This is a genomic window from Rossellomorea aquimaris (assembly GCF_003315075.1).
Lineage (GTDB): Bacteria > Bacillota > Bacilli > Bacillales > Bacillaceae_B > Rossellomorea > Rossellomorea aquimaris_C.
In genome coordinates this window covers 1-57,167 of sequence record NZ_QNRJ01000019.1, presented here as the reverse complement: position 1 = coordinate 57,167, position 57,167 = coordinate 1, and the positions used below count along the sequence as shown (strand labels likewise).

Genomic DNA, 57,167 nt, shown 5'->3' with positions numbered 1-57,167 from the left:
ATCCCCTTTTCATAGCCTTCTGACCACCATGTTTCCACAAAGTGCTCGCAGCAGAAATAAAAGGATTCATCCACTTGATTAGAGACGCCCATCTCTGACCAATACAACCAAAAATTATAAAGGGTATCAATAAAGTGTTTTAATTCTTCCTCGCACCGCTTTTTCACGAGGTCGGAGGATTCGCCCGTATAACCAAACTTGCTGACCTTCCCACCGAGCAGATAGGCTTCAATGGCCACATCAAAGCATGCCTCATCAAAGCCCTGCTGCATAAATACGCCGCCTTGAACCTTTATATATCCAAAATGCTTCCGGACACTCTCCTGAAGCATTTTAATCGAAATCTCTTTCAGCAATGTTCTTTCCGTCTTAATTTGCTTTTCTCTTCTCTTTGTATTGAAAGTTGTAATAACGTTCAAAAGTCATCCACCCCTTTGAACGTATTTTCCTACTTAACACACCACTTCATTCGAGTAACTGTTACCAATTTTCTTGAGGGACGGACCTTCTGTTTCACGCGAAACAGAAGGTCCGTCCCTCTCCCACATAACAAAAAAAGCCCAACCGAATGAATCGGTTGAGCTTTTGTTTGAAATAATAATTAACGCTTAGAGAATTGTGGCGCGCGACGTGCACCTTTAAGACCGTATTTTTTACGCTCTTTCATACGAGAGTCACGAGTTAATAATCCAGCGCGTTTTAGAGATCCACGGTACTCAGGGTCTGCTTGTAGTAAAGCACGAGCGATTCCGTGACGGATCGCACCAGCTTGACCAGAATAGCCTCCACCATGAACGTTTACTAAAACATCATAGTTACCAAGAGTTTCAGTTGCAACTAGTGGTTGCTTAATTACTTCTCTTAGTGCTGCGAATGGGATATATACTTCTACTTCACGATCATTGATAACAATGTTTCCGTTACCTGGTACTAAACGTACACGAGCTACTGAGCTCTTACGACGACCAGTTCCGTAATATTGAACTTGAGCCAAGATAATAACCTCCTCTTATTAATTATCCACGAAGTTCGTAAACTTCAGGTTGTTGTGCTTGATGCTTATGCTCTGCTCCAGCATATACATGTAATTTCTTGAACATTTGACGACCTAGAGAACCTTTTGGAAGCATACCTTTGATAGTAAGCTCTAACATTTTCTCTGAGTAGTTTGTACGCATTTCTAATGCTGTACGTTGTTTTAAACCACCTGGGTGATTAGTGTGACGGTAGTAGATCTTATCCGTTAACTTTTTACCAGTTAGTTCAATTTTTGAAGCATTAAGAATGATTACATGATCACCAGTGTCAACATGTGGTGTGAATGTTGGTTTGTGTTTTCCGCGTAGAATTGAAGCGACTTCACTAGCTAAACGTCCTAGAGTTTTGCCTTCAGCATCTACAACGAACCATTTACGATCGATTTCGTTGGCTTTTGCCATATACGTTGTACGCATGATTTAACCTCCTATTTAATGAATCCGTAGTATTTATTTTCTAATCACAATAAGTTTCCGGGGCTTATCGTGGGGTTAATAACATACCATATGCTATATTATCTTGTTCCCAGACTATTGTCAAGAGAATGTTACACCAGGATTAGTTGTTTTAGAATTTTTTTTGAAACTTGATTATCATCTTTATTTAACCAATTCATTTTATGGTTACGAGAAGATATGTCAATACCTAAATAGTAGTGGTTGATTTCCGCTCCAGGTGCTCGCTTTCCGCGGGGCGGGCGGTGAGCCTCCTCGGCTTCGCCTGTGGGGTCTCACCTGTCCCGCTATTCCCGCAGGAGTCGAGCACCTTCCGCTCCAATCAACTTCAAGGGTGCTAATATAAACTATCTTTCAGAATGTTAAACACCCACTAATTCTGATTACAACCATAATCAACCTTCCACAGATATAACCCATGGGGTGGCGCTGTCTTCCCTGCCCTATTGCGATCCCTTGCTTCCAGTATTTCATGGATCTTCTCTACCGGTAAATCCCCGGAACCTACTTCTAATAAGGTACCAACCAGTATCCTCACCATATTGTATAAAAATCCATTCCCTACAAAAGAAAAAACGATTTCTTCTTCATGTTCTTGAATGTCAATATGGTGAATCGTTCTTACTTTATCTTCTACTTCCGTCTTAGCCGAACAAAAGCTCGTGAAGTCGTGCTCTCCGATTAGGTGTCGTGCAGCATGCTCCATATCCGTCACAGATAAAGTGTAGGGATAGTGAAGGGAGAAGTGACGGTTAAACGGGCTTCTCGACTCTCCCGTATATACACGGTAGCGATATTCCTTCTGTACGACAGAGAACCTTGAGTGGAAATCAGTTAGAACAAACTCAGCTTCTTTAACGGTTACTTCATCCGGTAAGCGTGTATTCAGCACGACCGGCCATTTCTCTTCAGGGATGGACAAGGGTGTATCAAAATGAAAAACCTGACCGTTCGCATGAACACCAGCATCGGTCCGACCCGACCCACTGATCCGGATTCTTTCCCCTTTATGGATCGTGGACAGAATATCTTCTATGAGCCCCTGGACGGTTCGCTGATTGGGTTGTACCTGATAACCATGAAAATAGGTGCCATCATAAGCGATGGTACACTTCACTCTCTGCATACACGACACCCCCGTTATCCTCTAAAAATAATCAATATAACTGTTAGAAAGGCCAGTACCACTAACGCCCCTGTATCCTTCTTGTGCCAGGATAACAGCCGGTATTTCGTCCTGCCTTCTCCACCTTGATACCCTCTTGCTTCCATGGCTGTTGCCAGGTCCTCTGCACGTTTAAAGGCACTGACGAAAAGAGGAATCAGTAAAGGGATGATGGCTTTGATCCGATCTTTGATAGGACCGGAAGAAAACTCAGCTCCCCTTGCAATTTGTGCCTTCATGATTTTATCCGTTTCCTCCATCAAAGTCGGAATGAACCGTAAGGAAATCGACATCATAAGAGCCAGCTCATGAACGGGAAACTTCACTTTTTTCAGTGGGTTCAAAAGCGTCTCGAGACCGTCCGTAATCGTAATGGGGGAGGTCGTCAGCGTTAATAAAGACGTGACGAGAATCAGATAAAAGAATCGTAAAGAAATAAAGATCCCCTGCCTTAACCCCTCTTCATGAACAGATAATACGCCTAAGTCCAGGATGACGGGGCCTTCCTTGGTGAAGAACACGTGTAAAAAGAACGTAAACAGAATCAACCATAGGATAGGCTTCAATCCGCCGATAATAAAACGCAAGGAAAGATTGGAAAGAATGAGTGCGCCAAACGTAAAAAGACCGAGCAATCCATACGTAACAAAATTATTTGCGAGAAAGACGACACATATAAATCCAAAGATAAATAATAGTTTTGCCCTCGGATCCATCTGATGAAGGATGGATTTAGCAGGTACGTAGCGACCAAAGATCATTTTCTCCATCATAGGACTTCACCTCCGTCACTGACTGTACGGATGGCTGAAGCTAATTCTTCTATCGTTAAACAGGTTTTCGGTAGCTTCATTCCTGATTTGTGTTCAAATTGATATTGAAAACGAACGACGTCGGGCACGTCCAATCCCATCTCAAACAGTTCATCCGCCGAAGAGAATATCTCCTCAGGACTTCCTTTTCTCTTAAGACGGCCTTTCTGCATGATCACAATCTCTTCTGCATAATGAGCAGCGTCTTCCATGCTATGGGTGACGAGAATGGTCGTCAGTCCTTTTTCTTTATGAAGCTCATAAAACATGTCCATGATTTCACGTTGACCCCTTGGATCGAGTCCAGCAGTAGGTTCATCGAGGACAATGACCTCAGGATTCATTGCAAGTACACCCGCAATGGCCACACGTCTCATTTGTCCCCCTGATAAATCAAAAGGGGATTTATGAAGTACTTCTTCTGAAAGTCCAACCTTTACGATCAGTTCCTTGGCTCTTCTTATCGCATCTTCTTCGGATACTCCAAAGTTCATTGGTCCGTAACAGATGTCTTTAAGTACGGTTTCTTCAAACAGCTGATGCTCGGGAAATTGAAAGACGATGCCTACCTTCTGTCTGACCGGCTTTAAGCTTTTTGCCTTTTGTTTGGCTTTTATTTGATGCTCTCCAACTTGTACGAGGCCCTCCGTTGGCTTTAACAGTCCATTTAAATGCTGCAGGAGTGTTGATTTCCCTGAACCGGTGTGACCAATCACTGCGAGGAACTGACCTGTCGGGATGGAAAGATTGATATCTTGCAGGGCAAGCTTTTCGAATGGAGTGTTGAATGAATACCGGTATTCTACCTGTTGAAATGTGATTTGCATAATTCATCCACCAACTCTTCTTCTGTAAAATAGGTTTTAGACAAGGGTATCCCTGCCTCTTTAAGGGCTCCAGCAAGCTTTATTGTAAAAGGAGAGTCAAGGCCCAGCTTGATTAACTCGTCCTCTAATAAGAAAATTTCTTCCGGGGTTCCTTCCTTAAAGACCATGCCTTGATTCAATACAATCATTCGATCGGCTTTTGTCGCTTCTTCCAGGTCGTGGGTGATGGAAATCACCGTCAGGTTTTCTTCCTCTTTCAGCTTGCGTACTGTTTCAAGAACTTCTTTTCTTCCTTTCGGATCAAGCATCGATGTCGCTTCATCTAAAATGATGATCGATGGCTGAAGGGCTACGACCCCGGCAATCGCTACTCGCTGCTTTTGACCCCCTGATAAATGGTGCGGCTCTTGATTAAGAAAATCTTCCATATGGACACTTTTTAAAGCATCATTGACTCGCTGTACCATCGATTCATAAGGTACCCCATGGTTTTCTAACCCAAAAGCCACATCATCTTCTACTGTAGCACCAACAAATTGATTATCGGGATTCTGAAAAACCATACCCAGCTTTGAACGGATGTCCCAAATAGAGCTCTCCTCAAGAACGATCCCGTCCACCGTTACCCTCCCCTTCTCGGGAAAATGAAGCCCATTCAACATTTTGGCAAGAGTCGACTTACCGGATCCGTTATGACCTACAATCGCTAACCATTCACCTTGATTGACAGTCAGACTAATGCCTTCAAGGGCGAAGGAATTCTGATCAGGGTATCTGAAATGAACATCGTCTACTTTAATGATTTCCTTCAATTTCTGTAACCTCCTCTACGCTATCCATACTCAACTCTGCTCAAAAAAACTCTGCATATAAAAAAAAGCCTGCACCCCGACCAAAGAAAAGAGATCTTTTCTTGTTCAACCACTGAACAGCTTCTATGAAAATAGAAGTTGGAAGGGATGCACGAGCTAGACGAGTCAGCCGGAGCTGCTCATCGTAACGCTCTGCTTTTCATCAACATGCACTTATACAAAAAGGGCAAAGAAGCAGTTAAGGATTAACTGTCCTGCCCTTAATGTTAGAAGTCACGAATTATTAAACTAATTCGATGATTGCCATTGGAGCACCGTCACCACGGCGAGGACCAACCTTCATAATGCGAGTATATCCGCCTTGACGCTCTGTGTAACGAGGAGCGATGTCAGAGAATAACTTTTGTAAAGCATCTTGGTTGTTTTCAGCGTTTGCAACTTCTTTACGAATGAATGCACCAGCTTGACGACGCGCGTGAATGTCACCACGTTTACCTAAAGTGATCATTTTTTCCACAACAGAACGAAGCTCTTTCGCACGAGTTTCAGTTGTTTCGATGCGCTCGTTAATGATTAGGTCTGTAGCTAAATCACGTAGCATTGCTTTACGTTGAGCACTGGTACGTCCTAACTTTCTGTAAGCCATTAAGGGTTCCCTCCTTTGTTGAATCTATATATGGAAGAAGATGTTATCAGTCGTCTTTACGTAAGCCAAGTCCAAGGTCTTCAAGTTTAACTTTAACCTCTTCAAGTGATTTACGTCCTAAGTTACGCACTTTCATCATATCTTCTTCTGTCTTGTTAGCAAGCTCTTGAACAGTATTGATTCCAGCACGCTTCAGGCAGTTATAAGAACGAACAGAAAGATCTAATTCTTCGATCGTCATCTCAAGAACTTTCTCTTTTTGGTCTTCTTCTTTTTCTACCATGATTTCAGCATTCTGCGCTTCATCTGTAAGGCCAACGAAAATATTTAAGTGTTCTGTTAGAATCTTAGCACCTAAAGAAATCGCTTCTTTTGGTCCAATACTTCCATCAGTCCATACATCAAGAGAAAGTTTATCGTAGTTCGTCATTTGACCAACACGAGTATTTTCTATTTGATAGTTAACGCGTGAAACTGGAGTGTAAATAGAATCGATTGGGATCACGCCAATAGGAAGATCCTCACGTTTGTTCTGATCTGCTGGTCTGTATCCACGTCCACGTGATGCGCTTAAACGCACACGGAAGTGTCCACTCTTAGATAATGTTGCGATGTGTAAATCAGGATTTAACACTTCCACATCACTATCATGAGTAATATCAGCAGCCGTTACAACTCCTTCGCCCTGTACATCAATTTCCAGCGTTTTCTCTTCATCAGAGTAGATCTTCAACGCTAGCTTCTTGATATTCAAAATGATGGATGTGACATCCTCTACGACGCCTTCAATTGTTGAAAACTCATGCAGTACTCCATCTATTTGAATAGATGTGACAGCAGCACCTGGGAGTGACGATAGTAGGATACGACGTAAGGAGTTACCCAAAGTTGTACCATATCCACGCTCAAGTGGTTCTACGACGAACTTTCCATATGTGGCATCATCGCTGATCTCAACCGTTTCAATTTTTGGCTTTTCAATTTCGATCATTAATATTTACCCTCCTTCAAAACGTCGAAACTCCGGGCTAAATAAGTTAAAGTCCGAAATTCCCCATGTTTACGTTCCCTATTGTGCACCAACAACTGGTTACTTTTCTGAATGAACGTATCTTGTATCATATCCCATTATAGACAACGATACAAAATTTATACAGAAAAATTAAACGCGGCGACGTTTTGGTGGACGGCATCCATTATGAGGAACTGGAGTAACGTCTCTGATTGCAGTAACTTCTAGACCTGCTGCTTGAAGAGCACGGATAGCTGCTTCACGACCAGCACCAGGACCTTTAACTGTTACTTCAAGAGTTTTTAAACCATGATCTTGAGAAGCTTTTGCTGCAGTTTCAGCTGCCATTTGCGCTGCGAATGGAGTGGATTTACGAGAACCTCTGAATCCTAGTGAACCTGCACTTGACCAAGCAATAGCATTTCCGTGAACATCAGTAATAGTTACGATTGTGTTATTGAATGTAGAACGAATGTGTGCAATACCAGCTTCGATATTCTTTTTCACACGACGTTTACGAGTGTTTGTTTTACGTGCCATACTAAGAAGTAACCTCCTTTACCTATTATTTTTTCTTGTTAGCTACAGTCTTACGAGGACCTTTACGTGTACGAGCATTGTTCTTCGTATGTTGTCCACGAACAGGTAGTCCACGACGGTGACGAAGACCGCGGTATGAACCGATTTCCATAAGACGTTTGATGTTTAGTGATACTTCACGACGAAGATCACCTTCTACTTTTAATTTATCAACGATATCACGAATCTTTCCTAGTTCGTCGTCAGTAAGATCGCGAACGCGAGTATCCTCAGATACACCAGCTTCAGATAAGATTTTCGCTGCAGTATTTTTACCAATACCGTAGATGTATGTTAATGAAATGACAACACGTTTGTCACGTGGAATGTCTACACCAGCAATACGTGCCATAGTGATAGCGCACCTCCTTTAAGATTAGCCTTGTTTTTGTTTGTGTTTAGGGTTTTCACAGATAACCATGACTTTACCTTTTCTACGAATAACTTTACATTTTTCGCAGATTGGCTTAACAGATGGTCTAACTTTCATCTTATTCTAACCTCCTTAATAGTACGGAGTGCAATAGATTATTTATAACGATAAGTGATTCTACCACGAGTTAAGTCATACGGTGATAATTCTACTGTTACCTTGTCACCAGGTAGGATACGAATGAAATGCATACGGATCTTTCCTGAAACATGCGCCAGTACTGTATGACCATTTTCTAATTCTACCTTAAACATCGCATTGGGCAAAGTCTCAGCGACCTTACCTTCAACTTCAATTACATCATCCTTAGCCATCGAACATGTCTCCCTTCTTCTCATCATTTAAAACTTCGTTAACAAACTTTGAAACAGCATAACGCAGTTTACCGTTCGTAACTCTTCCTGTTTCTATAATACTGTTTTGAACTTCTGGAGAAACATAGTCACACAAGTGAAGATGAGCGATGTTCTTTCGCTTGGCGCGATCAAACTTTCTTCGATCTCCATCTGCTATGAGTACAAAACGTTCATCCAATTGCTGAACAACGACCGAGTAGCTTCCTGTTTCTCTCCCTTTAAGGGTTTGAACAATCTGGCCGATCCCCGGAATCGTCGAATCTGAGTCGATCAATCCAATCACCTTCACTTAGGCTTTCGTCAATATCTCATAGCCGCCTTCAGTAATTGCAATGGTGTGTTCAAAGTGCGCACACATTTTATCATCTACTGTGACGACTGTCCAGTTATCTGATAACGTTCTAACATATCGACTTCCTGCATTAACCATTGGTTCAATAGCCAGTACCATGCCAGGCTTTAAACGAGGACCTTTGTTGGGTGGTCCATAATGAGGAATTTGCGGGTCCTCATGTAAGTCTTGACCAACTCCGTGCCCCACATACTCTCGAACGATAGAAAAGCCATTAGCCTCAACAAATGTTTGTATACTATGAGAGATATTCGACAGACGCTCGCCTGGTTTAGCTTCCTTAAGTCCCAGAAATAATGACTCTTCCGTAACATCCAGAAGCTTCTGGGTTTCATCATCTATTGTTCCAACTGGATATGTCCAAGCGGAGTCACCGTGATAACCGTTATATTTAGCACCGATATCGATGCTGATTATATCGCCATCCTTTAAAACCCGATCGCCTGGAATTCCATGAACCAACTCATTGTTGACGGAAGCACAGATGCTGCCACGAAACCCATTATACCCTTTAAAAGATGGAATTGCATCATGTTTACGAATGAATTTTTCAGCAATTGCATCCAATTCCTTCGTCGATATTCCCGGAGAAATATGCTTTTGCAATTCCGCATGAGTTAATGCCACAATCTTTCCAGCTTGCCGCATAATCTCAATCTCTCTCGGAGTTTTAGAAATGATCATTATGAAAGGCCTCCAAGTAGTTCATCAATGTCATCAAACACTCTATGGATGTCTTGTTGACCGTCAATGTTTTTCAGATAGCCTTTGTCTTCGTAGTAAGCCAATAGTGGTTGAGTTTGCTTGATGTTTACGTCTAAACGGTTTTGAACCGTTTCTTCGTTATCATCTGCGCGTTGATATAACTCTCCGCCGCAGCGATCACAAACGCCCTCTTCTGTTGGCGGATTAAAGACAAGATGATAAGTAGCGCCGCACTCTTTACAGATCCTGCGACCTGTCAAGCGCTCCATCAGGATGTCCTTATCTACATTTATATTAATGACATAATTCATTTTTTTACCAAGATCAGCCAGGATGTTTTCAAGTGCTTCTGCCTGAGCAACCGTTCTTGGAAACCCATCCAGTAAGAAGCCTTTTTCACAGTCCTCTTTGCTTAAACGTTCACGAACGATACCGATTGTTACTTCATCAGGAACAAGATCGCCATTATCCATGAATGATTTAGCCTTCAAGCCTAGTTCAGTACCGCCTTTAATAGCTGCACGGAACATATCGCCAGTAGATATATGGGGGATACCATATTTATCTACGATCTTTTCTGCTTGAGTGCCTTTTCCTGCGCCTGGTAAGCCCATAAGAACTATATTCACTCTCGAACTCCCCCTAATTGTCTATAAAATGGCTTCAGGAACAAAACGTTCCCGAAAACCCTCTTATTTAATAAATCCTTTGTAGTGACGTTTCACTAACTGCGCTTCCAGTTGCTTCATTGTCTCAAGTGCAACCCCTACTACGATGAGTAAGCTTGTTCCACCGATTTGAGCTGCAGGAGGTAATCCCGCAAAGTTAATGAAGAAAACAGGAAGTATCGAGATGACAGCTAAGAAGATTGCCCCAACAAATGTTAGACGATACAGAACGCGAGTGAGATACTCTTGTGTGGTTTTACCTGGACGAATACCAGGGATATATCCACCTTGCTTCTTCAAGTTTTCAGCCATTTGTTCTGGATTCACTTGAATGAAAGCATAGAAATACGTAAAGGCAACGATCAGAGCTACATAGATGATCATACCAACTGGTTTAGTGTAATCAAAGATGTACTGGATAGTACTTGTCACATCATTTTCCCCGAAGAAAGATGAAATGGTCTGTGGCGTGATTATGAAAGATATCGCAAAGATAACTGGAATAACACCCGCAGCATTTACCTTTAACGGTAGATGTGTTGATTGTCCACCAACCGGACTACGCCCCACTAAACGTTTTGCATATTGAATCGGAATTTTACGAAGTGCTTGTTGAATAAACACGACACCAACAACGATTGCAATAACTGCTAAAACAAGAAGTGCAAGAACCACAATTCGAAGGAAAAGCTGTTCGCCTGCCCCTTCAATTTGTTGAGCATAGATTTGGTTTACTGTGTTAGGGATAGCAGCAACGATACCTGCAAAGATCAGGATCGAAATACCATTCCCGACACCTTTAGCCGTGATTTGTTCACCTAACCACATAAGAAAAGCCGTACCAGCTGTTAGAACTAAAGCTATTAGTAGGTACGTACTAACTCCTGGGCTTTGGATAAGCATTCCACCATATATTCTATTGAAACCATAGGACATACCTAAAGCTTGGATAAATCCGAGAACGATGGTGAAATAACGTGTGAACTGAGCTAATTTTCGGCGTCCGACTTCACCTTGCTTAGACCACTCTGTAAACTTCGGAACAACATCCATTTGCAGGAGTTGTACGATGATTGAAGCGGTAATGTAAGGCATAATTCCCATCGCAAAGATGGAGAAGTTTTGCAGTGCACCGCCACCAAATGTATTAAGGAATCCGAGAATTCCTGCCTGGTCTTGCATTTTCAATACATTAGCGTCTACGTTTGGCACCGGAATGAAGGTACCAAGACGGAAGACTATTAACATTAGAAGGGTGAAAATAATTTTATTTCTTATATCACCCACGCGCATAAAATTGGAGATAGTTTGAAACATTAGATCACCTCGGATGTACCGCCAGCAGCTTCGATAGCTTCTTTAGCAGTGGTTGAGAATTTTTGTGCTTTTACTGTAAGCTTTTTCTCGATTGAACCTTTACCAAGAATCTTAATTCCCGCTTTTTCGTTACTCACTACGCCAGTTTCTACAAGTAGAGCTGGAGTAACTTCTGTACCATCTTCGAAGCGATTCAATGCGTCAAGGTTGACGATTGCATATTCTTTACGATTGATGTTCGTGAATCCACGTTTTGGTAGACGTTGGAATAATGGTGTTTGACCACCCTCAAAGCCAGGACGAGTTCCGCCACCTGAACGAGCGTTTTGTCCTTTATGACCTTTACCAGAAGTCTTTCCATTACCTGAACCAATACCACGTCCTACACGATTGCGGACCTTACGTGAACCTTCTGTAGGCTTTAACTCATGTAATTTCATGTCGGCACCTCCTTTTTTTTCGAAAGAAATCGATTATTTTTCTGTAACCGTTACAAGGTGAGCAACTTTGTTGATCATACCGCGGATAGCAGCATTATCTTGTTGTTCAACTGTTTGATGCATTTTGCGAAGTCCTAAAGCTTCAACCGTTTTACGTTGATCTTGTGGACGACCGATTGTACTGCGAGTGAGGGTAATTTCTAGTTTGTTAGCCATCGTTATCCCTCCCTTATCCTAATATCTCTTCTACTGATTTACCACGTAATTTTGCAACGTCTTCAGCACGCTTTAATTGTTTTAAACCTTCGATAGTAGCGCGAACCATGTTAATTGGAGTGTTAGATCCTAAAGACTTAGATAGGATATCTTGAACACCAGCTAATTCAAGTACGGCACGAACAGGTCCACCGGCAATGATTCCTGTACCCGCAGAAGCAGGTTTGATCAGGATTTGACCAGCACCAAATCGTCCAGTTACTAGGTGAGGTGTAGTACCATCAACCATAGGAACTTCAATTAGATTTTTCTTCGCATCTTCAATCGCTTTACGGATTGCATCAGGTACTTCCTGAGCTTTACCAGTTCCGAAACCAACGTGACCGTTTTTGTCGCCTACTACTACAAGAGCAGCGAAACGGAAACGACGTCCACCTTTAACAACTTTCGCAACACGATTGATTGTAACTACGCGTTCTTCAAATTCTAGTTTACTTGGATCAATACGACGCATCTGGATTGTCCCTCCTTTTTTTATTAAAATTCTAAGCCGTTTTCACGAGCTGCTTCAGCTAAAGCTTTGATACGGCCATGATATAAATATCCTCCACGGTCAAATACCACGGATTTCATTCCTTTATCTACTGCACGTTTCGCAACTAGTTCTCCAACTTTTGCTGCTGCATCGATAGTAGCTGCTGAGTCTAGATCGAAATCTTTATCTTGAGAAGATGCACTTACTAGAGTAACACCGTTCACGTCATCGATAAGTTGAGCGTAGATATTTTTGTTAGAACGGAAAACGTTCAAACGAGGACGAGTTTCAGTTCCAGTAATTTTTGAACGGACACGAGCATGTCTCTTCTTACGTGTTTTGTTCTTATCTGGCTTAGTAATCACCTACGGTCACTCCTTTCTTTTGCCTACGCGGCATTATTTACCTGTTTTACCTTCTTTACGACGAACATATTCACCTTCGTAGCGAATACCTTTTCCTTTGTAAGGCTCAGGAGAGCGTACAGCACGAATGTTTGCAGCTAATGCTCCAACACGTTCTTTATCGATACCTTTGATAGATATCTTTGTGTTTGCCGGTACTTCGATCTCGATACCTTGTTCTGGTTCGATCTCAACTGGGTGAGAGTAACCAACGTTAAGTACAAGCTTAGTACCTTGTTTTTGAGCACGGTAACCTACACCGACTAGCTCAAGGTTTCTTTGGAATCCTTTAGATACACCTTCAACCATGTTCGCGATTAGGGCACGAGTTGTACCGTGTAACGCGCGGTGTTCTTTTGCATCAGAAGGGCGAGTAACTGTTGCTACGTTTCCTTCTAATTCTACTTTAATATCAGAATTGAATGTACGAGAAAGTTCCCCTTTAGGTCCTTTTACAGTTACAGTGTTTTCTTCACCTACTGTTAGAGTAACGTCAGATGGAATTTCGATTGGTAGTTTTCCTACACGTGACATCCTGTTGCACCTCCATTCATATAAAAAATATTACCAAACGTAAGCTAGTACTTCTCCGCCTACTTGTTGAGCACGAGCTTCTTTGTCAGTTAAAACACCTGTAGAAGTAGAAACAAGTGCGATACCTAGACCGTTTAATACTCTAGGTACTTCTGTAGATTTCGCATATACACGTAAACCAGGTTTAGAGATACGCTTTAATCCAGTAATTACACGTTCGTTGTTTGCTCCATATTTTAAGAAAATGCGGATAACACCTTGCTTGTTATCTTCTACATATTCTACGTCACGTACGAAACCTTCACGTTTAAGGATTTCTGCAATTTCTTTCTTGATGTTAGAAGCAGGAACTTCTAATCTTTCGTGACGAACCATGTTCGCATTACGGATGCGAGTAAGCAAATCTGCAATTGGATCTGTCATTGTCATAATAATTTACCTCCTTCCCAAAATAGGGTATTACCAACTAGCTTTTTTAACGCCAGGAATCTGACCCTTGTATGCAAGTTCACGGAAACAAATACGGCAAAGCTTGAATTTACGGATAACTGAATGAGGACGTCCGCAACGTTCGCAACGTGTGTACGCTTGAACATTATGCTTTGGCGTGCGTTTTTGTTTCGCAATCATAGATTTTTTAGCCACATTTTCGCCTCCCTTATATAGCGATTACTTTTGGAATGGCATTCCGATTTGTGTCAATAATTCACGAGCTTCTTCGTCTGAGTTCGCAGTTGTTACGATTACGATATCCATACCACGTACTTTAGACACTTTATCATAGTCAATCTCAGGGAAAATCAATTGCTCTTTAACTCCTAATGTGTAGTTACCGCGACCGTCGAATGCTTTTTTAGAAACACCACGGAAGTCACGTACACGTGGAAGTGAAACAGAAATTAATTTATCTAAGAATTGGTACATACGCTCTCCACGAAGAGTAACTTTTGCACCGATAGGCATACCTTCACGAAGACGGAAGCCTGCGATAGATTTTTTAGCTTTCGTTACAACTGGCTTTTGACCAGTGATTTGAGTCAACTCATCAACAGCTACATCAAGAGCTTTTGAGTTTTGAACAGCTTCACCGATACCCATGTTGACAACGATCTTTTCAACTTTAGGTACTTCCATTACTGATTTGTAATTGAATTTGCTCACTAGAGCTGGACTGATTTCTTGTTGAAATTTTTCTTTTAGGCGGTTCATTCAGAATACCTCCCTTCTTAATCGTACTATTTATCTAGAACTTCACCTGATTTTTTTGCTACACGTACTTTTTTGCCGTCTTCTGTCTTATATCCTACACGAGTTGGCTCGTTGGATTTCGGATCTAGAAGCATAACATTTGATACATGGATAGATGCTTCTTGGCTGATGATTCCGCCTTGCGGATTCATCTGTGAAGGCTTAGCGTGTTTTTTCACAACGTTAATTCCTTCAACTAGCACTCGGTCTTTCTTAGGGAATGAAGCAAGAACAACACCTGTTTTGCCTTTATCTTTCCCAGTAATGACCATTACTTTATCGCCTTTTTTTACATGCATTTCATCGCACCTCCTTGAATGGCCCAATGCTAATATCTATTAAAGAACTTCTGGAGCTAAAGATACAATTTTCATAAAGTTGCTGTCACGTAGTTCGCGAGCAACAGGTCCGAAGATACGAGTACCACGTGGTCCCTTATCGTCACGGATAATTACACAAGCGTTCTCGTCGAACTTAATGTAAGTACCGTCTTGACGACGTACACCAGATTTAGTACGTACAACAACCGCTCTTACTACGTCACCTTTTTTAACAACGCCACCTGGTGTTGCTTGTTTTACTGTACACACGATAACATCACCGATGTTAGCTGTTTTGCGTCCAGAACCACCAAGCACTTTGATAGTTAATACTTCACGAGCACCAGAGTTGTCAGCAACTTTTAAACGTGATTCTTGTTGAATCATGTAGGTAACCTCCCTTCGGAATATAAAATATCCGAACAAATATATTAGATAATAACTGCTTTTTCAACAACTTCTACTAAACGGAAACGTTTTGTAGCAGATAGTGGACGAGTCTCCATGATACGTACGATATCTCCTACTTTTGCTTCGTTGTTCTCATCATGAGTTTTAAACTTCTTAGAGTACTTAACGCGCTTGCCGTATAGAGAATGCTTTTTATAAGTTTCTACCATAACCGTTACTGTTTTATCCATTTTGTCGGAAACAACACGGCCAGTGTATACCTTACGTTGGTTGCGGTCACTCATTTAAGCAAACCTCCTCTCATTTATCGATTGTTAACCCCGATCTCTCTTTCACGGATTACAGTTTTCATACGAGCGATCCCTTTGCGGACTTCACGGATGCGAGCTGTGTTTTCTAATTGCCCAGTCGCAAGTTGGAAGCGAAGGTTAAATAACTCTTCTTTTAGAGTTTTTACTTTTTGTTCAATTTCAGCAGTGGTTAGGTCACGAATTTCATTAGTTTTCATTTGATTCACCACCAATTTCCTCACGTTTTACAAACTTCGTTTTGATAGGAAGTTTGTGTGATGCTAGACGAAGTGCTTCACGAGCTACCTCTTCAGACACACCAGCGATTTCAAACATGATTTTTCCAGGCTTAACTACTGCTACCCAACCTTCTGGAGCACCTTTACCTGAACCCATACGTACTTCTAAAGGTTTTGCAGTGTAAGGTTTATGAGGGAAGATTTTAATCCATACTTTACCGCCACGTTTCATGTAACGAGTCATAGCGATACGAGCTGCCTCGATTTGACGGTTTGTGATCCAAGAAGCTTCCACTGCTTGTAAACCGTATTCACCGAACGCTACCTCTTGACCGCCTTTAGCACGTCCACGCATTTTTCCGCGGTGTTCGCGACGATGTTTAACGCGTTTAGGTAATAACATAATTATTTGCCTCCTTCCTCAGATTTCTTTCTTGTAGGAAGAACTTCTCCACGGTAGATCCATACTTTAACGCCAAGCTTACCATAAGTTGTGTCAGCTTCTGCATGAGCATAGTCAATGTCAGCGCGTAGTGTATGAAGTGGAACAGTACCTTCACTGTAATGTTCTGCACGAGCGATATCTGCTCCGCCTAAACGACCAGATACTTGCGTTTTGATTCCTTTTGCTCCAGCACGCATAGCGCGTTGAATTGATTGCTTCTGAGCACGACGGAAAGAAACACGGTTTTCTAATTGACGAGCGATGTTTTCTGCTACTAGTTTAGCATCAACGTCAGCTCTTTTGATTTCAACGATGTTGATGTGTACACGTTTTGAAGTAAGTTCGTTAAGAGCTTTACGAAGAGCTTCAACTTCTGTACCACCTTTACCGATAACCATACCAGGCTTAGCTGTATGAACAGTAATGTTAATACGATTTGCAGCGCGTTCGATTTCTACTTTAGAAACAGAAGCGTCTACTAAACGTTTTGCAATATATTCACGTACTTTAATGTCTTCGTGTAATAGATTAGCGTAATCTTTATCTGCGTACCATTTAGATTCCCAATCACGGATTATACCGACACGAAGTCCGACCGGATGTACTTTTTGACCCACAGCTTATCCCTCCTTCTTTTCTGATACGACAAGTGTAATGTGACTTGTACGTTTGTTAATTTGACTTGCACGTCCCATCGCACGAGGACGGAAACGTTTAAGTGTTGGTCCTTCATTTACATAAGCCTCAGTTACCACTAGGCTATTAATATCCATGTCAAAGTTGTGCTCTGCGTTCGCAATAGCAGACTTAAGTACTTTTTCGATTACTGGTGAAGCAGCTTTAGGTGTATGCTTTAAGATAGCAACCGCTTCTCCAACTTGCTTACCTCGGATTAGATCAACGACTAAACGTACTTTACGAGGAGCAATACGTACTGTTCTTGCAACAGCTTTTGCTTGCATTAGGATACCCTCCTCTCAATTAGCGTCTTGTTTTCTTATCATCACTTGCGTGACCTTTGTAAGTACGAGATGGTGCGAATTCACCAAGCTTGTGTCCTACCATGTCTTCAGTGACGTATACAGGTACATGTTTACGACCATCGTAAACTGCGATAGTGTGACCGATGAATGCTGGGAAGATCGTTGAGCGACGAGACCAAGTTTTAACAACTTGTTTGCCTTCAGTTTCGTTCAATTTCTCAACCTTATTCATTAAATGATCATCAACAAAAGGTCCTTTTTTTAAGCTACGACCCATGTTTGAACCTCCCTTCGTGATTGATCTACGGCTCTTTTCAGGAACCGTAGTACAATCCCGTTATTTTTTGCGACGACGCACAATAAATTTATCAGATTTGTTGTTTTTCTTACGTGTCTTGTATCCAAGAGTAGGTTTACCCCATGGAGACATTGGTGATTTACGTCCGATTGGAGCACGTCCTTCACCACCACCGTGTGGGTGATCGTTAGGGTTCATTACAGAACCACGAACTGTTGGGCGTTTACCTAACCAACGAGAACGTCCGGCTTTACCAATGTTGATAAGTTCGTGTTGTTCATTTCCAACTTGACCTACAGTAGCACGACAAGCAGAAAGAATCATACGAGTTTCACCAGAGTTAAGACGTACAAGTACATATTTACCTTCTTTACCAAGTACTTGAGCAGATGTTCCAGCAGAACGAACTAACTGGCCACCCTTACCTGGTTTAAGTTCAATATTGTGTACGATTGTACCAACTGGGATGTTGATAAGTGGTAATGTGTTACCCACTTTGATATCTGCTTCAGGTCCAGACATTACTTCCATACCTACAACAAGTGTTTTAGGTGCAAGAATATAACGTTTTTCCCCATCAGCGTAGTTGATTAGTGCAATGTTAGCTGAGCGGTTTGGATCGTATTCGATCGTAGCAACGCGTCCAGGTATACCATCTTTTTCACGTTTGAAATCGATGATACGGTATTGGCGCTTATGACCGCCACCTTGATGACGAACTGTTAACTTACCTTGGTTGTTACGGCCACCCTTTTTGTGTAGGGGTGCTAAAAGTGACTTTTCCGGAGAATCTGTAGTGATTTCAGCGAAATCAGAACTAGTCATGCCGCGACGACCATTAGAGGTAGGTTTATACTTTTTAATCGCCATGTTTTTCCCTCCTCTTCTTAATTAAAGAATTTTATACTTCAAAGAATTCGATTTCTTTACTATCAGCAGTAAGCTTAACGATTGCTTTACGACGCTTGTTAGTGTAACCAGCGTGTTTACCCATACGTTTGAACTTACCTTTGTAGTTCATGATGTTAACTTTATCTACTTTTACGTCAAAGATTACTTCAACAGCGTCTTTTACTTGAGTTTTGTTCGCTCTAGTATCAACTTCGAAAGTATATTTCTTCTCAGACATAAGATCAGTTGAAGCCTCTGTAATTACGGGGCGCTTAATGATTTCACGTACATCCATTATGCAAGCACCTCCTCTACTTTTTCAACAGCTGATTTAGTGATCACTAGTTTGTCGTGTCCTAATACATCCAGAACGCTAACTCCATCAGCAGGAACAACAGTTACACCAGGGATGTTACGAGCTGAAAGTGCTACGTTTTCGTCGATACCATCAGTGATTACTAAAGTTTTAGAATCAACAGAAAGACCTTTAAGAACGTTAGCAAATTCTTTTGTTTTAGGAGCATCGAATGATAATGCTTCTAATACTAAAATGTTTTCTTCTACTACTTTAGAAGAAAGAGCAGATTTAATCGCTAAGCGACGAACTTTCTTAGGAAGTTTGTAGCTGTAGCTGCGTGGAACTGGTCCAAATACAGTACCACCACCGCGCCATTGTGGAGATCGGATTGACCCTTGACGAGCACGGCCAGTTCCTTTTTGACGCCAAGGCTTACGCCCACCGCCACGTACTTCAGAACGATTTTTTACTTTGTGATTCCCTTGACGTAAAGAAGCTCTTTGCATCAATACTGCTTCAAACATTACATGTTTGTTTGGTTCGATACCAAAAACAGTGTCATTAAGTTCGATATCACCAACTTTAGAACCGCTTTGGTTAAATAATGCTACTTTCGGCATTCTTGTTTCCTCCTTTCTTGAAAAGTTCTATTAGTTTGCTTTAATAGCAGACTTTACTTTGATCAGTTGTTTCTTAGGTCCAGGTACATTACCTTTAACTAAGATAAGGTTACGATCAGCATCGATTTTTACAATTTCAAGGTTTTGAATTGTAACTTGCTCTCCGCCCATACGCCCAGGTAGTAATTTACCTTTGAATACACGGTTTGGATCAACAGGACCCATTGAACCAGGACGACGGTGGTAACGAGAACCATGGGACATAGGTCCGCGAGATTGGTTATGACGCTTGATAGCACCTTGGAATCCTTTACCTTTTGAAACTCCTGTTACATCTACGATTTCGCCTGCCGCGAAAATATCAACTTTGACTTCTTGACCAACTTCGTACTCTTCTACGTTTACACCGCGGATTTCACGGATGAAGCGCTTAGGAGCAGTTTCAGCTTTAGCAACGTGGCCTCTCTCTGGTTTGTTAGAAAGCTTTTCACGTTTGTCTTCAAAACCTACTTGGATAGCTGTGTAGCCATCAACATCGACAGATTTCTTTTGAAGTACCACGTTTTGAGCAGCTTCGATAACAGTTACAGGGATAAGATCACCGTTTTCAGCGAAAACTTGAGTCATACCAATCTTTCTTCCTAAGATTCCTTTGGTCATAAGTCACACCTCCTAATAATTATGGTTTTTATGAATTAAAGTTTGATTTCGATATCTACACCTGATGGTAAGTCTAAACGCATAAGCGCATCAACTGTTTGAGGTGTTGGGTTTACAATGTCGATTAAGCGTTTATGAGTACGCATTTCGAATTGCTCACGAGAATCTTTGTATTTGTGCACAGCACGTAAGATTGTGTAAACAGACTTTTCAGTCGGTAGTGGGATCGGTCCAGAAACCGCCGCACCAGAACGTTTTGCTGTTTCAACAATTTTCTCAGCTGATTGATCAAGAATTCTGTGATCATAAGCCTTTAAACGGATACGAATCTTTTGTTTTGCCATTATTTTCCCTCCTTTATCGCCTATTTTTGAATAGACATTCTCCACAGAAATTTCCCACACACTCGCCATGGCAAAGCGGCCGTGTGTGTCAGCAACCTTCTGTTTCATCGCAGTCAAAGACCAACATTGTCTATTATAACTAAAACACCTAGAAGATGCAACTGTTTCTTGCAAAATCTTTATGTTTTGCACACTTTCTCTATTATACAAACGAAGCGTGTAATTTTCAAGGTTATGTGTTATTTTCACAATATTTAATATAACGATCATTACATAACTTTTTGTGGCTATAATTTATAGATAGTATATATTGTTTTATGACTTGGAGTTGCCTAAATACATGTTCATGAGTGAGTGCATGTTGATTTCCACTGCAGGCAGCTCGCTTTCCGCGGGGTGGGCGGTGAGCCTCCTCGGGCTTCGCCCTGTGGGGTCTCACCTGTCCCACGTTTCCCGCAGGAGTCGAGCTGCCTTCCGTTTCAATCAACAATGGGTTTTATAAATTATTGTTTTAGAGATAACTGTTCCTAAGAGCTTATATGAAAGTTGAATATTCAAATGCAATTATTTACTTTAATAACATCTTGTTAACAATGGAGTCATCACATTATATATAGAAGAAAGTCGCAAAAATAATCATTCATCTTGATGGAACGAACTTCTCATTCATAACTCAAAATGAGTGAGGGACAAACACTCGAGGTTATTTGATCAATATCGTATCCGGTAAATCCCTTTGTTATTTATTTAAAAGCACATAATGTGATTTTTGCAGTCACTAGCTGTTGATTGGAGTGCAAGACGAAGACTCCTACGGGAAAAGCGGAATAGGTGAGACCCCGCAGGAGCGATAGCGACGAGGAGGCTCGCCTTCCGCCCGAGGAAAGCGAAGTCTTGCACGGAAATCAACAGCGGCGTAACAAATTGATTCTTTTTAGTCTTTTAGATTATAGATCTATATCGATTTGTCCCAGCCATTTTCTTCCCACTCATTAAAATTGCGCACAAAAAAACAGATGGACATGATGTCCATCTGTTTTTGAAATCAATGATTACTCAGTGATTGTAGCTACTACTCCAGCACCTACAGTACGTCCACCCTCACGGATAGAGAACTTAGTACCTTCTTCGATAGCGATTGGAGCGATAAGCTCAACAGTCATTTCGATGTTATCGCCAGGCATAACCATTTCTACACCTTCAGGAAGGTTACAGATACCAGTTACGTCAGTTGTACGGAAGTAGAACTGTGGGCGGTAGTTAGTGAAGAATGGAGTGTGACGTCCACCTTCTTCTTTAGAAAGAACATAAACTTCTGCTTTGAACTTTGTGTGTGGAGTGATTGTACCTGGCTTAGCAAGTACTTGTCCACGTTGGATATCTTCACGAGCTACACCACGAAGTAGTGCACCGATGTTGTCTCCAGCTTCAGCATAGTCAAGAAGCTTACGGAACATTTCTACACCTGTTACAGTTGTAGATTTTGGCTCTTCAGAAAGACCGATGATGTCGATAGTGTCTCCAACTTTAACTTGTCCACGCTCAACACGACCAGTAGCAACTGTACCACGACCTGTGATTGAGAATACATCCTCAACAGGCATCATGAATGGCTTTTCAGTGTCACGCTCTGGAGTTGGGATGTAGCTATCTACAGCTTCCATAAGTTCGTAGATTTTTTCTTCCCACTCAGCTTCTCCTTCAAGAGCTTTAAGAGCAGAACCTTTGATTACTGGTACGTCATCGCCAGGGAAATCGTACTCAGAAAGAAGGTCACGTACTTCCATTTCTACTAATTCAAGTAGCTCTTCGTCGTCTACCATGTCACATTTGTTCATGAATACAACTAGGTATGGAACACCTACTTGACGAGAAAGAAGGATGTGCTCACGAGTTTGTGGCATTGGGCCATCAGCAGCAGAAACTACTAGGATCCCACCATCCATTTGCGCTGCACCAGTGATCATGTTTTTAACATAGTCAGCATGTCCTGGGCAGTCAACGTGTGCATAGTGACGAGTATCAGTTTCATACTCAACGTGTGCAGTAGAGATTGTGATTCCACGCTCTCTTTCTTCTGGAGCACCGTCAATTTGGTCATATGCCATTGCAGTTCCACGACCATACTTCTTGTGAAGTGTAGTTGTGATTGCAGCTGTTAGAGTTGTTTTACCGTGGTCAACGTGACCGATTGTACCGATATTCGCATGTTGCTTGGAACGATCAAATTTTTCCTTACCCATTTGAAAATCCTCCTTTGATTTTAAAGAAAATAAGTATATTTTGGATGTCTCAGAGATAGCTAAAAACCATCTCTGACACAACAATTGCCTACATTAGTATTTATACTTTATAAAAGCGAATAAATCAATTATTCACCTTTATTTTTTTTGATGATTTCTTCAGAAATCGATTTAGGTACTTCTTCATAGTGATCGAAGTGCATGGAGTATGTTCCACGTCCTTGTGTGTTAGAACGAAGGGAAGTTGCATATCCAAACATTTCTGATAGAGGTACGAACGCTTTAACGACTTGAGCGTTACCGCGTGCTTCCATACCTTCTACGCGTCCACGACGAGAAGTTACATCACCCATGATATCTCCAAGGTATTCCTCAGGGATAACAACCTCAACCTTCATCATTGGCTCTAAGATTACCGGCTTACATTTAGAAGCGGCATTCTTAAGTGCCATAGAAGCAGCGATCTTAAACGCCATTTCAGAGGAGTCAACATCATGGTATGAACCATCGAATAATCTTGCTTTAACATCAACAAGTGGGAAACCAGCTAAGACACCATTTTCTAAAGCGTCCGTTAGACCGGCTTGTACTGCAGGGATGTATTCACGAGGAACTACACCACCGACGATACCGTTCTCGAATTCGAATCCTTTACCTTCTTCGTTAGGTGAGAATTCGATCCAAACGTGTCCGAATTGTCCACGTCCACCAGATTGACGGGCGAACTTACCTTCGACTTTAGCCGTATCACGGAAAGTCTCACGGTAAGATACTTGAGGAGCACCAACGTTTGCTTCAACTTTGAATTCACGTTTCATACGGTCAACGATGATATCTAAGTGAAGCTCACCCATACCTGCGATGATAACTTGACCTGTTTCCTGGTCAGTATGCGCACGGAATGTTGGATCTTCCTCTTGAAGTTTTTGTAGAGCTGTAGTCATTTTATCTTGGTCAGCCTTTGATTTAGGCTCAACAGATAGAGAGATAACCGGCTCTGGGAATACCATGGATTCTAAGATAACCAGACTCTTTTCATCACATAGTGTATCTCCAGTAGAAGTATCTTTCAAACCAACAGCTGCTGCAATATCCCCAGCGTAAACTGTAGAGATTTCTTCACGAGAGTTAGCGTGCATTTGCAGGATACGTCCTACACGCTCACGTTTACCTTTAGAAGAGTTTCTTACATATGAACCAGAATCTAATGTTCCTGAGTACACACGGAAGAATGTTAATTTACCAACATAAGGGTCAGTTGCAACTTTGAACGCTAATGCAGAGAATGGCGCATCGTCTGTTGATGGACGAGTTACTTCTTCTTCTGTATCAGGAACAAAACCTTTGATGTCTTCAACGTCTGTTGGCGCTGGAAGATAGTCAATAACTGAGTCAATTAATAATTGAACCCCTTTGTTTTTAAATGCAGATCCACAAACTACCGGGTAGAACTCGACAGTAAGTGTAGCCGCACGGATAGCAGATTTGATTTCTTCGTTAGAAAGTTCTTCACCTTCTAAGTACTTCATCATAAGCTCTTCATCAAGTTCAGAAACTGCTTCAATTAACTTTCCGCGGTATTCTTCAGCTTGATCTTTGTACTCTTCAGGAATGTCACGAGCTTCTGCACGCGTTCCAAGGTCATCTTCATAGAAGTAAGCTTTCATTTCTACTAAGTCGATGATACCTTCGAAATCATCTTCAGCACCGATTGGAAGCTGAATTGGATGCGCATTCGCTTGTAAACGTTCATGAAGCGTTCCAACTGAATAAAGGAAGTCAGCACCGATTTTGTCCATTTTATTAACGAACACAACACGAGGAACCCCGTAAGTTGTTGCTTGGCGCCAAACAGTTTCAGTTTGAGGCTCAACACCAGATTGAGCATCAAGTACTGCTACTGCACCATCAAGTACACGCAATGAACGCTCAACTTCAACAGTGAAGTCTACGTGTCCAGGTGTATCGATGATGTTGATACGATGGCCTTTCCATTGAGCTGTTGTCGCAGCAGAAGTGATAGTGATACCACGTTCTTGCTCTTGCTCCATCCAGTCCATTTGAGAAGCACCTTCGTGAGTTTCTCCAATTTTATGGATACGACCTGTATAAAATAGGATACGCTCAGTTGCAGTTGTTTTACCAGCATCGATGTGAGCCATGATACCGATATTACGAGTGTTTTCTAAGGAGAACTCTCTAGGCATGCGGTCTTTCTCCTTCCTTATATGAGAATGGTTTGTATGTTGTTGATCAGATTACCAACGATAGTGAGCAAACGCTTTGTTCGCTTCAGCCATCTTGTGTGTATCTTCACGCTTCTTAACAGAAGCTCCAGTGTTATTAGCTGCATCAAGGATTTCGTTAGCTAAACGCTCTTCCATTGTCTTCTCACCGCGAAGACGAGAATAGTTTACTAACCAACGAAGACCTAATGTAGTACGACGCTCTGGACGCACCTCTACAGGTACTTGATAGTTTGAACCACCAACACGACGAGCTTTAACTTCCAATACCGGCATGATATTCTTTAGAGCTGCATCGAATACTTCCATTGCATCTTTACCTGAACGCTCGCTAATGATATCAAACGCAGCGTATAGTTTCTTTTGAGCTTTACCTCTTTTACCGTCAATCATGATTTTGTTGATTAAACGAGTAACTAATTTTGAATTGTACATTGGATCAGGTAAAACGTCTCTTTTTGCTACAGGACCTTTACGTGGCATGTGATTTCCTCCTTTCAACGAGAAATGAATTTATAATTTTTATTATTTTTTAGCTGCTTTAGGGCGCTTAGTTCCGTATTTAGAACGTCCTTGCATACGGCCTTCAACTCCAGCTGTATCAAGCGCACCACGTACGATGTGATAACGTACCCCCGGTAAATCCTTTACACGTCCTCCACGAATAAGAACAACACTGTGCTCTTGAAGGTTATGTCCGATACCAGGAATGTAAGCAGTAACCTCGATTCCATTTGTTAAACGAACACGAGCATATTTACGTAGCGCCGAGTTCGGTTTCTTTGGAGTCATTGTACCAACACGAGTACATACACCACGTTTTTGTGGAGAAGACAAGTTCGTGTGCACTTTCTTAAAGCTGTTATAACCTTTGTTAAGTGCAGGTGACTTTGATTTAGTTGATTTTGACTGACGAGGCTTGCGAACTAATTGGTTAATAGTTGGCATTTTGTTTTCCTCCCTTCTTATTTGGTAAGCCCACACATCCAGGTGGTTCTTTTTTGGGTAAAAGTAAAGTTTTTGCAGATAGCTTCTACAAAAACTATTTTACTGTATAATCGCAACAGCTGCTGCTCCAACATCTATTCCGCACGATTTACCAAGTTTCTTCATAGAGTCCACTTTGTTAACCGGTACTTTAAGATCAATAGCGGCCTGAACTACTTTCGCTGTAACTTTGGGATCAGCATCTTCCGCAATAACAACTTCTAGTACATGACCTGTTTTCAGAGCTTTCACTGCTTGCTTTGTTCCTACAATAATTTCATTAGCCTGCGCTACTTTTTCATAAGACATTTCGTATCCTCCAAAGTAACAGGTTATTAATAGGAGCAACCTTGAATATATTATCATCTTAAAATCTCTATGTCAACATAGATTTAAAAGATTTATAAAAGCTAACTCTTAGAGCATGATGTTTGAGCAATCAAACACGCCTAAGAGTTAGCCTTAAATAGATTACTCTACTGTTACTGTTTCTTCACTAGTATCTTCTGCTAAAACCGGCTCTGCCTTGCGGTAACGTTGCATACCTGTACCGGCAGGAACCAATTTACCGATGATAACATTTTCTTTCAATCCAAGTAACTCATCACGTTTTCCTTTAATGGCAGCGTCCGTTAACACACGAGTTGTTTCCTGGAACGATGCTGCTGATAAGAAGGAATCTGTTTCAAGTGAAGCTTTGGTGATTCCGAGCAGTACAGGACGCCCTGTTGCTGGAAGCTTTCCGCCAAATAATGCTTTTTCGTTCGCATCTCTGAATTGATGGATGTCCATAAGTGTACCTGGCAGTACCTCAGATTCACCTGCATCAATAACACGAACCTTGCGTAACATTTGACGAACCATAACCTCAACGTGTTTGTCGCCGATTTCAACCCCTTGCATACGGTATACTTTTTGTACCTCACGCAGCAAGTATTCTTGAACAGCTGACACATCACGGACTTTAAGAAGTTCTTTAGGATCGATAGAACCTTCAGTGATTTCCTGACCGCGTACTACTTTATCGTTCACAGCGAATTTCAAGCGGGCTGTGTAAGGAGCTGTGTAACTTCTCGTTTCTACATCACCTTGAACGGTAATTTCGTACTGACGATCTTTTCCTTCACTGATGGAAGTAATAACACCATCAATTTCAGAAATAACGGCTTGACCTTTAGGGTTACGCGCTTCGAAGATCTCTTGGATACGCGGTAAACCTTGAGTGATATCGTCTCCTGCAACCCCACCAGTATGGAACGTACGCATCGTTAACTGTGTACCAGGTTCCCCGATGGATTGAGCAGCGATGATACCAACAGCTTCCCCGACTTCGACTTTTTGACCTGTTGCCAAGTTCGTTCCGTAACATTTCTCACAAACACCATGTCTTGTGTGACAGGTGAAAGCAGAACGGATCGAAACATGTTCGACACCAGCATCAATGATCGTCTTAGCTAAGTCTTCTGTGATCAGCTGATTTTCTGTCATGATGATTTCATCTGTCTCAGGGTGACGTAATGTTTTACGTGAGTAACGACCAAGTAAACGTTCTTCAAGAGGTTCGATGATTTCGGTACCCTCTTTAATGGAGCCTACAAGTAGGCCTCTGTCCGTTCCACAGTCTTCTTCACGAACGATTACATCCTGGGCCACATCAACAAGACGACGTGTCAGGTAACCTGAGTCAGCTGTTTTCAGTGCAGTATCGGCAAGACCTTTACGGGCACCATGTGTAGAGATAAAGTACTCAAGAACCGTTAAACCTTCACGGAAACTTGATTTGATCGGTAACTCAATGATACGACCAGCCGGGTTGGCCATCAGTCCACGCATACCGGCAAGCTGTGTGAAGTTAGATGCGTTACCACGGGCACCTGAATCACTCATCATGAAGATTGGGTTGCGTTTATCCAGTGTCGCCATTAATTTACCTTGAATGGTATCTTTCGCAGCACTCCAGATTGAGATGACACGATCGTATCTTTCATCCTCTGTAATAAGACCACGTTTAAATTGTTTTAATACGTTGTCTACTTTACTTTGTGCTTCGATTAAGATTTCTTCTTTTTCCGCTAGTACGACGATATCTGCGATACCAACCGTAATACCGGCTTTAGTAGAATATTTGAATCCTAAGTCTTTCATTTTATCAAGCATACGAGAGGTTTCAGTGATAGCAAACTTCTTGAATACTTCCGCAATGATATTCCCTAAGAAACCTTTTTTGAACGGGTTGATTAACTCACGGTTTTGGAATACTTCTTTAACGTCCGTTGACGGATCAACAAAGTATTGCTCAGGAGTAGCTACTTCCAAGTTTGTTCTTGTTGGTTCGTTAATGAACGGGAATGTATCAGGTAAGATCTCGTTAAAGATTACTTTACCTACCGTTGTTATCAATAATTGTTTGTTTTGCTTTTCAGTGAACGTTTTGTTGTTGATGGTGCTTGCATGGATCGCAATACGGGTATGCAAGTGTGCATAACCATTTTGATAAGCAAGGATGACTTCATTTGCATCATTGAAGATCATACCTTCACCAACAGCATTTTCACGCTCAAGTGTCAGGTAATAGTTACCTAATACCATATCCTGGGACGGAGTAACAACTGGCTTACCGTCTTTCGGATTAAGAATGTTTTGGGCAGCAAGCATCAGCATGCGTGCTTCAGCTTGTGCTTCAGAAGATAGAGGTACGTGAACCGCCATTTGGTCACCATCAAAATCCGCATTGTATGCAGTACATACAAGTGGGTGAAGACGGATCGCTCTACCTTCAACTAGAGTTGGTTCAAATGCTTGAATACCAAGTCTGTGAAGAGTAGGTGCACGGTTTAAAAGAACTGGATGTTCTTTAATAACCCCTTCTAATACATCCCATACTTCCGGTTGTACGCGTTCGATCTTGCGTTTTGCACTCTTAATGTTGTGAGCCAATCCTTTTTCAACAAGCTCTTTCATAACAAATGGTTTGAATAACTCAAGAGCCATTTCTTTAGGAAGACCACATTGATACATCTTAAGGTTAGGTCCAACGACGATTACAGAACGACCTGAATAGTCAACACGTTTACCAAGAAGGTTCTGACGGAAACGACCTTGCTTCCCTTTAAGCATATGTGAAAGGGATTTTAATGGACGGTTACCTGGTCCAGTAACTGGACGTCCGCGACGGCCATTATCAATTAAAGCATCAACCGCTTCTTGAAGCATACGCTTCTCGTTTTGAACGATGATACTTGGAGCACCAAGGTCCAATAAACGTTTCAAACGGTTATTACGGTTAATAACACGACGATATAAATCATTTAAGTCAGAAGTCGCAAAGCGCCCACCGTCAAGCTGAACCATCGGGCGAAGCTCTGGAGGAATGACAGGTAATACATCAAGAATCATCCAATCCGGATCATTTCCTGAGTTTCTGAAAGATTCCACTACTTCTAAACGTTTGATTGCACGGGTACGGCGTTGACCTTGAGCTGTTTTCAGTTCTTCTTTAAGGAAATCAGCTTCTTTATCCAGGTCAATGTCTTGAAGAAGCTTTTTAATCGCTTCAGCTCCCATTGCAGCTTGGAATTTCACACCGTATTTCTCACGATACGCACGGTACTCTTTCTCAGAAAGAAGTTGCTTTCTTTCTAGAGCCGTGTCACCCGGTTCTGTTACAACATAGGAAGCGAAGTAAATAACTTCTTCCAAAGCGCGGGGAGACATGTCTAAAACAAGTCCCATACGGCTTGGAATTCCTTTGAAGTACCAGATGTGGGATACAGGGGCAGCCAGTTCAATGTGACCCATACGTTCACGACGAACTTTAGCCTTCGTTACTTCTACACCACAGCGGTCACAAACGACGCCTTTATAACGTACACGCTTGTATTTTCCACAGTGACATTCCCAGTCCTTCGTAGGACCGAAGATACGTTCACAGAACAAACCATCTTTTTCAGGTTTTAATGTACGATAGTTAATCGTTTCAGGTTTTTTAACCTCCCCGAAAGACCACGAACGGATCTTATCGGGGGAAGCTAAACCAATTTTCATATACTCAAAATTATTTACATCTAGCAAGGGGCCTACCTCCCTTTTAATCTACAGGCTCTAACCCTAATTGCTCTAAATTTATTCTTTTGACCCTACTGTCTCGGATTCTTGTGTGTTAGATTCAGAGATATTTAGCGTGTCAGCTTGTTGTACTTCTTCTTCTTCATCTAAGTCACGCATTTCAATTTCTTCTTCGTTGCTAGAGAGCATCTTAACATCCATACCTAAACTTTGAAGCTCTTTGATCAGAACCTTGAAGGATTCCGGAACTCCCGGTTCAGGAACGTTTTCACCTTTGACAATGGCTTCGTATGTTTTCACACGACCCACAACATCATCAGACTTAACTGTTAGAATTTCTTGCAGAGTGTAAGCAGCACCATAAGCTTCAAGTGCCCATACCTCCATCTCACCGAAACGTTGTCCACCGAATTGAGCTTTACCCCCGAGTGGCTGTTGCGTAACAAGTGAATAAGGACCAGTTGAACGTGCGTGAAGTTTGTCATCGACCATGTGAGCAAGCTTGATCATATACATGATCCCCACTGATACACGGTTATCAAACGGTTCACCTGTTCTACCATCATATAGAACAGTTTTCGCATCACGTGCCATACCGGCTTCTTCTATGGTTGCCCATACGTCTTCTTCACGCGCTCCATCAAATACCGGTGAAGCGACATGTACACCAAGATATCTCGCTGCCATACCTAAGTGAAGCTCAAGCACCTGTCCGATATTCATACGTGATGGTACCCCTAATGGGTTCAACATGATATCGATCGGTGTACCGTCCGGTAAGAACGGCATGTCTTCTTCAGGAAGGATCCTCGAGATAACACCTTTGTTACCGTGACGACCAGCCATTTTGTCCCCTTCAGAAATCTTACGCTTCTGAACGATGTATACACGTACAAGCTGGTTTACACCTGGTGGTAATTCATCGCCGTCTTCACGATTGAAGACTTTGACATCGAGGATGATTCCTCCCCCACCATGTGGTACACGAAGGGAAGTATCCCGGACTTCACGAGCTTTTTCGCCGAAGATTGCATGTAATAAGCGTTCTTCAGCAGTCAGCTCCGTTACACCCTTAGGCGTTACTTTACCAACAAGTAAATCGCCATCTTTTACTTCAGCACCGATGCGGATGATTCCACGCTCATCAAGATTGCGAAGTGCATCTTCACCAACGTTTGGAATATCACGAGTGATTTCTTCAGGTCCTAATTTCGTATCACGAGATTCAGACTCATATTCTTCAATATGAATGGAAGTATATACATCGTCTTTTACAAGACGTTCACTCATGATGATCGCATCTTCATAGTTGTAACCGTCCCAAGTCATGAACCCAACCATTACGTTACGTCCTAAGGCGAGTTCCCCTTTTTCCATTGAAGGACCATCAGCAAGGATTTCTCCTTTAACTACCCGGTCACCTTCACTTACGATCGGACGCTGGTTGTAACATGTACCCTGGTTGGAACGGATGAATTTTTGCATACGATATTTATCGAGGTCACCTTTTACTTCTTGACCGTCGATTTCTTTCACACGACGTACCCAAACTTGTTTCGCTTCAACCTTTTCTACAATACCTTCATATCTACAAATCACAGCTGCACCAGAGTCTTTCGCAGATACGTGTTCCATACCCGTTCCGACGATCGGTGATTCAGGATTCATTAATGGTACTGCTTGTCGCTGCATGTTCGCTCCCATAAGAGCACGGTTAGAGTCATCGTTCTCCAAGAAAGGAATACATGCTGTCGCAGCTGATACTACTTGTTTAGGAGATACATCCATGTAGTCCAGACGTTCGCGCTTGATAACCGTGTTTTCACCACGGAAACGAGCGATGACTTCTTCATCAAGGAAGGCTCCGTCATCACCAAGACGCGCGTTTGCTTGTGCCACTACGTAGTTATCTTCTTCGTCTGCTGTCAAGTAATCGATACGATCGGTTACTTTCCCTGTATCAGGGTCAACACGACGATACGGCGTTTCGATAAATCCGAATTTATTCACTTTCGCAAATGAAGAAAGTGAGTTGATCAGTCCGATGTTCGGTCCCTCAGGCGTTTCAATCGGACACATACGACCATAGTGGGAGTAATGTACGTCACGCACTTCGAATCCTGCACGTTCACGCGTTAATCCACCAGGTCCTAAAGCAGAAAGACGACGTTTGTGCGTTAATTCTGCAAGAGGATTCGTTTGATCCATAAATTGAGACAATTGAGAGCTTCCAAAGAACTCTTTCATTGATGCGATTACCGGACGAATGTTGATCAGTTGTTGAGGCGTGATCGTGTTTGTGTCCTGGATGGACATTCTTTCACGAACGACACGCTCCATACGTGATAAACCGATGCGGAATTGGTTTTGAAGCAATTCACCTACCGAACGTAAACGACGGTTACCTAAATGGTCAATATCATCCGTTAGTCCTACTCCGTGTAATAAGTTAAAGAAGTAAGAAATAGAAGAGATGATATCTGCAGGTGTAATGTACTTAACCTCTTCTTCAACATACGCATTGCTGATGACATTAATCTCAAACTCTCCCTCTTCGTTAGGAGAATAGATTTTGATAGATTGAAGAACAACGTCTTCTTCTAACACGCCACCAGACTGTTGGTAGTTTTTAAACCCGATGCCATTCTCTAAATAAGGAATAACCTTATCAAGAGCGCGACGATCAAGAACCGTGCCTTTCTCTGCCAGAATCTCACCCGTTTCCGGATCTGCTAGAGTTTCTGCTAGAGTTTGACCGAATAAACGGTTCTTAATGTGAAGCTTTTTGTTCATTTTGTAACGTCCAACGTTTGCCAAGTCATAACGCTTGGGATCAAAGAAACGAGAAACGAGTAAACTTTTAGCATTTTCTACTGTAGGAGGCTCTCCTGGACGCAGACGCTCGTAAATCTCGAGCAATGCCTTGTCGATACCTTCCGTGTTGTCTTTCTCGAGCGTGTTACGAATGTACTCATTATCACCGATCAAATCGATGATTTCTTGATCAGAGCCAAACCCAAGGGCACGTAAAAGAACCGTTACCGGTAGTTTGCGAGTTCGATCAATTCGTACATATACAACATCTTTCGCATCTGTTTCATACTCAAGCCAAGCTCCGCGGTTTGGTATAACGGTAGCAGTAAACCCTTTCTTTCCGTTCTTATCTACTTTTCCGCTAAAGTAAACACTAGGTGAACGTACTAACTGAGAAACGATAACGCGCTCAGCACCATTGATGACAAAAGTACCTGTGTCTGTCATTAATGGGAAGTCACCCATAAATACGTCTTGATCTTTTACTTCTCCTGTTTCCTTGTTCACAAGACGGACTTTTACTCTAAGCGGTGCAGAGTAAGTAACATCTCTTTCCTTTGATTCTTCCACCGAGTACTTTGGCTCTCCCAGACTATAATCAATAAATTCCAAGGAGAGATTACCAGTGAAGTCCTCAATCGGAGAAATGTCACGGAACATTTCTCTTAACCCCTCATCAAGAAACCATTGATACGAGGAAGTTTGAATTTCGATTAAATTCGGTAATTCTAAAACTTCACTGATACGCGCAAAACTTCTGCGTTGGCGGTGTCGTCCATACTGAACTAGTTGACCTGTCAACTGATTCACCCCTCAAATCAAGCGTTTTGGTTGTGTCTATATGCCTTCAAGTAGGAATGCTACTCTACACAAGACAAAAAGAAAAAGGGTTTTAATGATAAAACCTCATTTTCAAATGACGAACTATTATTTTATAATCTTTTCCATTTTATCCAATATGTATACATATGGACATAATACCGGAAAATAATATTTTTGCATTTTATAATGTTATCATAGCAGTAAAGCTACGTCAACGGATTTCTTTTACCGATCTCAAGATATAGTATCCCTTTTTCCTAGCGACAATTTCTACATTTGAAAACAATTCTTCCATTTTATCCATGGCAGACGGAGCACCTTGCTTCTTCTGAATAACGACCCACAATTCACCATTCTCCTTCAGGTAGTCATAACTAGTTTCAAGAATCGAATGAACCGTTTCTTTCCCTGCTCTTATCGGCGGGTTTGTTAAAATGGCCGCAAATTCCGTTTCAACGACATTCGTATATCGGTCACTTTGATAGATGCTCACGTTTTGAACTTTATTCTCCCTAGCATTTTCTTTCGCTAAAGACAACGCTCTCTCATTTACATCAATCATATGAACCATACGATCATCCATGTCTTTCGCTAAAGACAAACCGATCGGACCATACCCACAACCGACATCCAGTAACGGACCCGTTACGCCAGGTAATTCAAACGTTTCAATCAAAGCTCTAGATCCAAAGTCAACTTCCTTTTTTGAGAAAACACCTTGATCCGTTTTGAAACGAAATGAATGTCCTCTTAACTCAAAGGTGATCGTTTGGGGGTTACTCTCTACATCAGGGTTATGAGAATAATAGTGATTGGTCATTATATCATCTCCATCCATTCTTACATCACGTCTATTAACCATCATTCCCAAAAGGGCTGAAAATTACGGACATGTTTATATTCTGATAGAAGCCAGACAAGAAAAAAGCCCGCCAAATATAGCGAGCTTTTCATCTATACAATCATTACTTAACTTCTACGCCAGCTCCAACTTCTTCAAGTTTAGCTTTAAGTTCTTCTGCTTCCTCTTTAGAAATACCTTCTTTAAGAGCTTTTGGAGTGTTATCAACCATTTCTTTCGCTTCTTTAAGGCCAAGACCTGTGATTTCACGAACAGCTTTGATAACTTTGATTTTTTGAGATCCAGCGCTCTCAAGGATTACGTCGAATTCAGTTTGTTCTGCAGCAGCTTCTCCGCCACCAGCAGCAGCAGCTACAGGTGCAGCAGCAGTTACTCCGAATTCTTCTTCGATTGCTTTAACTAGATCATTTAATTCAAGAACTGACATTTCTTTAATCGCGTCAATGATTTGCTCTTTACTCATTTTAAATTTCCTCCTTGTAATGTGTGCTTAATTTTTATTTAAACGACTTGCTTTAACTTACGCGCCTTGCTCTTCTTTTTGATCTGCAACGGCTTTTGTTGCCAATGCAAAGTTGCGCATTGGTGCTTGAAGCACGCTGAGTAGCATAGAAAGAAGTCCTTCGCGGCTTGGAAGTTCAGCGATTGCTTTAACGTCCTCAACTGAAGTGATTGTTCCTTCAATGACACCCGCTTTGATTTCAAGCGCTTCGTGTTCTTTAGCAAAGCTGTTAATAATCTTTGCAGGTGCAACTACTTCTTCACTGCTGAACGCGATTGCGTTAGGACCAGTTAAGAATTCGTTTAACCCTTCAAGACCAGCTTCTTCTGCCGCACGACGTACCATAGTGTTTTTGTACACTTTGAAGTCGATGCCAGCTTCACGGAGTTGTTTACGAAGCTCAGTTACTTCGGAAACATCCAGACCACGGTAATCTACAACGATTGTAGATACACTGTTTTTTAGCTTGTCAGAGATTTCTCCAACGATATGTTTCTTTTGTTCTAGAATGCTGCTCATCATTACACCTCCTGTAGATTGACTGATGAACATTTATACCGTCATCCAATAAAAAATGCCCTTATATCAAGGTAGACATAAGGGCATTGCAAACACGCTATAAGCGGTTATTTTATCGCAATTACCTCGGCAGGGCATTAAGCTCTTAACGAGCACCTACTGTCTACGGTACAAATGTATTCATTTTTTTAACAACAGAACTAATTATAATCACTAGTCCCTAGTAAGTCAATACCAAATTATGCCTTAACTGCGAAAGATGAAGGATCGACTTTAACGCCAGGTCCCATAGTGGAAGTTACAGAAACGTTTTTCATGTAAGTTCCTTTTGCAGCAGCAGGTTTAACTTTAAGCATTGTTTCATACATTGTAGCAAAGTTTTCAACAAGCTTGTCGTTGTCGAATGAAACCTTTCCAACAGGAACGTGAACGTTACCTGATTTGTCAGCACGGTATTCAACTTTACCAGCTTTGATTTCATTAACAGCTTTTGTTACGTCGAATGTAACTGTTCCAGTTTTAGGGTTTGGCATTAAACCTTTAGGTCCTAATACACGACCAAGTTTACCAACTTCACCCATCATGTCCGGAGTCGCTACGATTACGTCGAACTCGAACCAACCTTGGTTGATTTTGCTGATAAGATCTGCATCACCTACGAAATCAGCGCCAGCAGCTTCTGCTTCTTTTGCTTTATCGCCTTTAGCGAATACAAGAACCTTTTGAGTTTTACCAGTTCCGTGTGGAAGTACAACTGCTCCACGGATTTGCTGGTCGTTTTTACGAGTATCTACACCTAAGCGGAACGCTACTTCGATCGTTGCGTCAAACTTAGCGAAGTTTGTTTTCTTAACTAGTTCGATTGCTTCTTCAACTGAGTAAGCTGTAGTACGATCTACAAGCTTTTGAGCTTCAAGAAACTTTTTACCTTTTTTTGCCATTTTATATTTCCTCCTATATGTGGTTTTAGCGGAATAACCTCCCACGAAATAAGGTTGCGAGTGAAACGTACATTTCATCATCGCAACCTCGTTCAACAGGACCTTTAACGAAGCAGGGATTAGTCTTCGATGACGATACCCATGCTGCGCGCAGTTCCTTCTACCATGCGCATAGCTGATTCAACACTAGCTGCATTTAAGTCAGGCATTTTTGTTTCAGCAATTTCACGTACTTGGTCGCGTTTAAGTGTTGCCACTTTCTTGCTGTTTGGTTCGCCTGAACCAGACTCGATACCAGCTGCTTTCTTAAGAAGAACAGCAGCGGGTGGAGTTTTTGTGATGAATGTAAATGAACGGTCTTCAAATACCGTAATTTCAACAGGAATGATTAAGCCAGCTTGATCTGCTGTACGAGCATTGAATTCCTTACAGAATCCCATGATGTTAACACCTGCTTGACCTAGTGCAGGACCAACTGGTGGAGCTGGATTAGCTTTACCGGCAGGAATCTGCAATTTAACCATTTTGATAACTTTTTTAGCCACGAGACACACCTCCTTAAGTCCGTGATGTGGTTATTGGGTTCTTCACCCTCCCACTCATGTAAAAAATGTCTTTATCAACATAAAGAACGTCTATTAGTTTCAGTATCTCTTTGTGGAGACGCACTGACTTATGAAATAGTACCATTTTTTCAGAATGATTTCAAGTTCTTTTCCATTATAATTTATCAATTTGGGAGAAATCCAGTTCTACCGGGGTGTCTCTGCCAAACATATTAACAAGAACTTTCACTTTTGCTTTCGCATTATCTATCTCTTCGATTGAGCCAGTGAAGTTTGCAAACGGACCTTCGTTTACTTTTACTGTTTCTCCTAATTCGAAGTCGATCTCAACCTTTTTCTCTGTCATGCCCATTTGCTTCAGAAGATTTGTTACTTCTTCAGGCAATAATGGTGTAGGCTTCGAACCGGAACCTGATGAACCGACAAACCCTGTAACGCCCGGCGTATTTCGTACAACATACCAGGAATCATCCGTCATGACGATTTCGACAATCACATAACCGGGGAATACCTTTTTCTTTACGACTTTCTTTTTACCATTTTTAAAATCAGTCTCTTCTTCTTCAGGTACCATTACGCGGAAGATTTTATCCTGCATCCCCATTGTTTCAACACGCTTCTCAAGGTTTGCTTTAACCTTGTTCTCGTATCCTGAATAAGTATGGACTACATACCAATTCTTCTCCATTTAATAGGACTAAACGTCCGTCCCTCCTCGCTATTTAAGAATACTCTTTCGCCTTTTTCTCCAAATGAAAAAACCCGTAAAAAGATAACGGGCTCTAAGGTCATGTACTCTATTAACATTCATTATACCATGCTTTCACGGTATATATACAATTAATTCTATGTTTCTCTTACTTAGAACCAATGATCAATCGCATAAGTTCTGAGATGCCCAGGTCAATGACAGCAAAGAAAAGGGCAACAAATACCACTGTTGTAATAACGGTAATCGTGTAGCGTGTTAACTCTTTACGTTTAGGCCAGCTGACCTTTCTCATTTCTGATGCAACATTGCGAAAGAATTTAAACATCCGTTTGTAACCTCCAACTAATATCAATACCACTTGGTGCTCCACTATTTTGTTTCTTTGTGTAGGGTGTGAGCATTACATGTATTACAGAATTTCTTTAACTCTAATCGAATTGCTTGATTACGATTACCCGGTACACTATAATTCCTGGAACCACACACCGTACAAGCAAGTATTAATTTAGTAGTCATATATTCCACCTATATTATCCATAGTAAGTCCTATCAAAAATAACACGACCACCAATTTGTGTCAATATGACTTTACATCGTTATTTCGCGAACTTCCAAGTATCGTTCGAGCTTTCTCTTCACCCGCTGCAAGGCATTGTCGATGGATTTCACATGGCGGTTCAGTTCTTCCGAAATCTCCTGATAGGATTGCCCGTCTAAATAGAGAGCCAGGACTTTCCTCTCAAGATCACTTAATAACTGAGCCATCTTGTCTTCCATATTATCGAATTCTTCACGATTGATAATCAGCGCTTCCGGATCCATTACTTTCGCACCTGAAATAACATCTAAGAGCGTTCGGTCTGACTCGTCATCATAAATGGGCTTATCCAATGATACATAAGAATTCAGCGGTATATGCTTCTGTCTCGTGGCTGTCTTAATGGCCGTAATGATTTGTCTTGTGATACAAAGCTCTGCAAACGCTTTAAAAGAAGTCAGCTTGTCCTCTTTATAATCACGGATCGCTTTGTATAATCCAATCATACCCTCCTGGACGATATCTTCCTTATCTGCCCCAATTAAGAAATACGAGCGGGCTTTAGCTCTGACAAAATTACGATATTTCCTGATTAAAAAATCTAACGCTTCGCTGTGACCCTGATGGACGGCTTCTATTATTTCTTCATCATCCATACCTTCTAATCGATTATCAAATGCTTCTGTCCTGGTGATATTGCTCACACACATCCCCCCGCGCAAAACAATAGATAGAAATATTATACATTACAGAAAATTCAATCGTCAACCTCTCATTGTTCCCCGCGGCGCCATTTTTCGAAAATTTCAGCAACTTCATCTGATAATTGGATCTTGGAAGCCGGCCTTTTATCACTTGAATTCCGTACTTTTCTTTCGATCTTTTTTTCGATGACTTTTACTTCTGTATGCAGCTCCCTTGCTGATTTACGAAGGGCTCCCTGACCAAAGATCGCCCATTGCTCGGTAAAATCAGACGTGGCTACATGAATTTGAGTTTTAATATTACTTAACTCAATAGCTAATTTTTCAATCCGTTCGTCCGCTGTTTCATTTTCTTTCGTGAAAATGACTTCTACCCTATAATTTTTATACTTACGGGCAATTCCCTGAACGTAATAAGCATCAAACACGACAATGACGCGGTAGCCCGTATATCCTTGATATTCTGCCATTTGCTCTACAAGGCGATCTCTTGCTGCGGCCAAATCCTTATGCTTCAACTCATTCAGCTCTGACCAGGCACCGATTATGTTATAGCCATCCACAAGGAGAATATCCATTTCTGCTATTCTCCCAACAGGTGGCGTTTACGATAGACCTCATACATTAATATACTAGCTGCCACCGAAGCGTTTAATGATGTTACATGACCGACCATTGGCAACTGAACAAGGAAATCACATTTGTCTCTGAGTATTCGGCTCATCCCTTTACCTTCGCTTCCGATAATTAAGCCGATAGGCAGGGTACCATCCAACTGGCGGAAATCCTGCTTTCCTTTCGCATCCGTTCCTGCCACCCATACTCCACGTTCTTTCAGTTCATCAACCGCTCTCGACAGATTGGTTACACGTGCAACCGGAATGTGCTCAATGGCGCCCGTGGATGCTTTCGCTACCGTTGACGTAAGCCCCACTGCTCTTCTCTTCGGGATGATGATTCCATGGGCACCTGCAGCATCCGCTGTCCTCATGATCGAACCCAGGTTATGGGGATCCTCTAATTCATCCAGGATCAGTATAAATGGATCTTCCCCTTTTTGTTCGGCTCTATGAAACAAATCATCGATTTCTGCATACTGGTAAGCAGCTACGGAAGCCACGACCCCTTGATGATTCTCCGATACCATTTGTTCAATCTTCTTCTTCGGGACGTATTGAACCATCACATTCAATTCTTTAGCCAGTCCAACAATTTGCTGGATGGAGCCTTTCTGAGAACCTTCTGCAATCCAAATCTTATTGATATCCCTTCCTGACTTCAATGCTTCCATAACCGGATTTCTTCCTCCGATAAAATCTTTACTCATTTCTACTCCTCCTTTCCTGCCTGGGCTTGTTCAAATATCATCTTTAACAGTTCCTCTAATCGCTCTGTCCGATTAAGTAAAAACAAATATCCAATAAGTGCCTCAAAAGCAGTGCTGTGTTTATACGTTTGTACATCTGTGTTTTTTGGCGTGGTGCCGGATTTCGCATTCCGACCGCGCTTGACGATCGAAATCTCTTCTTCCGTTAAGACGTCCTGATCGAACAACGTTCTGAGAATGGCCGCTTGAGCTTTGGCAGACACATACTTCGTCGCAGCTCTGTGCAGCTGATTCGGTTTAATCTTTCCTTTTGTTAATAGGAGCTGCCGTACATACGTTTCATATACAGCATCCCCCATATATGCCAGTGCAAGTGCATTGATTTGTTTTGCATCGATTTGTTCATTTATCTCGTGCAGCATTAAGATCCCCTTTTCCAGCGAATGCCTTGAGGAGTATCTTCCAGGATGATATTCATCTCTTTTAACGTGTCACGAATCTCATCCGCTAATTGGAAATTACGATCTTTACGTGCCTGAACGCGTTTTTCAATCAGTTCTTCCACTTCTTCGTCCAACAGTTCTGCTTCCTGAAGGCTTAGCCCCAGGACAGAGAAGAAATCTTCGAATTGGCTCAAGAACGTATCAATGACTTCTGTAGCTGTATTCTTCTCCATCAAGTAATAATTGGCTTGCTTGGATAATTCGAATAACACGGAAATTCCGTTGGCTGTGTTAAAGTCATCATCCATTTCAGAGATGAACTGCGCTTTTAACTCAGCTATTTTGTCCAGCCATTCCCGGTTGTTATCCGTTAAGTCTGTACTTGATTCCTTACGGTGCTTCAAGTTCTCATAAGCAGTCTTAATTCTATCTAAAGCGGACTCAGCATTTTGCAGAAGCTCTAAATTGTAGTTGATAGGATGACGGTAATGAACAGATAGCATAAAGAAACGAAGGACTTGTGGATCCTGTTCTTTAATGATGTCATGAACCAATACAAAATTCCCCAGAGATTTAGACATTTTCTCATTATCAATATTGATATACCCATTGTGCATCCAATACTTTGCGAACGGCTTACCTGTAAGTGCTTCTGATTGTGCAATTTCATTCTCATGATGAGGGAAGGTTAAATCCTGGCCCCCGGCGTGAATATCGATGGTATCCCCTAAATAGCGCTTTGCCATGGCAGAGCACTCAATATGCCAGCCTGGACGGCCTTCACCCCAAGGGCTTTCCCAAGAAATTTCCCCTTCTTTCGCTGCTTTCCATAATACGAAATCAAGGGCATCTTCTTTTTTATCCCCTACATCTATGCGGGCACCTGCTTTAAGCTCATCGATTGGCTGATGAGAAAGCTTACCGTAGCCATCAAACTTTCTTGTACGATAATAAACGTCGCCTTGTGATTCGTAAGCAAACCCTTTTTCAACAAGCGCAGAAATAAAATCAATGATGGTATCAATATTGTCGGTTACAGTCGGATGAACATCCGCTTTCTTGCATCCAAGTGCTCCGGTATCTTCAAAATATGCCTGGATAAAGCGCTGAGCAACCGTAGGTACATCCACTCCCAACTCCTTTGCCGCCCGAATCAGTTTATCATCCACATCGGTGAAGTTAGAGACAAATTGAACATCATAGCCTCTGTATTCCAAATAGCGTCTCACCGTATCGAAGACAATGGCAGGGCGTGCATTTCCTATATGAATATAGTTATAAACCGTCGGCCCGCACACATACATTTTCACTTTACCCTCTTCCAGGGGTGTGAATTCCTCTTTTTTTCTTGTTAATGTGTTATATAAACGAATCGTCAATATGTTCGACTCCTTTCTTCATATTCCCTTAATAATGATTTTACCTCGTTCAATTCCATTTCCAGTTGTTTCATACGATCATTCATCGGATCCGGTAGATCACAGTGATTCAGATCCTTCTGTATCTTGACGCCATCCTGAATGACGACCTTCCCCGGAATACCAACGACGGTTGAGTTTGGAGGAACATCTTTAAGCACGACCGATCCAGCCCCCACCTTAGAATTTTCCCCAACTACAATCGATCCTAACACTTTCGCTCCCGTGGCGATAAGGGCATTATCCTGAATCGTAGGATGCCGCTTCCCTTTTTCTTTACCTGTTCCACCAAGGGTCACCCCTTGAAAGAGCGTAACATTATCTCCGATTTCACACGTTTCACCAATCACGACACCCATCCCGTGATCAATGAAGAATCTGCGCCCGATCTTTGCCCCCGGGTGAATCTCCACCCCGGTAAAAAAACGGCTTACCTGAGAAATAGCGCGCGCGATAAAAAAGAATTTCCTTTTGAAAAAAGCATGGGCTATGCGATGGGCCCAAATGGCATGAAGACCCGAATACGTAAGGATCACCTCAAGATAATTCCTCGCAGCCGGATCCTGATCAAACACTACTTCAATATCTTCCTTAAATGACTTAAACATTCGGATCCCCTCTCCTTGAAAAAATAAAAGCGCAGGTGGCTTGGTCAGAGGCGACAAGCATAAGGCAAGCCCGCCGGAAAGGCGTTCTTTGCCTTTTTGGTGGGATTGACTTATGACCTCGAGCCTCTAGCCGCCGGAGCTGGATAAAATAAAAGCGCAGGTGGCTTGGTCAGAGGCGACAAGCATAAGATGAATGGGCCGGGAAGGCGTTTTTTGCCTTCCTGGACCATTTAGCTTATGACCTCGAGCCTCTAGCCGCCGGAGCTGGACAATAGAAAAGCGCAGGCGGCTTGGTCAGAGGCGACAAGCATAAGATGAATGGGCCAGGAAGGCGTTTTTTGCCTTCCTGGACCATTTAGTTTATGACCTCGAGCCTCTAGCCGCCGGAGCTGGACAATAGAAAAGCGCAGGTGGCTTGGTCAGACAATAAAAAAACGCCCCTGTCAATAAACTGACAGAGACGCTTAGGTAGCGCGGTTCCACTCTGATTGAGAAGAAAATATCCTTCTCCAACTCGAATCCTGTTAACGGTAGGAAACCGCCTTTACCTACTATATTTCAGTAACGGGCTCAGAGGTGCATTTCAGAATCGGAGGGGCTTAAACCACTTTCAGCCGGTGGTGGTTCTCTCTACTAAGCATCCTTTTCTTACTTCTCCTCATCAACGCGATATCATTTATTGTGATACTCTTACTATATTACATAACATCCAAAATGTTAACCTAAAAGAATTTGCAGACGATGTTTAACGGTATCTTTCCCTAAAAGCTCAATCGCATTCGGTAATTCAGGACCATGAGTCTGACCAGTTACCGCTACACGGATCGGCATAAACAGCTTTTTCCCCTTATGACCAGTCGACTTTTGCACCGCTTTGATAGACGACTTAATTGCTGCTGCTTCATAATCTTCAAGAGCTTCGATTTCATTCAAGAAAGCTTGAAGAACTTCAGGAACCTGCTCTTCTTCCAAGACCGCCTTGGCATCCTCATCATATTCAAGATCTACCTTGAAGAACATTTCAGACAGCTCTACGATTTCAGCGCCGAAGCTCATTTGCTCCTGGTATAAAGAGATGACGCGACTCGCCCATTCACGCTGCTCGTCTGACATATCCTCATCCAGTTTACCCGCACTGATTAAGTGTGGAAGGGATAGCTCCACAACTTGACTTAACTCCAGATTCTTCATGTACTGATTATTCATCCATGTAAGCTTCTGATTATCAAACAGAGCCGAAGAAGTCGATAATCGCTCAGGGTCAAAGATTTCAATAAACTCATCTTTAGAAAATAGCTCTTCTTCTCCTTTTGGAGACCAGCCTAGTAACCCAATGAAGTTGAATAAAGCTTCCGGTAAATAACCTAAAGCTTCGTATTGCTCAATGAACTGAATAATACTTTCATCACGCTTACTTAGCTTTTTACGGCTTTCATTAACGATTAATGTCATATGGCCATAGACAGGTGCTTCCCATCCAAGAGCTTCAAAAATCATTAATTGTTTTGGCGTATTGGAAATATGATCCTCCCCGCGCAGAACGTGTGAAATTTTCATCAGATAATCATCTACTGCAACGGCAAAGTTATATGTTGGCGTTCCATCTTTTTTCGCGATGACAAAATCACCGATTCCGTCTGATTCGAAGGCTACATCTTCTTTCACGATATCATTGAAAGAATAGACCTTTCCTGCAGGGACACGGAAACGAAGGCTCGGCTTGCGGCCCTCTGCTGCTAATTTCTCCTGATCCTCTTTCGTCAGGTTGCGGCATTTCCCTGAGTAACGGGGCATTTGACCTGATGCTGATTGCGCTTCACGTTCCGCTTCAAGCTCTTCTTCCGTACAGTAGCACTTATAGGCTTGTCCGCTTTCTAACAGCTCATTTAGATACTGCTCATAAATATGGTTACGCTCGGATTGGCGATATGGACCGTAATCACCCGGCTTATCTGTGCTCTCATCCCAATCGATTCCAAGCCATTGAAGATATTTAAGCTGACTTTCTTCTCCGCCTTCAATATTACGTTTCTTATCCGTGTCTTCAATACGGATGATGAACTTTCCACCTACACTGCGAGCGTATAGATAATTAAATAAAGCGGTTCTTGCATTTCCAATATGTAAATGACCCGTTGGACTTGGAGCATAACGGACGCGTACTTCTTTTGTCATTTGATTTCCTCCTCTTTGTATTCCTGCATTAAAGTCTCTGACCTATTTTAACACCGTTATGAAAGGGAATAAAGCGAATTTATCCCCTTACTTCTTTTTGATCAACACGGTCGTCTGCGCTGCGATCCCTTCGCCTCTCCCGGTAAAACCAAGCTTCTCAGAGGTTGTGGCCTTTACGTTCACTTGCGTAATATCTGCTTCTAATAACGTTGCAATGCTTTGTCTCATTTCATCAATATAAGGAGCCATCTTCGGTTTCTGCGCAATGATTGTGCAATCGATATTCCCTAATTCATACCCTTCCTCTTTTACAAGAGCCCATACATGCAGAAGAAGCTTTGCTGAATCTGCATCCTTGAACTCAGGATCTGTGTCTGGAAAATGCTTGCCGATATCCCCTGCAGCAATAGCCCCTAAACACGCATCCGCTACAGCATGTAATAATACATCTGCATCTGAATGTCCTAATAATCCCTTTTCATATGGTATCGTTATACCTCCCATAATAAGAGGTCTCTCTTCTACTAATTGATGAACATCAAAACCTTGTCCGATCCTAAACATGGTTGTCTCCTCCACTCATTTCCTCTTGCTTCTTCAAAATGGCCTCAGCAAAATATAAGTCCTCAGGTGTCGTCAGTTTAATATTGTCATAATCACTCTCAACAACAGCAACCTCAACATCCATTCGTTCCACCAGAGAAGCATCGTCTGTTCCAAGAAAACCATCTTGCTCCGCTTCCCCGTGCGCTCTTTTCAACAATGAAACACGAAAAGCTTGTGGAGTTTGAACCATCCACAAGCTTGAGCGTTCAATCGTTTCCTCGACTTCCCCATCCAGTACTTTTTTAATCGTATCTTTAACAGGAACAGCAGCAATGGCCGCTCCTGTTAAATGTGTTTTGTCTACTAATTGGTGAATCGTGGATTTTTTAATAAATGGCCTTGCCCCGTCGTGTACAAGAACAATTTCATGATCAACCTCAAGCAATGCATTGTATACACTATGCTGTCTTTCTTCCCCGCCATCTACAAGCTTAACGACCTTCGTAATACCAAAACGGTCTAATAAACTCTTAAAAGCATCCCGCTCCGATGGATGAATCGCTAAATAGATTCCCTGACAATGGGAGTCATGTTCAAAGACGCGAAGTGTATGAATAATGACTGGACAGCTATCAAGCTCGAGAAGCAGTTTGTTCTTGCCCGCTTTCATTCGTTTCCCTTGCCCTGCAGCCGGAATGACAACTTCATATTCCATACGATAACTCCTTTAATACTCGTGTAATACTATTTATTATACCTTACTGAAACAATAGAGTCAGGGCAATGATTACTTATAAAGCTTTTTCTAATTGTTTGGGCTTAGCAAAGATCATCCGGCCAGCAGAGGTTTGAAGAACAGATGTTACAAGTACATCTATGTACTTGCCAATATAATTGCGTCCCTCTTCCACTACAATCATCGTACCATCATCGAGATAGGCAATCCCTTGGTTATGTTCTTTCCCATCTTTGATTACCTGTACCTTCAATTCTTCTCCAGGTAATACAACAGGCTTAACGGCGTTAGCTAAATCATTGATATTCAATACTTGTACACCTTGAAGATCGCATACTTTATTCAAGTTGAAATCATTCGTTACAACAATCCCATTCGTAAGCTTCGCTAATTTTACCAGCTTCGAATCAACTTCCTGAATCTCCTCGAAGTCACCTTCATAAATCTGAACCTCTACAGGAAGCTCCTTTTGAATTCGATTCAGGATATCAAGCCCGCGTCGTCCACGGTTTCGTTTTAACACGTCTGAAGAATCCGCAATATGCTGAAGCTCTTCCAGCACGAACTGTGGAATCACGACAATTCCTTCTAAGAATCCAGTTTGACAGATATCTGCGATACGACCATCGATAATCACACTCGTATCCAGTATCTTCAAGGTTTTCACACCCTCTTCATCAGAATCTTCGTCAGTCCCTTTTTTCTTACCCCTAGTTGAAGCGCCGAACAAACTGACCAGCTCATCCCTCTTCTTAAAGCCAACTTGAAATCCTAAATATCCAAGAATCAACGTTAATAGAATCGGAACCACTGTGTTGACAATCGGAATCTCCATTTGATTGAAAGGAATCCCAAACAGATACGCAACAAAAAGACCGATAATCAGACCTAAACTGCCAAATAACAGATCCGTTACTGGAGCTTTTACTAAACTATCTTCAAACCACTTGACGAAATTGACGACATACTCGACTGCCCAAAACGTAAGAATATAAAAAATAATGGCACCAAATATAGCAGTCATATAAGGGTTATTAATTAAAGGAATGTCTGATAAATTTATGACGGTAAATAATTCGGGAAGAAGAAATATCCCCAGTGTTCCCCCGACGATAAGGAAGCACGCTTGAACGATTCTTTTTAACATTCCCTCACCTCCTCCTATTCATTATAAACAATTTACTATTTTTGAAACCTCTTAGCCCTTGAAAATTTTAAATTTAATCGAATGGAAACCATTTTGATATACTTATCCCATTTTACTAGCTTCCTTAAGTGAAGGCTAACATGTCTTATAAAGACTGTCAATTTTTTGAAAATGATTCAATTATACCATATATGGTAAATACAGGACCACATACCTATAACTGTCGGTCGGCAAACGTTTGTTCTTTGATCAGTTTTAACCCCTCTTTGATTTTCCGGGCCCTGACCTCTCCGATTCCTTCCACTTCATCCAGATCATCCACTGAAGCACTCACTACATGAGGGAGGGTTTCGAACCTCGTAATAAGGTTTTCGATGATCACAATCGGTAAACGTGGAATTTTATTCAACACGCGATATCCTCTTGGATAGATGGCATCATCGTGATGCACATACCCATGATAGCCTAATAGTTTTAATAGGACATTATCCTCTAATACCTCTGAGTGAACAAGCTCCTGAAATTTATAGAGGAGTTCGAACGGCTTGATATTTCTTTCCTGGGAATAATCCCTTATAATGAGCATCGCCTCATCTTCGATATCCGCCAATAGTTCATTCATCTGCAGGCGGATCAACCTTCCTTCAACACCCAGCTCACTTAAATAGGTCAATAACTCGTTCTTAATCCTTAAAACCATTTCGAATCTGTGAAGAACTTGCAGCAGGTCGCTTTGTGTGACAAGCTCCTCAAACTCCAGCACCGATAAATTAGAAATGCTCTGATCCAGAACCACCTTATACTTCTCCAATGTTTGAATCGCCTGGTTGGCCTTCGTCAAGATGACAGAGATGTCCTTTAATGCATATCGAAAGTTACCTTGATAGAGGGTGATGACGTTCCTCCGTTGAGAGATGGCGATGACAAGGGCATTGGTTTGTCTTGCAACCCGCTCAGCCGTACGGTGTCTCATTCCAGTTTCAGTGGAAGGAACGTACACATCTGGAGCCAACTGCGCATTGGCCAAAATAATCTTCGTACCCGCTTCATTCAAGATGATGGCCCCATCCATCTTGGCCAGCTCATATAGATAGCTGGGAGAAAAAGCGCAATTGATATGAAATCCGCCGTCCAGTACAGATTTCACCTTATCATTGTAGCCAACAACAATGAGCCCTCCCGTATTGGCTCTCAGCACATTATCAATGCCATCCCTGATCGGGGCACCAGGAGCAACGAACTGTAAAATATCCGACATGGACTTCTCTCTTGCCTTCTTATCTTCCATTTCCTATCCTCCTAAAATAATAGCCAGCGCTTCGTGTATATTTGATACTCCTGTGATCTCTATATCAGAAGGCGGCTGCCACCCACTTAAGTTATTTTGGGGAATAATCACACGTTTGAAGCCTAGTTTAGCCGCTTCCTGGACACGTTGCTCAATCCTCGAAACCCTTCTGATTTCACCAGTCAAACCAACTTCTCCAATGATACAATCGTGGGCCCTTGACGCTTTATCCCGAAAGCTCGACGCTATACTCGCTGCAACGGCCAAATCAATCGCCGGTTCATCCAGTTTCACTCCACCTGCCACTTTCAGATAGGCATCCTGCTGCTGCAATAGCATTCCTGCCCGTTTCTCCAATACGGCCATAATGAGTGAAACACGGCTATGATCTATCCCCGTAGCCATTCGTCGTGGATTGTTGAAACTGGTCGGAGTGACAAGGGCCTGTATCTCCACTAGAACAGGTCTTGTACCTTCCATGGAAGCAACGACCGTTGAGCCTGCCGCGCCTTGGGAGCGCTCCTCCAGGAATATCTCAGAAGGATTTGCGACTTCCTCCAAGCCAAGCTCTTTCATTTCAAAAATCCCCATCTCATTCGTCGAACCGAATCGATTCTTCACGGCTCTTAAAATACGATACGAATGATGACGCTCCCCTTCAAAATACAGAACGGTATCAACCATATGCTCCAATAAACGAGGCCCTGCAATCGATCCTTCCTTTGTAACATGCCCTACAATAAAGATGGCGATGCCTTTGGTCTTCCCTATTCTCATTAATTCGGCTGTACATTCCCTTACCTGAGAAACACTGCCTGGAGCAGACGTCACTTCTGGGTGAAAAATCGTTTGAATCGAGTCGATGATGACAAAATCAGGTGAGATCTGTTCAATCGTCTGATGAATCAATTCAAGATTTGTTTCTGCAAATATATATAGATCATCGGATTTCACATGTAATCGATCTGCCCGAAGTTTTGTTTGCTTGATGGATTCTTCTCCGGATATATATAAAACCTTCTGCTTCTGATCAGCCAGCTGGGCAGAAACCTGGAGCAATAAAGTAGATTTTCCGATTCCCGGATCTCCACCGATCAACACAAGTGATCCCGGAACGACTCCCCCACCCAACACCCGATTCAGCTCTTTCGACTCGGTCAATACTCTTGGTTCTTGCTTTGTTTCAATTGAGATAAGCTTTTCTGCTTTAGTTGGCCCGCTATTTTCAGAATGCATAAACGACCCTCGAGGCTTCTTCCCCGTCATCTCAACCTCTTCCACCATCGTGTTCCACTCGTTACATCCTGGACATTTCCCCATCCATTTAGCAGACTCATATCCACATGATGTACATACAAACTTTGTCTTTTTCTTTGCCAATCTATTCTTCTCCTCTTTTACTCTATTTGTACTCTAACCATTCCATATAAATACCCTTTTGGAATGATTGTATCGGTTTTATGTAATGGTTACAAGAAAAGCGCAGGTGGCTTGGTCAGAGGCGACAAGCATAAGACGAGTAACCCGGAAAGGCGCACTTTGCCTTTTTGGGTTACTTGGCTTATGACCTCGAGCCTCTAGCCACCGGAGCTAGACAATCAGAAAAGCGTAGCCGGCTTGATCAGGCCCGACAAGCATAAGACGAGTTAACCGGAAAGGCGTTTTTTGCCTTTTTGGTTAACTTGGCTTATGACCTCGAGCCTCTAGCCACCGGAGCTAGACAATCAGAAAAGCGTAGCCGGCTTGATCAGGCCCGACAAGCATAAGGCGAGCTCGCTGGAAAGGCGGTCTTTGCCTTTTTGGCGAGATTGACTTATGACCTCGAGGGACTAGCCGGCGGAGCTGGACAATCAGAAAAGCGCAGGTGGCTTGCCGAGAGGCGACAAGCATTTCAGAAAAGCCACATTATGATAAAAGAGGTACACGAAAAACATATACGTGTACCTCTTTTTCTATCGTTGTATTAAGTCGGAGTATTTGCTGCTTCTTCTTCTTTTACCTTCACAACAAACTCACTGTCTTCTACATCGATCAATATATTCTGTCCTGTCAATACCTTACCTCTTAATAGCTCTTCTGACAGTTTATCCTCTACATGTTTCTGAATGGCACGACGCAATGGACGCGCACCGTATTCCGGATCGAATCCTTCATCTGCTATTTTTTCTTTAGCAGCAGCCGAAAGCTCTAAATGAATATCCTGCTCTTTCAAGCGAGTTGTCAATTGGTTGGACATCAAGGTCACAATCTCTTTTAAGTGGTCTTTTTCAAGGGAATGGAACACAATGATTTCATCGATACGGTTAAGGAATTCTGGTCGGAACGCTCGTTTCAGCTCCTCCATCACCTTACCTTTCATATCCTTATAATCCTGTTTTCCATCTTGAATGTTGAACCCAACATATTTGTTGCTCTTAAGGGACTGGGCACCAACGTTAGAAGTCATAATTAACACCGTGTTTCTAAAGTCTACCGTTCTTCCTTTAGAATCCGTCAATCTCCCGTCTTCCAAGACTTGTAGAAGAATGTTAAATACATCAGGGTGTGCTTTTTCGATTTCATCCAACAGGACGACGGAATACGGTTTACGGCGAACTTTTTCCGTTAACTGGCCGCCTTCTTCATATCCTACATACCCTGGAGGAGAACCTACTAAACGGGAAGTCGAATGTTTCTCCATGTACTCGGACATATCAATACGGATCATGGCATCCTCGTCACCGAACATAGATTCAGCCAACGCACGGGCAAGTTCTGTTTTCCCCACCCCTGTCGGTCCTAAGAAGATAAAGGAACCGATTGGACGCTTCGGATCTTTCAGCCCCGCTCTTGCACGACGGACAGCTTTGGACACCGCTACGACTGCTTCAGATTGACCAATGACTCTGGAATGGAGGATTTCCTCTAATTTAAGTAAGCGATCCGTTTCCGTTTGAGCAAGCTTAGATACCGGTACTCCCGTCCAGTTCGATACAACTTTCGCAATATCTTCAACGGTCACTTCTGTATTTTCCTGGCCTTGCTTTTCTTTCCATGTGTTCTTCGTTTCTTCCAACTCTTCACGAAGTTTTTGCTCTGAATCTCTTAGTGAAGCTGCTTTTTCAAACTCTTGACTTTGAACCGCTGCATCCTTCTCTTTGCGGATTTCTTCCAGCTTGGCTTCTAGCTCTTTCAAGTTTGGCGGCGTTGTATAAGAGCGTAAGCGCACTTTAGAGCCAGCTTCATCAATTAAATCGATCGCCTTATCCGGTAAGAAGCGGTCTGAAATATAGCGATCAGAAAATTTCACTGCCGCATCAATCGCTTCATCTGTAATCGACACGCGGTGATGGGCTTCATAGCGATCACGTAAACCTTTAAGAATCTGAATGGACTCTTCTGCCGTTGGCTCATTGACTTGGATTGGCTGGAAACGGCGCTCTAACGCAGCATCCTTTTCAATATATTTACGGTACTCATCTAATGTCGTCGCACCGATACACTGTAATTCACCGCGGGCAAGAGATGGTTTTAAGATGTTTGACGCATCAATGGCACCTTCAGCCCCACCTGCTCCGATTAATGTATGAAGCTCATCAATGAACAGGATGATGTTACCTGCTTGACGGATTTCATCCATCACTTTCTTTAATCGATCCTCGAATTCCCCACGATATTTCGTACCGGCTACCACTGTACCCATATCCAGGGTCATGACGCGTTTGTCCCGAAGAATCTCAGGAACCTCATTGGCAATGATCTGCTGGGCAAGACCCTCTGCAATCGCGGTCTTACCTACACCAGGCTCACCGATCAGCACCGGGTTATTCTTCGTACGTCGACTGAGCACTTCGATGACACGCTGAATTTCTTTGCTTCGGCCTATAACCGGATCTAAACTGCCTTCACGGGCAATCGCCGTCAAGTCACGGGCTAAGCTATCAAGGGTAGGCGTATTGGCATTGGCATTGCCCGCTCCCTGGTGGTTACTTGAATCATTGCTGCCAAGTAACTGCAATACCTGCTGCCTTGCTTTATTTAAGCTGACTCCAAGATTGCCAAGTACACGGGCGGCTACCCCTTCACCTTCACGAATCAACCCTAATAAAATATGTTCCGTTCCTACATATGAGTGACCCAGTTTACGAGCCTCATCCATAGAAAGCTCAATCACTTTCTTCGCTCGGGGTGTATAATGGATCGTTTGGGATTTCTCGGTACCTTTCCCGATCAACCCTTCCACTTCTTTCTGAATCTTTTCAGGGCTCAGTCCCAACGCCGTAAGTGCTTTAGCGGCAATCCCTTCACCTTCGCGGACAAGTCCCAATAAAATATGTTCAGTACCAATATTACTGTGCGCCAGACGAATAGCTTCTTCTTGAGCTAATGCTAATACCTTTTGTGCTCTTTCTGTAAATCGACCAAACATCATATTATTTTTCCTCCTCACATGTATCTTTATCTAACTTAATTCGCTCCCGAATCAAAGAAGACCTTCTTATATCTCTTTCATTTGGTCTCAATGGACCTCCAGAATATTGTTGTAAAAATCCAGGTTGGGTTAAAATCATTAGTTCATTCAATATATTCTTAGATATGACTTTGATGTATCCTAAATCTATTCCAAGTCTGACATCCGATAAACACTTCGCTGCTTCCTTGGACTCGATAATTCTACTGTGTTCCAATACGCCAAGTGAACGAAAGATCCTATCTTCTAATTGTATGTTCGACGTTTTAACTAATGCGTCCCGTGCCGAGTGTTCTTTATCAATGATCTGCTTTACAACACTCAATAAATCTTCCACAATATCTTCCTCTGATTTACCAAGTGTCGTTTGATTCGAAATCTGAAAGATGTTCCCTAACGCCTCGCTGCCCTCTCCATATATCCCTCTTACCACCAGACCTAATTGGTTAATGGCAGGAATGATGCGATTTAATTGCTGGGTCAGAACCAGACCCGGCAAGTGCATCATCACGGAAGCTCTAAGCCCTGTCCCCACATTAGTGGGACAAGTCGTTAAATATCCATGTTTCTCATCAAAAGCAAAATCAAATTCACTTTCAAACCAATCATCAATCTGATTCGCTCTCTGTAAAGCTTCCTTCAATTGCAATCCTGGATATAAACACTGTATTCGAATATGGTCCTCTTCGTTTACCATTATGCTAATATCTTCTTCACTGGATAGAAGGACAGCCCCATAATTCGTGTCCTCCGCTAAGTTAGGACTAATTAGGTGTTTCTCCATCAATACCCTCTTTTGGAGAGGCTGAATCTCACTTGTAGCTAAAAATTCTAATTCTCCTAAATTCCCAGGGTATAAAGAGAGCTTATCCTTCACGTGATCCACAATCTCTTTAGCTTCTTCTGAAGAATATAGAGTGGAGAAACGAAAGTCCGCCATGTTTCTTGCGAGCCGGACGCGTGAGCTAAGAACAATATCTGAATTCGGTCCTTCTTCATTCATCCAGGAACTAACAGCATTTTGTAAAAACTTCTCCAGACTCATTCTTTATCTCCCCCCTCTTTAGTAGCATCTTTCTCCAGGGAGCGAATTTCGTCTCGTATATCTGCAGCTTTTTCGAACTCTTCATCCGCAATCATCGTTTGCAGATCCGATTTCAATTGCTGAATCTTTTTCTTTATGTGAATGGCTCCACCCATGCGTTCCGGAACTTTCCCATGATGCTCCACATTCCCACTGTGAACACGCTTCAAAAGAGGGGTAAGTTCATCTTTAAACGTTTCATAGCAATGAGCACAGCCGAAGCGTCCTACGTTAATGAATTGCTGAAAAGTCATTTTACACTTTTCACACTGTAATACCTCTGTCTTAGGAATTTCCGTCTCTTTTGCCTGCTTAAATGCAGGGGCTATATTGAGAAGACCTGCCAATAGATTGTTCACAGAGAACCCGGAAGAAGAATCAAACATAAACATTTCACCCTTATCCTGAGCGCATTGTTCACATAAATGAACCTCTGTCTTTTCCCCATTGATCACCTTGGTGAAATGAAGGGTTGCAGGTCTTTCACTACACTCTTGACAAACCATCCTACTCACCTCTCAAAACTTACTCATATTTCAATGTATCCAGCATGGCTCTGAGCATTCTTCCCCTCAATACATCCCGTTCAGGTAAATCTACCATGATCACCGAACGGTCCATTACGCTCAGCATAATCTTCGCTTCCCGCTCAGAGATAATATCCTCTTCCACTAATCGAAACACAATATCAGCAGCCGTATTCTGACTGATGGTTTGTGTGATTAAAGCCACCAGCTGGTCGATAAGATGAACTTGATCGTGGGCCTTTACCTTCATGATTCGGATGTAGCCCCCGCCACCTCGTTTACTTTCAACTACATACCCTCGTTCTATCGTGAACCGGGTATTGATTACATAATTAATTTGAGAAGGAACACATTGAAACTTATCAGCGATCTCGCTTCTTTTAATCTCGACTATCTCACTTTCACTCAGTTCTAAAACATTCTTTAAATAATGTTCAATGATGTCGGATATGTTCCTCATCAAACCTCCTCCTTATTTTGACTTTGACTATATTTGACTATAATTATACAACCGCGTTTTAAACTTTGCAATTATGAAGTATGACCTTAGAAGTTTTCCTGTTTTAGGAAGGTTTTAAACGTGGGAATATAAGATTGTTGGATAGAATTAAGGAATTGGGGCATTGGGAGAGTGGTGTGATGGAGGAAGAGTAAAATTTATTAATTTGGATGGTTTGTTCCCTAAAAGTTGAGGCTAATTGGGGGATTCGTGAGGGAAAGTGCTCTATTTTGTACCAAAGCTGGGGTTTTTCAGGGATGAACTGAGTGTTTATTATCCACGGATTCGTGGTAATTGCTTCTTTTTTTAGTCAAGTCCTTAATATTGTGTAAATTCCTTACTTGTCTTTTTCAACTGTAAATCGGATATAGACATTCCATTCAACATTTTTTTGCGAAACTTCCATGATTTTATTCCTTCATAGCCAGGGCAGGCTGTCAAAGGCTCCCCACTTTGACAGCCTGCCCTGGCTATGAAACCATTCGAATGGGAAGTTTTATTCGAAAATGCTTAGGGCTTTTTAAAAGGATTTTCTTTTTGAATAATTGGTTTGTTGATAATGAAACAAAACTGCCCCGACCAACCGAAAAGCTGACTGAGTGTTAGGGAAAATTCTTATGACTTTTTCTCTTCTTCGAACCTCTTGGTTTAAGCGTTCCAAACTGTTGGTACTACGAATGTGAGGTCGAATTTCTTCAGGGTGCTCCATGTACTGTATGGTATCTTCAAAGCCATCATCTAAGATGGTCAACGCTTTTTCATATTTTGTATTCTCGCTAAACTGACTCATCAGTTCTTCTTTAAAGTTCCTCATATCTTCGATTTTGACAGCTTCAAATACCCGCTTAATCATAGTTCTAATTTCTTTGGAATCTTTCTTTGGGAGTTGGTTGATAATATTCCGTTTGAAGTGTACATTACACCTCTGCCAACTGGTTCCAATAAATTCACGGAGGACGGCTTTTTGTAGGCCTTTATGCGCATCTGAAATCACAAGCTTAGGAGATTGTAGACCGCGTGATTTCAGCTGTTGAAAGAACCTACTCCAACTCTCATAGCTCTCGGCATGATCAACCATCAACCCTAAAATCTCACGATTATTCTTCTCTGTAAGAGCTGTCGCAATGTAGACGGCTTTTGAAACGACACGATGGTGTTCGCGGACTTTTATATACATGGCATCTACAAATATAAACGGAAAATAAGTTCCGTTCAAAGGTCTCTTGGCCCAATCACTAATGATGGGATCTAATTTTTGAGTCAGGGAAGAAACGAATGATTTCGAAACTGTTTCACCACAAAGCTGTTCCACAATATGAGTAACCTTACGGGTAGAAACACCATTGATCACCATTTCAAGCATCGAAAGGACAAATGCTTGATCACAACGTGAATACTTTTCAAATAGGGAAGGAGAAAAATCTCCATTGCGGGTACGTGGCACCTTCAATTTGATTTTTCCAACACTCATGATAAAATCACGCTCGTAGTAGCCGTTACGATAATCTAAACGATCAGTAGATCGTTCATAAGAAGCTGCTTGTAAGTAGTCATCTCTCTCCCTTTCCATGTATTCATTCAACACAAGGACAATGGCTGATCGGACAACTGTTTTAATATTAGAATTCATCACTGCTTCTTTTAAAGAATCCAAATCTAGGTTAAACTGTAATTGAGTCATCTTTATTCCTCTTCTCATTGTTTATCGTCGTTGAAAACAGTGTTGACAAGAAGGAATAAAATGACTCTTTCTTTTTACACAATTATATGGACTTAATCCTTTTTTTAATTTTTTGCGTCTTTTTAGACCTTTATTGCGTCTTTTTTTCATTTTTTGCGTCTTTTTCGGCCATTATTGCGTCAATTTTTCGTTTTATGCGTCTTTTACCATTTACTACCTAATATTTCATCTCTCAGAAGAAGAACTTCAAACCAAAACAAAAAGAGCAACCCCTAAGAGCTACTCTTTCTTCACATTTGCCTGGCGACGTCCTACTCTCACAGGGGGAGATCCCCCAACTACCATCGGCGCTGAAGAGCTTAAC

At 42.0% G+C, this 57,167-nt stretch carries 70 protein-coding genes and 2 other annotated features (1 of these 72 running past the window's edge); all 70 genes read right to left on the bottom strand.

Annotation, left to right across the window (positions count from 1 at the left end; all coding sequences use genetic code 11):
• Positions 1-419: the 5' portion of a DUF2521 family protein gene (locus DET59_RS17590; protein WP_113970908.1), read on the bottom strand. Its footprint begins 28 nt before the window's first position; only the first 419 of its 447 coding nucleotides appear in the window; its start codon is at positions 417-419; its stop codon lies off the left edge, out of view.
• A 182-nt stretch (positions 420-601) separates the two neighbouring features.
• Complete coding sequence (gene rpsI / locus DET59_RS17585) at positions 602-994, bottom strand: 30S ribosomal protein S9 (protein WP_113970907.1); 393 nt, start codon at positions 992-994, stop codon at positions 602-604.
• A 22-nt stretch (positions 995-1,016) separates the two neighbouring features.
• Positions 1,017-1,454: a 50S ribosomal protein L13 gene (gene rplM, locus DET59_RS17580; RefSeq protein ID WP_113970906.1), complete on the bottom strand. Its 438-nt coding sequence runs from the start codon at positions 1,452-1,454 to the stop codon at positions 1,017-1,019.
• Positions 1,455-1,866: 412 nt separating this feature from the next.
• Positions 1,867-2,619, bottom strand: coding sequence for a tRNA pseudouridine(38-40) synthase TruA (gene truA / locus DET59_RS17575; protein ID WP_113970905.1), 753 nt, complete (start codon positions 2,617-2,619; stop codon positions 1,867-1,869).
• A gap of 14 nt (positions 2,620-2,633) precedes the next feature.
• Entirely contained in the window at positions 2,634-3,431 is a 798-nt protein-coding gene (locus DET59_RS17570) for an energy-coupling factor transporter transmembrane component T family protein (protein ID WP_113970904.1), read from the bottom strand.
• A complete protein-coding gene (locus tag DET59_RS17565; protein ID WP_113970903.1) occupies positions 3,428-4,297 on the bottom strand; it encodes an energy-coupling factor ABC transporter ATP-binding protein in 870 nt (289 codons plus the stop codon). Before DET59_RS17565 ends, DET59_RS17570 begins: the two co-directional genes overlap by 4 nt.
• Positions 4,273-5,109, bottom strand: a complete 837-nt coding sequence (locus DET59_RS17560) for an energy-coupling factor ABC transporter ATP-binding protein (protein WP_113970902.1) — start codon at positions 5,107-5,109, stop codon at positions 4,273-4,275. Before DET59_RS17560 ends, DET59_RS17565 begins: the two co-directional genes overlap by 25 nt.
• Before the next feature lie 283 nt (positions 5,110-5,392).
• Positions 5,393-5,755 (bottom strand): 50S ribosomal protein L17, encoded by a 363-nt coding sequence (gene rplQ, locus DET59_RS17555; protein ID WP_034765940.1) that lies wholly within the window; start codon positions 5,753-5,755, stop codon positions 5,393-5,395.
• A gap of 46 nt (positions 5,756-5,801) precedes the next feature.
• Positions 5,802-6,746 (bottom strand): DNA-directed RNA polymerase subunit alpha, encoded by a 945-nt coding sequence (locus DET59_RS17550; RefSeq protein ID WP_034765941.1) that lies wholly within the window; start codon positions 6,744-6,746, stop codon positions 5,802-5,804.
• A gap of 171 nt (positions 6,747-6,917) precedes the next feature.
• Positions 6,918-7,307, bottom strand: coding sequence for a 30S ribosomal protein S11 (gene rpsK / locus DET59_RS17545; RefSeq protein ID WP_113970901.1), 390 nt, complete (start codon positions 7,305-7,307; stop codon positions 6,918-6,920).
• 25 nt (positions 7,308-7,332) lie between these two features.
• Positions 7,333-7,698: a 30S ribosomal protein S13 gene (rpsM, locus tag DET59_RS17540; protein ID WP_034765943.1), complete on the bottom strand. Its 366-nt coding sequence runs from the start codon at positions 7,696-7,698 to the stop codon at positions 7,333-7,335.
• Between the two features lie 24 nt (positions 7,699-7,722).
• A complete protein-coding gene (gene rpmJ, locus DET59_RS17535) occupies positions 7,723-7,836 on the bottom strand; it encodes a 50S ribosomal protein L36 (protein WP_003156543.1) in 114 nt (37 codons plus the stop codon).
• A gap of 38 nt (positions 7,837-7,874) precedes the next feature.
• Positions 7,875-8,093, bottom strand: a complete 219-nt coding sequence (gene infA / locus DET59_RS17530) for a translation initiation factor IF-1 (protein ID WP_034765945.1) — start codon at positions 8,091-8,093, stop codon at positions 7,875-7,877.
• Complete coding sequence (locus DET59_RS17525; RefSeq protein ID WP_113970915.1) at positions 8,086-8,406, bottom strand: KOW domain-containing RNA-binding protein; 321 nt, start codon at positions 8,404-8,406, stop codon at positions 8,086-8,088. Before DET59_RS17525 ends, infA begins: the two co-directional genes overlap by 8 nt.
• Before the next feature lie 18 nt (positions 8,407-8,424).
• A complete protein-coding gene (map, locus tag DET59_RS17520; RefSeq protein ID WP_113970900.1) occupies positions 8,425-9,171 on the bottom strand; it encodes a type I methionyl aminopeptidase in 747 nt (248 codons plus the stop codon).
• A complete protein-coding gene (locus tag DET59_RS17515) occupies positions 9,171-9,821 on the bottom strand; it encodes an adenylate kinase (protein WP_113970899.1) in 651 nt (216 codons plus the stop codon). The genes map and DET59_RS17515 overlap by 1 nt, the downstream gene beginning before the upstream one ends.
• Positions 9,822-9,884: 63 nt before the next feature.
• Positions 9,885-11,177: a preprotein translocase subunit SecY gene (secY, locus tag DET59_RS17510; protein WP_113970898.1), complete on the bottom strand. Its 1,293-nt coding sequence runs from the start codon at positions 11,175-11,177 to the stop codon at positions 9,885-9,887.
• Positions 11,177-11,617 carry a 50S ribosomal protein L15 gene (gene rplO / locus DET59_RS17505; protein ID WP_113970897.1) on the bottom strand — a complete coding sequence of 147 codons (441 nt, stop codon included), beginning with the start codon at positions 11,615-11,617 and terminating at the stop codon, positions 11,177-11,179. Before rplO ends, secY begins: the two co-directional genes overlap by 1 nt.
• Positions 11,618-11,650: 33 nt before the next feature.
• A complete protein-coding gene (gene rpmD / locus DET59_RS17500) occupies positions 11,651-11,833 on the bottom strand; it encodes a 50S ribosomal protein L30 (RefSeq protein ID WP_044340532.1) in 183 nt (60 codons plus the stop codon).
• Positions 11,834-11,846: 13 nt separating this feature from the next.
• Positions 11,847-12,347, bottom strand: a complete 501-nt coding sequence (gene rpsE, locus DET59_RS17495) for a 30S ribosomal protein S5 (protein ID WP_113970896.1) — start codon at positions 12,345-12,347, stop codon at positions 11,847-11,849.
• 23 nt (positions 12,348-12,370) lie between these two features.
• Positions 12,371-12,733, bottom strand: coding sequence for a 50S ribosomal protein L18 (gene rplR, locus DET59_RS17490; RefSeq protein ID WP_113970895.1), 363 nt, complete (start codon positions 12,731-12,733; stop codon positions 12,371-12,373).
• Between the two features lie 33 nt (positions 12,734-12,766).
• The gene (gene rplF, locus DET59_RS17485; protein ID WP_113970894.1) at positions 12,767-13,306 is read right to left on the bottom strand and encodes a 50S ribosomal protein L6; all 540 of its coding nucleotides are present in this window, start codon (positions 13,304-13,306) and stop codon (positions 12,767-12,769) included.
• 30 nt (positions 13,307-13,336) lie between these two features.
• Entirely contained in the window at positions 13,337-13,735 is a 399-nt protein-coding gene (gene rpsH / locus DET59_RS17480; RefSeq protein ID WP_060674108.1) for a 30S ribosomal protein S8, read from the bottom strand.
• Between the two features lie 30 nt (positions 13,736-13,765).
• Complete coding sequence (locus DET59_RS17475) at positions 13,766-13,951, bottom strand: type Z 30S ribosomal protein S14 (protein ID WP_010191505.1); 186 nt, start codon at positions 13,949-13,951, stop codon at positions 13,766-13,768.
• A 24-nt stretch (positions 13,952-13,975) separates the two neighbouring features.
• Complete coding sequence (gene rplE, locus DET59_RS17470; RefSeq protein WP_113970893.1) at positions 13,976-14,515, bottom strand: 50S ribosomal protein L5; 540 nt, start codon at positions 14,513-14,515, stop codon at positions 13,976-13,978.
• Positions 14,516-14,541: 26 nt separating this feature from the next.
• Entirely contained in the window at positions 14,542-14,853 is a 312-nt protein-coding gene (rplX, locus tag DET59_RS17465; protein ID WP_034765969.1) for a 50S ribosomal protein L24, read from the bottom strand.
• Between the two features lie 39 nt (positions 14,854-14,892).
• A complete protein-coding gene (rplN, locus tag DET59_RS17460; protein WP_060674112.1) occupies positions 14,893-15,261 on the bottom strand; it encodes a 50S ribosomal protein L14 in 369 nt (122 codons plus the stop codon).
• A gap of 44 nt (positions 15,262-15,305) precedes the next feature.
• Positions 15,306-15,569, bottom strand: coding sequence for a 30S ribosomal protein S17 (rpsQ, locus tag DET59_RS17455; RefSeq protein ID WP_032085279.1), 264 nt, complete (start codon positions 15,567-15,569; stop codon positions 15,306-15,308).
• Between the two features lie 20 nt (positions 15,570-15,589).
• A complete protein-coding gene (gene rpmC / locus DET59_RS17450) occupies positions 15,590-15,793 on the bottom strand; it encodes a 50S ribosomal protein L29 (protein ID WP_032085278.1) in 204 nt (67 codons plus the stop codon).
• Positions 15,783-16,217, bottom strand: a complete 435-nt coding sequence (rplP, locus tag DET59_RS17445; RefSeq protein ID WP_044340527.1) for a 50S ribosomal protein L16 — start codon at positions 16,215-16,217, stop codon at positions 15,783-15,785. Before rplP ends, rpmC begins: the two co-directional genes overlap by 11 nt.
• Before the next feature lie 2 nt (positions 16,218-16,219).
• A complete protein-coding gene (gene rpsC / locus DET59_RS17440) occupies positions 16,220-16,876 on the bottom strand; it encodes a 30S ribosomal protein S3 (RefSeq protein WP_034765973.1) in 657 nt (218 codons plus the stop codon).
• 3 nt (positions 16,877-16,879) lie between these two features.
• Positions 16,880-17,221: a 50S ribosomal protein L22 gene (rplV, locus tag DET59_RS17435; RefSeq protein ID WP_034765976.1), complete on the bottom strand. Its 342-nt coding sequence runs from the start codon at positions 17,219-17,221 to the stop codon at positions 16,880-16,882.
• Between the two features lie 19 nt (positions 17,222-17,240).
• Positions 17,241-17,519: a 30S ribosomal protein S19 gene (gene rpsS / locus DET59_RS17430; RefSeq protein WP_060674120.1), complete on the bottom strand. Its 279-nt coding sequence runs from the start codon at positions 17,517-17,519 to the stop codon at positions 17,241-17,243.
• 60 nt (positions 17,520-17,579) lie between these two features.
• Entirely contained in the window at positions 17,580-18,410 is an 831-nt protein-coding gene (gene rplB / locus DET59_RS17425) for a 50S ribosomal protein L2 (RefSeq protein WP_113970892.1), read from the bottom strand.
• A gap of 31 nt (positions 18,411-18,441) precedes the next feature.
• The gene (rplW, locus tag DET59_RS17420; protein WP_113970891.1) at positions 18,442-18,726 is read right to left on the bottom strand and encodes a 50S ribosomal protein L23; all 285 of its coding nucleotides are present in this window, start codon (positions 18,724-18,726) and stop codon (positions 18,442-18,444) included.
• Positions 18,726-19,349: a 50S ribosomal protein L4 gene (gene rplD, locus DET59_RS17415; RefSeq protein ID WP_113970890.1), complete on the bottom strand. Its 624-nt coding sequence runs from the start codon at positions 19,347-19,349 to the stop codon at positions 18,726-18,728. The genes rplW and rplD overlap by 1 nt, the downstream gene beginning before the upstream one ends.
• 30 nt (positions 19,350-19,379) lie before the next feature.
• Positions 19,380-20,009: a 50S ribosomal protein L3 gene (gene rplC / locus DET59_RS17410; RefSeq protein WP_113970889.1), complete on the bottom strand. Its 630-nt coding sequence runs from the start codon at positions 20,007-20,009 to the stop codon at positions 19,380-19,382.
• Between the two features lie 35 nt (positions 20,010-20,044).
• Positions 20,045-20,353, bottom strand: a complete 309-nt coding sequence (rpsJ, locus tag DET59_RS17405; protein ID WP_007085291.1) for a 30S ribosomal protein S10 — start codon at positions 20,351-20,353, stop codon at positions 20,045-20,047.
• A gap of 1,052 nt (positions 20,354-21,405) precedes the next feature.
• Positions 21,406-22,596: an elongation factor Tu gene (tuf, locus tag DET59_RS17395; RefSeq protein WP_113970887.1), complete on the bottom strand. Its 1,191-nt coding sequence runs from the start codon at positions 22,594-22,596 to the stop codon at positions 21,406-21,408.
• A 128-nt stretch (positions 22,597-22,724) separates the two neighbouring features.
• The gene (fusA, locus tag DET59_RS17390; RefSeq protein WP_113970886.1) at positions 22,725-24,803 is read right to left on the bottom strand and encodes an elongation factor G; all 2,079 of its coding nucleotides are present in this window, start codon (positions 24,801-24,803) and stop codon (positions 22,725-22,727) included.
• A gap of 51 nt (positions 24,804-24,854) precedes the next feature.
• Positions 24,855-25,325: a 30S ribosomal protein S7 gene (gene rpsG / locus DET59_RS17385; protein ID WP_034765993.1), complete on the bottom strand. Its 471-nt coding sequence runs from the start codon at positions 25,323-25,325 to the stop codon at positions 24,855-24,857.
• A 42-nt stretch (positions 25,326-25,367) separates the two neighbouring features.
• The gene (rpsL, locus tag DET59_RS17380; RefSeq protein ID WP_032085266.1) at positions 25,368-25,790 is read right to left on the bottom strand and encodes a 30S ribosomal protein S12; all 423 of its coding nucleotides are present in this window, start codon (positions 25,788-25,790) and stop codon (positions 25,368-25,370) included.
• Positions 25,791-25,889: 99 nt separating this feature from the next.
• Positions 25,890-26,138, bottom strand: coding sequence for a 50S ribosomal protein L7ae-like protein (locus DET59_RS17375; protein ID WP_113970885.1), 249 nt, complete (start codon positions 26,136-26,138; stop codon positions 25,890-25,892).
• Between the two features lie 162 nt (positions 26,139-26,300).
• A complete protein-coding gene (rpoC, locus tag DET59_RS17370) occupies positions 26,301-29,900 on the bottom strand; it encodes a DNA-directed RNA polymerase subunit beta' (protein WP_113970884.1) in 3,600 nt (1,199 codons plus the stop codon).
• Between the two features lie 51 nt (positions 29,901-29,951).
• A complete protein-coding gene (gene rpoB / locus DET59_RS17365) occupies positions 29,952-33,509 on the bottom strand; it encodes a DNA-directed RNA polymerase subunit beta (protein ID WP_113970883.1) in 3,558 nt (1,185 codons plus the stop codon).
• A gap of 232 nt (positions 33,510-33,741) precedes the next feature.
• Positions 33,742-34,350, bottom strand: coding sequence for a class I SAM-dependent methyltransferase (locus tag DET59_RS17360; protein ID WP_113970882.1), 609 nt, complete (start codon positions 34,348-34,350; stop codon positions 33,742-33,744).
• Positions 34,351-34,495: 145 nt separating this feature from the next.
• On the bottom strand, positions 34,496-34,855 hold the full coding sequence (rplL, locus tag DET59_RS17355) for a 50S ribosomal protein L7/L12 (RefSeq protein ID WP_113970881.1): 360 nt from the start codon (positions 34,853-34,855) through the stop codon (positions 34,496-34,498).
• 57 nt (positions 34,856-34,912) lie between these two features.
• On the bottom strand, positions 34,913-35,413 hold the full coding sequence (rplJ, locus tag DET59_RS17350; protein WP_113970880.1) for a 50S ribosomal protein L10: 501 nt from the start codon (positions 35,411-35,413) through the stop codon (positions 34,913-34,915).
• Between the two features lie 42 nt (positions 35,414-35,455).
• Positions 35,456-35,600 (bottom strand) — a sequence feature (ribosomal protein L10 leader region).
• Positions 35,601-35,652: 52 nt separating this feature from the next.
• Positions 35,653-36,354, bottom strand: a complete 702-nt coding sequence (gene rplA / locus DET59_RS17345) for a 50S ribosomal protein L1 (RefSeq protein ID WP_113970879.1) — start codon at positions 36,352-36,354, stop codon at positions 35,653-35,655.
• A 119-nt stretch (positions 36,355-36,473) separates the two neighbouring features.
• Positions 36,474-36,899 (bottom strand): 50S ribosomal protein L11, encoded by a 426-nt coding sequence (rplK, locus tag DET59_RS17340; RefSeq protein ID WP_142675604.1) that lies wholly within the window; start codon positions 36,897-36,899, stop codon positions 36,474-36,476.
• A gap of 175 nt (positions 36,900-37,074) precedes the next feature.
• Positions 37,075-37,608, bottom strand: coding sequence for a transcription termination/antitermination protein NusG (nusG, locus tag DET59_RS17335; RefSeq protein WP_113970877.1), 534 nt, complete (start codon positions 37,606-37,608; stop codon positions 37,075-37,077).
• Positions 37,609-37,777: 169 nt separating this feature from the next.
• Positions 37,778-37,957, bottom strand: coding sequence for a preprotein translocase subunit SecE (gene secE, locus DET59_RS17330; RefSeq protein WP_044340513.1), 180 nt, complete (start codon positions 37,955-37,957; stop codon positions 37,778-37,780).
• Positions 37,958-38,001: 44 nt separating this feature from the next.
• Positions 38,002-38,148, bottom strand: a complete 147-nt coding sequence (gene rpmG, locus DET59_RS17325; RefSeq protein ID WP_113970876.1) for a 50S ribosomal protein L33 — start codon at positions 38,146-38,148, stop codon at positions 38,002-38,004.
• A gap of 72 nt (positions 38,149-38,220) precedes the next feature.
• The gene (gene sigH, locus DET59_RS17320; protein ID WP_374056919.1) at positions 38,221-38,865 is read right to left on the bottom strand and encodes an RNA polymerase sporulation sigma factor SigH; all 645 of its coding nucleotides are present in this window, start codon (positions 38,863-38,865) and stop codon (positions 38,221-38,223) included.
• 77 nt (positions 38,866-38,942) lie between these two features.
• A complete protein-coding gene (locus DET59_RS17315) occupies positions 38,943-39,452 on the bottom strand; it encodes an NYN domain-containing protein (RefSeq protein ID WP_113970875.1) in 510 nt (169 codons plus the stop codon).
• A 5-nt stretch (positions 39,453-39,457) separates the two neighbouring features.
• Positions 39,458-40,201, bottom strand: coding sequence for a 23S rRNA (guanosine(2251)-2'-O)-methyltransferase RlmB (gene rlmB / locus DET59_RS17310; protein ID WP_113970874.1), 744 nt, complete (start codon positions 40,199-40,201; stop codon positions 39,458-39,460).
• Between the two features lie 2 nt (positions 40,202-40,203).
• Positions 40,204-40,623, bottom strand: coding sequence for a Mini-ribonuclease 3 (locus DET59_RS17305; RefSeq protein ID WP_113970873.1), 420 nt, complete (start codon positions 40,621-40,623; stop codon positions 40,204-40,206).
• Complete coding sequence (gene cysS, locus DET59_RS17300) at positions 40,623-42,023, bottom strand: cysteine--tRNA ligase (protein ID WP_113970872.1); 1,401 nt, start codon at positions 42,021-42,023, stop codon at positions 40,623-40,625. The genes DET59_RS17305 and cysS overlap by 1 nt, the downstream gene beginning before the upstream one ends.
• Positions 42,020-42,670: a serine O-acetyltransferase gene (gene cysE / locus DET59_RS17295; RefSeq protein ID WP_113970871.1), complete on the bottom strand. Its 651-nt coding sequence runs from the start codon at positions 42,668-42,670 to the stop codon at positions 42,020-42,022. The genes cysS and cysE overlap by 4 nt, the downstream gene beginning before the upstream one ends.
• A 453-nt stretch (positions 42,671-43,123) precedes the next feature.
• Positions 43,124-43,344 (bottom strand) — a binding site (T-box leader).
• Positions 43,345-43,387: 43 nt separating this feature from the next.
• Positions 43,388-44,845: a glutamate--tRNA ligase gene (gene gltX / locus DET59_RS17290; protein WP_113970870.1), complete on the bottom strand. Its 1,458-nt coding sequence runs from the start codon at positions 44,843-44,845 to the stop codon at positions 43,388-43,390.
• A gap of 87 nt (positions 44,846-44,932) precedes the next feature.
• A complete protein-coding gene (ispF, locus tag DET59_RS17285; RefSeq protein ID WP_113970869.1) occupies positions 44,933-45,409 on the bottom strand; it encodes a 2-C-methyl-D-erythritol 2,4-cyclodiphosphate synthase in 477 nt (158 codons plus the stop codon).
• A complete protein-coding gene (gene ispD / locus DET59_RS17280) occupies positions 45,402-46,106 on the bottom strand; it encodes a 2-C-methyl-D-erythritol 4-phosphate cytidylyltransferase (RefSeq protein ID WP_113970868.1) in 705 nt (234 codons plus the stop codon). Before ispD ends, ispF begins: the two co-directional genes overlap by 8 nt.
• Positions 46,107-46,182: 76 nt before the next feature.
• Positions 46,183-47,274: a PIN/TRAM domain-containing protein gene (locus tag DET59_RS17275; RefSeq protein WP_113970867.1), complete on the bottom strand. Its 1,092-nt coding sequence runs from the start codon at positions 47,272-47,274 to the stop codon at positions 46,183-46,185.
• 214 nt (positions 47,275-47,488) lie between these two features.
• Entirely contained in the window at positions 47,489-48,562 is a 1,074-nt protein-coding gene (gene disA / locus DET59_RS17270; RefSeq protein WP_113970866.1) for a DNA integrity scanning diadenylate cyclase DisA, read from the bottom strand.
• Between the two features lie 3 nt (positions 48,563-48,565).
• Entirely contained in the window at positions 48,566-49,942 is a 1,377-nt protein-coding gene (gene radA, locus DET59_RS17265) for a DNA repair protein RadA (protein ID WP_113970865.1), read from the bottom strand.
• A 583-nt stretch (positions 49,943-50,525) separates the two neighbouring features.
• On the bottom strand, positions 50,526-52,973 hold the full coding sequence (gene clpC / locus DET59_RS17260; RefSeq protein ID WP_113970864.1) for an ATP-dependent protease ATP-binding subunit ClpC: 2,448 nt from the start codon (positions 52,971-52,973) through the stop codon (positions 50,526-50,528).
• A 1-nt stretch (position 52,974) separates the two neighbouring features.
• Positions 52,975-54,057 (bottom strand): protein-arginine kinase McsB, encoded by a 1,083-nt coding sequence (locus tag DET59_RS17255; protein WP_113970863.1) that lies wholly within the window; start codon positions 54,055-54,057, stop codon positions 52,975-52,977.
• The gene (locus DET59_RS17250) at positions 54,054-54,602 is read right to left on the bottom strand and encodes a protein-arginine kinase activator protein McsA (RefSeq protein WP_113970862.1); all 549 of its coding nucleotides are present in this window, start codon (positions 54,600-54,602) and stop codon (positions 54,054-54,056) included. The genes DET59_RS17255 and DET59_RS17250 overlap by 4 nt, the downstream gene beginning before the upstream one ends.
• A 19-nt stretch (positions 54,603-54,621) precedes the next feature.
• On the bottom strand, positions 54,622-55,083 hold the full coding sequence (locus tag DET59_RS17245; RefSeq protein WP_113970861.1) for a CtsR family transcriptional regulator: 462 nt from the start codon (positions 55,081-55,083) through the stop codon (positions 54,622-54,624).
• 559 nt (positions 55,084-55,642) lie between these two features.
• Complete coding sequence (locus tag DET59_RS17240; protein WP_113970860.1) at positions 55,643-56,803, bottom strand: IS256 family transposase; 1,161 nt, start codon at positions 56,801-56,803, stop codon at positions 55,643-55,645.
• Between the last annotated feature and the right edge of the window lie 364 nt (positions 56,804-57,167).

Coding starts and splice junctions, on each gene's coding strand:
- rpmJ (WP_003156543.1), bottom strand. CDS start 7,836: ATGAAAGTTAGACCATCTGTTAAGCCAATCTGCGAAAAATGTAAAGTT.
- DET59_RS17360 (WP_113970882.1), bottom strand. CDS start 34,350: ATGACCAATCACTATTATTCTCATAACCCTGATGTAGAGAGTAACCCC.
- secE (WP_044340513.1), bottom strand. CDS start 37,957: ATGTTTAAATTCTTTCGCAATGTTGCATCAGAAATGAGAAAGGTCAGC.
- DET59_RS17240 (WP_113970860.1), bottom strand. CDS start 56,803: ATGACTCAATTACAGTTTAACCTAGATTTGGATTCTTTAAAAGAAGCA.
- infA (WP_034765945.1), bottom strand. CDS start 8,093: ATGGCTAAGGATGATGTAATTGAAGTTGAAGGTAAGGTCGCTGAGACT.
- rplB (WP_113970892.1), bottom strand. CDS start 18,410: ATGGCGATTAAAAAGTATAAACCTACCTCTAATGGTCGTCGCGGCATG.
- ispD (WP_113970868.1), bottom strand. CDS start 46,106: ATGGAATATGAAGTTGTCATTCCGGCTGCAGGGCAAGGGAAACGAATG.
- rpmD (WP_044340532.1), bottom strand. CDS start 11,833: ATGGCTAACAAACTAGAAATTACCCTCACTCGCAGTACAATCGGTCGT.
- rpsQ (WP_032085279.1), bottom strand. CDS start 15,569: ATGAGTGACCGCAACCAACGTAAGGTATACACTGGCCGTGTTGTTTCC.
- DET59_RS17305 (WP_113970873.1), bottom strand. CDS start 40,623: ATGCTGCACGAGATAAATGAACAAATCGATGCAAAACAAATCAATGCA.
- rplP (WP_044340527.1), bottom strand. CDS start 16,217: ATGTTATTACCTAAACGCGTTAAACATCGTCGCGAACACCGCGGAAAA.
- rpsM (WP_034765943.1), bottom strand. CDS start 7,698: ATGGCACGTATTGCTGGTGTAGACATTCCACGTGACAAACGTGTTGTC.
- clpC (WP_113970864.1), bottom strand. CDS start 52,973: ATGATGTTTGGTCGATTTACAGAAAGAGCACAAAAGGTATTAGCATTA.
- rplD (WP_113970890.1), bottom strand. CDS start 19,349: ATGCCGAAAGTAGCATTATTTAACCAAAGCGGTTCTAAAGTTGGTGAT.
- rlmB (WP_113970874.1), bottom strand. CDS start 40,201: ATGAGTAAAGATTTTATCGGAGGAAGAAATCCGGTTATGGAAGCATTG.
- rpsL (WP_032085266.1), bottom strand. CDS start 25,790: ATGCCAACTATTAACCAATTAGTTCGCAAGCCTCGTCAGTCAAAATCA.
- rplE (WP_113970893.1), bottom strand. CDS start 14,515: ATGAACCGCCTAAAAGAAAAATTTCAACAAGAAATCAGTCCAGCTCTA.
- tuf (WP_113970887.1), bottom strand. CDS start 22,596: ATGGGTAAGGAAAAATTTGATCGTTCCAAGCAACATGCGAATATCGGT.
- rplO (WP_113970897.1), bottom strand. CDS start 11,617: ATGAAATTACATGAGTTAAAGCCTACAGAAGGTTCACGTAAGGTCCGC.
- rplW (WP_113970891.1), bottom strand. CDS start 18,726: ATGGATGTACGTGAAATCATTAAGCGCCCCGTAATTACAGAGGCTTCA.
- rplL (WP_113970881.1), bottom strand. CDS start 34,855: ATGAGTAAAGAGCAAATCATTGACGCGATTAAAGAAATGTCAGTTCTT.
- DET59_RS17565 (WP_113970903.1), bottom strand. CDS start 4,297: ATGCAAATCACATTTCAACAGGTAGAATACCGGTATTCATTCAACACT.
- rpsS (WP_060674120.1), bottom strand. CDS start 17,519: ATGGGTCGTAGCTTAAAAAAAGGACCTTTTGTTGATGATCATTTAATG.
- rplJ (WP_113970880.1), bottom strand. CDS start 35,413: ATGAGCAGCATTCTAGAACAAAAGAAACATATCGTTGGAGAAATCTCT.
- rpsJ (WP_007085291.1), bottom strand. CDS start 20,353: ATGGCAAAACAAAAGATTCGTATCCGTTTAAAGGCTTATGATCACAGA.
- fusA (WP_113970886.1), bottom strand. CDS start 24,803: ATGCCTAGAGAGTTCTCCTTAGAAAACACTCGTAATATCGGTATCATG.
- rplV (WP_034765976.1), bottom strand. CDS start 17,221: ATGCAAGCAAAAGCTGTTGCAAGAACAGTACGTATTGCTCCTCGTAAA.
- rplC (WP_113970889.1), bottom strand. CDS start 20,009: ATGACCAAAGGAATCTTAGGAAGAAAGATTGGTATGACTCAAGTTTTC.
- rpsH (WP_060674108.1), bottom strand. CDS start 13,735: ATGACAATGACAGATCCAATTGCAGATTTGCTTACTCGCATCCGTAAT.
- disA (WP_113970866.1), bottom strand. CDS start 48,562: ATGGAAGATAAGAAGGCAAGAGAGAAGTCCATGTCGGATATTTTACAG.
- rplM (WP_113970906.1), bottom strand. CDS start 1,454: ATGCGTACAACGTATATGGCAAAAGCCAACGAAATCGATCGTAAATGG.
- rplQ (WP_034765940.1), bottom strand. CDS start 5,755: ATGGCTTACAGAAAGTTAGGACGTACCAGTGCTCAACGTAAAGCAATG.
- DET59_RS17245 (WP_113970861.1), bottom strand. CDS start 55,083: ATGAGGAACATATCCGACATCATTGAACATTATTTAAAGAATGTTTTA.
- DET59_RS17315 (WP_113970875.1), bottom strand. CDS start 39,452: ATGGATATTCTCCTTGTGGATGGCTATAACATAATCGGTGCCTGGTCA.
- nusG (WP_113970877.1), bottom strand. CDS start 37,608: ATGGAGAAGAATTGGTATGTAGTCCATACTTATTCAGGATACGAGAAC.
- rplF (WP_113970894.1), bottom strand. CDS start 13,306: ATGTCACGTGTAGGAAAACTACCAATCGAAATTCCATCTGACGTTACT.
- rpsK (WP_113970901.1), bottom strand. CDS start 7,307: ATGGCACGTAAAACAAACACTCGTAAACGTCGTGTGAAAAAGAATATC.
- DET59_RS17570 (WP_113970904.1), bottom strand. CDS start 3,431: ATGATGGAGAAAATGATCTTTGGTCGCTACGTACCTGCTAAATCCATC.
- map (WP_113970900.1), bottom strand. CDS start 9,171: ATGATCATTTCTAAAACTCCGAGAGAGATTGAGATTATGCGGCAAGCT.
- DET59_RS17250 (WP_113970862.1), bottom strand. CDS start 54,602: ATGGTTTGTCAAGAGTGTAGTGAAAGACCTGCAACCCTTCATTTCACC.
- cysE (WP_113970871.1), bottom strand. CDS start 42,670: ATGTTTAAGTCATTTAAGGAAGATATTGAAGTAGTGTTTGATCAGGAT.
- rpmC (WP_032085278.1), bottom strand. CDS start 15,793: ATGAAAACTAATGAAATTCGTGACCTAACCACTGCTGAAATTGAACAA.
- DET59_RS17275 (WP_113970867.1), bottom strand. CDS start 47,274: ATGTTAAAAAGAATCGTTCAAGCGTGCTTCCTTATCGTCGGGGGAACA.
- rplX (WP_034765969.1), bottom strand. CDS start 14,853: ATGCATGTAAAAAAAGGCGATAAAGTAATGGTCATTACTGGGAAAGAT.
- ispF (WP_113970869.1), bottom strand. CDS start 45,409: ATGTTTAGGATCGGACAAGGTTTTGATGTTCATCAATTAGTAGAAGAG.
- DET59_RS17255 (WP_113970863.1), bottom strand. CDS start 54,057: ATGAGTCTGGAGAAGTTTTTACAAAATGCTGTTAGTTCCTGGATGAAT.
- rplA (WP_113970879.1), bottom strand. CDS start 36,354: ATGGCAAAAAAAGGTAAAAAGTTTCTTGAAGCTCAAAAGCTTGTAGAT.
- rpmG (WP_113970876.1), bottom strand. CDS start 38,148: ATGACTACTAAATTAATACTTGCTTGTACGGTGTGTGGTTCCAGGAAT.
- DET59_RS17550 (WP_034765941.1), bottom strand. CDS start 6,746: ATGATCGAAATTGAAAAGCCAAAAATTGAAACGGTTGAGATCAGCGAT.
- gltX (WP_113970870.1), bottom strand. CDS start 44,845: ATGACAAAAGAAGTACGCGTCCGTTATGCTCCAAGTCCAACGGGTCAT.
- rplN (WP_060674112.1), bottom strand. CDS start 15,261: ATGATTCAACAAGAATCACGTTTAAAAGTTGCTGACAACTCTGGTGCT.
- rpsG (WP_034765993.1), bottom strand. CDS start 25,325: ATGCCACGTAAAGGTCCTGTAGCAAAAAGAGACGTTTTACCTGATCCA.
- truA (WP_113970905.1), bottom strand. CDS start 2,619: ATGCAGAGAGTGAAGTGTACCATCGCTTATGATGGCACCTATTTTCAT.
- rpsE (WP_113970896.1), bottom strand. CDS start 12,347: ATGCGTCGTATTGATCCAAGTAAACTAGAATTTGAAGAACGCGTAGTT.
- secY (WP_113970898.1), bottom strand. CDS start 11,177: ATGTTTCAAACTATCTCCAATTTTATGCGCGTGGGTGATATAAGAAAT.
- DET59_RS17375 (WP_113970885.1), bottom strand. CDS start 26,138: ATGTCTTATGAAAAAGTAGCGCAGGCTAATGAAATTATTGTAGGAACA.